The sequence below is a fragment of the Brevibacillus schisleri genome (genome assembly GCF_055685845.1).
The window spans coordinates 6,376,200-6,433,870 of the sequence record NZ_JBVNDM010000001.1 but is presented as its reverse complement, the minus strand read 5'-3'; the positions used below and the strand labels follow the sequence as shown (position 1 = coordinate 6,433,870).

Sequence of the window (57,671 nt, the reverse complement as noted above, 5' to 3'; positions counted from 1 at the left end):
GATCGAACAAGAAGTGCGCAAATACGAAGAAATCGAGGCCAAAATCCAGGAGCTGGAGCAGATCGTAGGTGCCATCAAGGACGAAGAAGAGCTGGTGACCCGATTCATCGAAGCCCTTTACACAGGCACCATCTGCAAGCGCGGTGCGCTGTACGTCTACGACAAGGATGAGGAAGAAGATGCGTGGGAGCCATTCATCAATCTGATGAAGGTCAACAAGCACGTCGAATTCGCGATCTATGAAAAATTCCGCGCATTGGATCACAAGAGCATGGCAACCATCCAGCGTAAGGCTGCAAAACGCAGTGACGCGATGACTTCAGCAGAGGATACGCAGCAATTGCTGTCAAAACTCGAAGAAATCGCAACTTCTTTCCAAGAAACGAAAAACGATCTGGAGTATGACCGCGACGAATACGTAAACGGTGAAGAGCTGTTCCAGTTCTACAAAAAAGTTTGGTCAAAAGTAAACGATATGCGCAAGACGCTGCAATAGCCGAGGTTATTGGTCCTATTTTCCATATCTAGTACGATGCTCGGAGTACAGTCTAATGCTTTGCAGATTTTAGAGAGTGAAACTAAATCATAAGTTTTGTCTTGTGATGGTGATATAAATGATACTTGCAATGAAAGTTAGATTGAAACCCACTCCCAAACAAGAAAATCAGTTATGGAAATCAGCAGGAACATCTCGTTGGGCTTATAATTGGACACTTGCTAGGCAGGAAGAAAACTACCGAAACGGTGGTAAGTTTTTACCTGATCGAAGTCTGCGTAAAGAACTAACACAGGTGAAACAGTCAAAGGAATTTGCTTGGTTATACGATGTTTCCAACGATATAACCAAGCAAGCAGTCAAAGATGCTTGTGATGCTTATCAAAAGTTCTTCAAGAAACAAGCTGACAAACCTAGATTTAAAAGTCGTAAACATACAAAACCTTCATTTTACAACGACCTGGTGAAGTTGAAGGTGAAGAAAGATCTCGTTTTCCTTTTGAAAGTAGGGTGGGTTTCTACTTCAGAACAAATTCCGATGGATACAAAGTATATCAATCCTCGAATATCATTTGACGGCAAGTATTGGTATCTATCTGTTGGCATTGAAAGAGATGGAGTAAAGCCTGCTCTAACAAATGAAGTCATTGGAATCGATGTAGGTGTGAAGAAGCTGGCAGTTTGTTCTAATGGTATGACCTTTAAAAATATCAACAAGACACAAGCAATAAAGAAAGCAGAGAGACGTTTACGGAGGTTGCAACGTAACGTCTCTCGCAAATACGAGATGAACAGGGAGGGAAACCGTTTTGTCAAAACTTGCAACATTGTAAAAGTGGAAAAATCCATTCGTTTGCTCCACCGAAGGCTAACAAATATCCGTACTAATCACCTCCATCAATCTACAAATGCTATTGTAAAAACCAAACCTAGCACTGTAGTGATGGAGACTTTGAATATTACCGGCATGATGAAGAATCGCCATTTGTCCAAAGCTATCGCACAACAGAAATTGCATGAGTTTAAACGACAATTGCAGTATAAGTGCGAAAAACATGGTATTCGTTTCATGGAAGCAGATAAGTGGTATTCCTCATCGAAGACCTGCTCTGATTGTGGTCGAATAAACAAAGACCTAAAACTGTCAGATCGAGTATTCAAATGTAATTGTGGGCTTGAAATAGATAGAGACCTTAATTCATCTATCAATTTAGCTAAATTAGCAGGATAACATCTACAAGTTATTGCTAATTTGTACGGTTCGTTGTACCGGAAGTTACGCCTGAGGAGTGTCATAAAAAATGCGAGTAGCTTAGGCAAAAGCAAACACAATGAAGCAGGAAGCAAACAAAGGATTTGTAGACTGTTACAATCTTTTGGCAACGGAAGCATGAGGGATTTGATAGGAGAGTTCGCGACCCAATACGTTACGGAATTGGAAAGACAACTGGATAGCGGAAACGGACAGCGAAGCATTCAAAACCCCGTGCTCTTCCTTTTTCTCGGGGATAAGAGCGTAGAGGCACTGCAAGCTGTTCGTGCCCACAACGAACGCAGTTGGCAAAATGGTCACGGTGTGCTTTATGTCCATGCGTATCAGGAGAAAACGTGGGAGCATCCGCAAGTAATTGGCTGCCGCTTGCCAGAGGCAGATGACGACAAGAAAAAAATGCGTACCTCGATCCACGAGCGTTTTTTACTCGATGAGGCTGTCACCATGGAACTGAACAAGGTAATGAAGCTGGCAAGCGTGCGGGTAGCGGAAATGGGCAAGTTGTTCACTGCTTTTCAGCAAGTCAATATTGCCGTCGTGGCAAGGGCAGATGACCCTGCCACGATCCTTTTGCCAGAGCTGACCCTGCTACTCAAGAGCTACCTCAACGAGCTGTTTAAAAACGTATCAGTCGACCTGTACGTCCTGTTACAGGAAAAGAACAACGGGGAAGCATTCGGGTTCTCGACAGCGCTCTCGGTCAGTTTTTTGGAAGAGGTCAATCGTTATCAGCGGAGTGACTACAGCTATCGAGCGAATCTTTTGGTAACAGAAGATCTCGTGAAGCTGCCTGTGGAGCATGTGAACGCTCCCTTATTTTCGCTGGCGTACCTATTGAGTGACAAGACAGAGCATGGCTTGTTTATCGAAGGCGGCATGCAAGAAAATTACGAGCTGATCAGCAAGCTGGTGCTTTTGAACAACAAAAAGGTAGAGCCGGAGTTCCATGAAAGCAATGACGGCTATAACAAGCTGCAATTTATGCGCAGCATCTCGGTTGAACACGGGCAGACCAAGTTCGCGTCTGCTGGTCTATCCAAAGTAAAGCGACCGACTCATGCGATTGCACTGACGGTGCTGTCCGCAGTATTTGACCGCTATTGGGAGCGACTCCAGGACGGCGAGGTTTTGCCGAAAACAAAAGCGAGAGAGAAGCTCGGATTAACTGCGCATGATTTGCAGCGAAAATTGGCTGGTATCCTTCCCGAGGATCACATCTTGGATGAAATGACGGGGCTCATGACCTCTGGCATCAGCTACAGCGAGCTTTGCAATATGAATATGCGCGAAGCAGAGCTAGCTTTGTTTGACGGTAGCAGCCAAGCCTTTTTTGAAGCGAATGTCGTTTCTGGGGCGCGTAAACGTCTGGAGCACATGCTGTCTCAGGAGTCCTTGGCTGATTTGATTCAGAAAGCAGTCATCGAGGATGAACGGCTTGGGCTGTATGCGGCTTACTATCTCACGGCCGAGCACGCCAATGGAGCGAACCTGCTGGATGAGCTGCGCACAGGCATTCGCGAGACATCTCGACAGGTTGAACAGTTGAAAGCCGAGCTAGTCGATCTCTACCAAGAGCGGGTGGATCGGCAGGACATTCGCGTAGGAGGGTTTTTCACACGGGATAAGGAGCGTGTGCGGACCTTCATTCGCCATTTGCTGGACGCTGTTTATGGCAAAAAGCTGGAGCTGCTGGATTGGGAGATGATGCTCTCTATCCTTGTGAGCTATGAGAAACAGGCAGAGCAGATTCACCGGCAGTTAGGTGAGCAAGTCGAGCAGTTGGAAGCCTTGCATAAGCAACTGCGGGAAATCGCCAAGACGAGCGTTCGAGAAGCAACTGATTACTTGGGCAAAAACGTGGACGAATATTACGAATCGGTTGTCCATGAAACGATCCGGTCATTGGAAGCTTCACGCGGCAGTGATTTTTACATGGAACAACGGTATATTGGCAGCGGCGCTCTGCTCAGCGGGAATCGACTCGCCGGACTCGTGGAGAGGCTGTGTCAGTTTTGCCGGAACGAGATTCTGACCCGTGCGCCATTTGCTTTATCTTTTGAGGCGGAGCTACTGGCTCGTGCCAACGTCGGGGCTGCTTATGATAACCGAACCGTGCTGACGAAGGAGGATTTGTTCCTCGATCTGGCATTGGTGCTGGAAGAGCGGGCAGCGGTTCACATCGAAGTGTTCCATTTCTTGCAAAAGCATCGCTATGAGGAGAAGTACTTGTTTGCCGATATTCACAACGACTTCGTCCAGTATGCGCTGCACAAGGATGAGAGCACACGAACCTACAAGCTGGGCTGCATCCACGAGGAACAAAAAAGCGGGATAGAAAAAATGAACCTGATGGGTGGATTCGGCATGGAAGAGTTGATGTTTTACCGCAATAACAAGAAATACCATGCTTCCTATGAGGATAGCGGGTTTGTCTTTCGCCGCGTGGGAGGAGATGAGTCGTCATGAGTCAGAGAAGGGTAAGCTTACTCATGCTGGTGTGTAGTCTGGTAGGTGGCGTGATCGGATTTTTGGTCGGGGAAGTCATGCTCGGCAAGCTGTCCGGAGAAATACCGCAATGGTTGTTAATGGGACTTTATTTTGGTCAATATGCCTTTTTCGTAGGATTGATGTGCCTCATTGCGGAAATGATCTCGCCACGACTGAATGGAATCGGCTGGAAGCAGCGCTATCTGGGCTTTTCCTGGAAAATGCTCGTGCCCAGCACATTTTTGATGGTGGGCGTAGCGGCGCTCTTGCTTCAGCTGCTGTACGGGTCATCGTTTCAACAGGCCAGTGGTGCCAACAATATTGTCATGGTTCTGGATACGTCAGGCAGCATGCAGTCGTCTGACCCGGATAACCAATTGTTCAAAGCAGCAGCCGACATGGTGCAGCGCATGGATAGTGATATGAAAATAGCAGTGGTCACGTTTCACGATCAAACGAACGTGCTGCAACCCCTCACCGAGCTGAGTAGCCAGTCCGTGAAGGATGAGGTTGTGAAGAAGCTACTCCAATTTCCGCGCACGGATGGAGGCACCCGGATCGACTTGGCACTGCAAGCGGGGCTGGACCAGCTCCAAGCCAATCAAATGGCGAACAGTACGGTCGTGCTGATGTCAGATGGCTATAGTGATCTAGATGTCCCTGCCGCCCTTGCGCCCTACAAGCAAAACCACGTGATTGTCCATACGGTAGGCATGAGCCAAATCGATGCAGACGGAACGGCGCTGCTTCAAAAGATTGCTGCTGAGACTGGCGGTAGCTACTTCAATGTTGAACACGCGGACCAAATGACAGGAATCTTTGGTCAGATTTACGATATGAGCCGAACAGACCGCAATATTGTTTCCGAGCGGACAGGAGCGACAGAAGATAGCATGTTTTACGCCATTACCCGTGTGGTCAGTGTTCTGATCATCGGTGCTTTGCTCGGCTTGGCGCTGGGTCTGATTTTTGACAATCGCCATCTGGCCAAAAGCTTCACGATTGGCGGGGCGGTATCAGGACTGTTAGCTGGACTCGTTTTGGAAATGGGTCTGTCGTCGATCGACTTGCTCGATATGGTGGTACGTTTGCTGGCGTGCTCTTTGCTCGCCGTCATCCTGACATTGTTCACTCTCTTTGTGCCAGCTTCTACGAGTGGCGGATCGTCTTTTGCAAAGCGCAGACTGAACAACAGACAAAACCCTCGCGCGTTGGACGCCGGGAACCAAAGCAGCAAGCGGTTTGAGTAAAGGGAGCATGATGAATCATGATTAATCGGGAGGAAACAACTGAAACCTTCATCAAGGATGTCACCTGCCAGTATCAAGGAAGCGAATACGTGCTCAATTGGCATTGGGCGCAGGATATTCCGTGCGTGTACGTACACAAGTCGCAGTTTGGCGCCCCTTTTGACATAAGCGAGCTGGATGATCGTCAGTTCAAGCTGTATACCCGAGAGGAATACAAAGTCCACAAAGGGCTGCGGGAAAAAACAGACGGCATCGGCAGGTACACATACCGAATCTTTCCTTGCCGATTGGAAAATGGCAAGCCACTACTGCTCATGCCAGACGGGGATGCCCATGTGATCCACGTCAGCACAGGAAAGGCCAAAATCTATTACTCATTCAAACGGGGCGGAAGCTGGTTCAGCAAGTATCAATCGTTGCAGATTCGCATTTTTTCAGAGATTCCGATCGCGCGGGACGTACTCTGCTACGTAAAAAAAGAAGGCTCTCCTCCCGCCCACAAGGATGACGGTACCCGATACAATTTCATTCGTGATCTCGAGCCCGGTGTCAATCTGATGCCGGAGATCGAGGTCAGGAAAAAAGACGTCGTCCGTCTGTTTTTTACGGACGGGAAAAAATACGGAGAAATGTACGAACTGATTCCTGAATAGGAGGGGATGCGCCATGCTGTCGTTTTTGAAAAACATGTTTGAGAAGAAGCCGCAGGTCAAGGAACGGCTTCCTTTTTACGATATTGTCTGCCCGTACTGCTTCGCCAAATACGGACCGGACCAAGTTGTCTTTCGTGCCACGCATCATCGCCAGGACGACGAAGACTACGCGTTGCAGGAGGATGAGATTCTCAATGCGTATCGGGATAAATTCGGACTGGATGCCATCGATGAGCTAGAAGCGGTGATCGATCCAGAATCCATCCCGTCGGAAAACCATTTGTACGTCGATAACGTCCTCGCAGGTGTGACTGACCGGTATGGCATGGTTTCCAAGCGCAGACTGTGCCCGAAATGCCACAACGAGCTGCCGATTACGGCGGGGAAAGCGCCGAGCAACATTATTTCGATTGTCGGGGCGTCCCAGGTCGGTAAGTCCGTTTACATGACCTCACTGATTCATACCTTGCAGAACACGACTGCGAATCACTTCGATGCCGCGTGTATGCCGCTCAATGCGCAGATTAGCCGCAAGTTCCGGGAGAACTATGAGGCACCCTTGTTTGAGCGCGGACAGCTGCTTGATTCCACGCAAAAAGAAAAGCGTCAGGAGCCGTTCATCTTCCAGTTCATTTTCAAGGATAGCGATAAGGCACCATTGATCCTGGTGTTTTTCGACGTAGCAGGCGAAGGAATGGTCGACCGCGAGTATTTGGAGCTGTATGCTGCGCATGTGAAAAACTCGTCTGGCATCCTGTTCCTGGTCGATCCTCTGCAAATCAAGACCATTCGTGATCGGGTCATGCTGCAAGCTGGGGATGAGCCAGGGGAATTCACGGCAAGGTACGACGAGCCGCGTGAGGTTGTCATTACGCTGTTTGAGAACTTCATCGGTTATCAGGAGCAGAGCAAGACCCATATTCCGACCGCTGTCGTGTTGACGAAGAGCGACATGCTGCATCTGATCAAGGAAGACGATGGTGAATACATCAAGTCCAACAGCAATGTTTTCCGCAATTTTGTCCATGAACAATATTTAAATACGGCTGAATTTGAGAACATCGATGGAGAAATCCGCCGATTCATCGAAAAGGTGGATAGACCGTTTAAAGACGCGTTGGATGTTTACTTTACGAATACGGCCTATTTCGCTGTATCTGCGCTGGGGAGCAATCCAGTCAATCAAAGGGTAAGTGGTGTCGTGACGCCGATTCGCGTCGATGAACCGTTTATTTGGTTGATGCACCAGCTTGATTACATCGAGGGGAGGGAGCGGTAGTGAGCAACCGTCAGCCCATTTTGCAGCAGTACTACACCCGCGGGCGACAAGGGGTTTTCCGTTCGAACGAAGGATACGATACTGTCGCCAAAACGCCAGGGCTGGATAACCAATTCATCAAGAAGACGCTCCATCCGTTTTGCGTATACGATGCGCCGCGACAGCTTCAAGAGCGGGCGGAAAGCAATCTGGCGCTCTTTCCGGAGGCGCTTGTCAGCTTCCAAGCCGAATCAGGAGAGATGGTTCTCGGTAGAAGTGTATTTGTCGGAGCGGACTTTACCGGGCAGCGCAATACGTTTTTCAGCCACAACTATGTCATTCCGGTAGAGCGTCGAGATGAGTTTATCAAGAATCCGAGCAAGATCTTCGGAGTGCGTACTTTTGCAGATCGTCACGACGATGCAGCAGGTAAGGAGCTTCCTACCGTCGATGATATCCCTTCAGAAAAAGGCTTGCCGCAAGATCGAAAACAACTGCTAGGGCAGCTGGGTGTCGATGAGCGTTTATTTAAACAGCTCCTCTTTGCAGTGATGTCCTCGCTCGCTGCGAAAAAGAAGGTGTTCATCAGCCTGGATGTGGATATTAGTGTCTCATCCAAGAGTGCTGCTCATTTGTTGGAGATTTTGTACAGTTGTCTGCCTTATGAGATGCGCAGACATTTTGGTTTTCTCACTTTTAGCAATGAGCCGCAGAGCAAGAAGCATATCCACGTCACGTTCGTAGAAAAAGGAAGCCTACGCCCAGGCGGGGGACACAGCGACAAAGACTTTTTGTTCGACTTCTCCCTTGGTCGCGTTCAAAACGTCGATTTGCAGGACGGGGGACACGAATACCTCGACTTTGCCTGGGAGTATGTCAATGAGGCACGGCTTCTGGATGCCTTCCACGATTTTTGTGAGGAAGTGCTGGTTGGAGCGGACCATGCACTAGCCTTGAACCTTCGCACGTATTATGAGCTGTGCGCACTGTATTTGATTGAAAAGGGACGAACGTCCGTGTATGAGAGCAAGCGGGCGGGCGTTTGGCAGGCGTTGAACAGCTACTTGGGGCACAGTAGCTTGACCCGCAAGAAACGGCTGATCGAGCTTCAGGAAATGCTGATGCGGATCGAAATAGAGGCGCTTTCGTCCAAACGGCTGCCCGACGGCGAGACGATCAAGCAAATGATTGAATCCTACCGGGTCACCAAGCAGGAACGCTTGCAAATGGATTTGATCCGCTTCCTGATGGACGTGTTGATGAAGGCCAAGACCGCAAGACAGAGCAGCTACGTGGCAGAGGTGTACAAGCATTTGTCCAGCAACCGGGAGCTGTTTGGCTTCATGATGCGGACGATTTTCGGTTATCCGCAGTTGGTGAAGCCGCTCTTTGAGGATTATATGACTGAGCGGGTATCCGCCGTGACCAGCTTGGACCAGATGCTAAAGGAAATCCGGTTTTGGTCAGAAACAGAACCGCAAGCGATGCGCAATGCCGTCTTTATTGCTACGACAACAGAAAAAGTTTTGCGTCTCTTTGCACGGGAACGTCAAAAGCTCGCTGCCGCCATTACCATCCACCAGTTCTTTGAAAACATCGATGGGGCACGCGGCTATGCCGATGAGCTGTTGGACGAGCTGGACAAGTCCTTGATGAAGCTCGTCGCCCTAGACACGCTATCCAAGGATGATTTCCAGGTTCTCATCGCCCTCTTAGAGGAGAAGCCACAGAGCTTTTTCGGAACGCTGGATATGGAGAGTCGCCACAAGCAAGAAATGCTCATGAATCTGGCGAAGCTGCATGAAGAGAGAAGCACGACACATCCGGCAGAGTTTTTCCGAAAATGGGATCGGGAAGCGATTTCTATGCAACAAAGAATGATCCAGAATATGTTGAGTAAACCGCTCCATGCAGACGAGTTCCCACAGGTCCCACTGGTCTTTTACCGGGAAGATCATTTTGGTCAGGAAGGATTCCAGTTTGCTGAATTGCTAGGGTATGTTCAGCAAAATGGTGGGGAAGCCGTTACATTGTCTTTTATCCAATGGACGATGAGCCAGCGGATGTTTTTCGAAGGGAAGTATTTGCTGCCTGCATACAGACAAGCATTGAAGGTCTTTTTCCTTGAAGAGAAAGGCAAGAGATTGCGGGATAAAGAATGGCGAAACCGGTGGTATGCGATCAGAAATGCTGATTTCCGCAAGCTTTTGGACGAGGTACGCAGCGAAACAGCTAATCCGCTCGTGAAGCTGTTTCGGCACAAAGCCACGGTGATATCCAGCGCGGTTGTCTTGTTAGGTGCCGGAGCATGGGGAGGCTATATGGTTTGGGGAGGTACGAGTACGCACGTACAGCCACCTGAAACACAGCCAGAACCGACTCGCCCATCGGCTGTGTTCGTACCGGTTTATCGGTTGATGGTGGACGAGCCTGACATCCAACCTGTGGATGGTGCTCTTGGGGAGCGAAGCCAAGATGCATCCACGGGTGGGTAGCCCGTTCAGACAACGACACCCTAAGAGAATAGAATGCCAACGCGGTCTGCTCGGGTAGGAGCGACCGCGTATTTTGGGGGTCTTTTTTGTACAAGAAGACGTCTTGAAAATTCATTGACAAATATTTTTATTTGTGGTATAATTAAATATTTTTCTGTTGAAAAACTCCTCACTCCGTGATAAAAAGTAGTTGTGCGAAGAAATGATGTGAGGAGGAATAGGGTATGAAAGCAAACACAGGTGTGAAAATGATTCCGCTACAAGGAGAGGCATTTGGCAAGCCGATGGTGATCTATCCCACCTTGCTTTGGGATGATGACCGAGCAGTATTAGTAGATACAGGAATGCCGGGTTCATGGGAGACCATTCGTCAGGAAATGAGCCGCGCTGGCATACCACCTGAGCGTTTACAGGCTATCATTTTGACACATCAGGACCTTGATCATATCGGCAGTCTTCCAGAAATTGTTCGTGAGCTTGGCGGACAGGTTGAAATATACGCGCATGAGCTAGATCAGCCGTACATCGAAGGCACACGCCCACTCCTCAAAGCAGACCCCAAAAACATGGCTCCTTTACTTGCGATGTTGCCTGAAAAGGAGCGCGAGTACTTGCAATGGCTTTGTGAAAATCCGCCCAAGGCAATGGTGCACAAGACACTGGCAGACGCAGAGATTCTGCCGTATTGTGGGGGAATCCGCATCATTCATACTCCCGGACATACGCCGGGGCATATCAGCTTATATGTACAAGATAGCAAGACCTTGATAGCAGGCGATGCTATGGTGTACATGAACGAAGCACTGCGAGGACCGATTCCGCAAAACACTCTTGATATGGAAGTGGCAGTAAACTCATTAAAAAAGTTCGAGAACTTGGAAATTACTAGTATCATTTGTTATCATGGAGGCATGTGTCAAAACAACGTGCAAGAGCAGCTCTATGCTCTGTTGCGGTGAAGTAGTTACCTGATCCTGCAATATGTGGATATAAGAAGCGTGGAGGACACCAGAGCTGGAGTAATCCCTATGGTGTCTTTTCTCATTTTATCCCTGTAACGTCTTTTGCGCTGTTTGCTCGACCTCGGAATGGGAGACTGGTGCATCTGGAGAGGTTTTGTAGTACTTTTCCAGCGACTTATCTGAGCCTGTCCAACGAGCCAATGCAGCGAGCACAGCGAACATGCCTTTTTGCAGGAAGCGCGGAATGATTGGGAGGTAAAACTCCCCCATTTGAAAGATCGTTCCCAAGAGGAGAATATTTTTCGGGATATTTTGCTTGATAAACGGCAAATAAAAGCTGCGCCCGTCTGTGTCGAGCCCGTATCCACAGCGGACAAATGCTTCAAAAGTACCTGCCGGACGGATTTCGACATGGAAGCTGACGAATTCGTTAGAGGGATTGTGGAACCCATGAACCTTGTCTGTCGGTATGTTTAGCTTCTCTCCAGGCTTCAAGATTACCTTTTTTCCATCGATGGTTACCTCTAAGTTTCCAATTACACCTTCAAAGGTTTCGACAAGTTTTGTATGATAGTGTAGAAAAATCCCATTATCCGGTGGAAGATCGGTACGAAATAACAAATATTCGCCATTGGTTTCTTCCGTTGTCTTTAAAAAGGTGACCACTTCATTATTGTGCGGGTTGCTTACACTGCGACTTAGATTTGACAAAACTATACCTCCTTGAAAAATAGTAAAAAGAGATTATATTAAGACAGAATATAGATTAAATATAGATTATTTGTTCCGGGGCAACAATTAAAAAGATAGGATGTTCTACCTAAAGATGGAGTGGATAGTATGAGCGGCATGATCGTGGTTCCAGGTTATAGGGTGGCAGAGTGTCTTTCCACTCATTCAAAATTGGGAATTTATCGGGGTTACAGAAATGACGACAATCTCCCTGTCTTGTTCAAAGTACCGATGGAAGGGCCTTCCCATAAAGAATCTCTGTGGAAACTGAAGCATGAATATCGCATTCTTCAATCATTGGAATCCCATGCAGTGGAAACGATCATCGAACTTGTTAATCACAACCGTGAGACGGTAATGATTACGGAAGATTTCGGGGGAGTGCCGCTCTCCTTGCTTATGAAAATGAAAGGACTGTCGCTGAAGGAGATGCTCTTCCTTGCAGTCCGCATGGCTTCCTGCTTGAAGGAAATCCATCAGCACGGAATCATTCATAAGGATGTAAATTCCGATCATATCCTGGTTCATCCTGAAACCTATGAGGTAAAGCTTGGTAGCTTTGGGTTGGCGACGAAATCCCACCAAGAATACCAAAGTGTGATGAATCCAAAAGAATGGAAGGGAAATCTTCGCTACGTGTCGCCGGAGCAGACGGGGAGAATGAATCGCACCGTCGATTACCGTTCCGATATTTATTCGTTTGGTGTCACGCTCTACGAGTTATTGACGGGAAAGCTGCCCTTTTTAACTTCGGACATGCTTGAACTCATACATGCTCATATGGCGAGAAAGCCGCTCGCTCCCTCCAGTGTAAAACCATCCGTTCCAGAGATTCTATCGGACATTGTGATGAAGTGTCTGTCAAAAAATACAGAGGATCGCTACTTTAGCATGACTGGCTTACTGGCAGACCTGCAGCGCTGCTATGACCAGCTTGAACAAAACGGTTTGATTACGCCTTTTCCGCTTGCTTTAGAAGATCGTGCTGATCACTTGCGGATACCAGAGAGGCTGTATGGACGTGAGCAAGAAATCCAGATGCTCATCGATGCATTTGAGCAAGTCACGAACGGCGCTACGAGGATGGTTCTCCTCAGTGGGTCTGCAGGTGTGGGTAAGTCTGCCCTCGTGCTGGAAGCGCAAAAAGCGTTTTTAAGAGGCCGGGGACGTTTTGTTTCAGGAAAGTTCGATCAATATAATCAGGCCGTTCCGTATTCGGCCCTCATTCAAATCTTTCAGGATTTGATCAAGCAGTTATTGGCAGGCCACGAACGCGAGCTGCTCGCTTGGCGAGAGATGATCCTCGACGCCGTGCAAGGTCTTGGTCAAGTGATCGTGGATGTCATTCCACAGCTTGAAGCAGTGATCGGCAAGCAGCCCGCCGTACCTGAGCTGCCTGCAGCAGAAGCAAAAAATCGTTTTCAATGGGTGATGCAACGCTTTATTCGGATTTGGGCGCGTCCAGAGCATCCGCTCGTCTTGTTCCTGGATGATTTGCAGTGGGCGGACTCTTCTTCGCTTTTCCTGATTCGAGAGTTGATTGCAGATAGGCAGATCAGTCATTTTCTATTGATTTGCGCTTATCGTGAGCATGATGGCAGTATGATGAATCCGTTGATTGCCATTTTGACAGAGACAGGTATCAAGAGCCGCATTTTGCGCCAATTCACGTTATTGCCGCTTCGAGAACACGAATTCAATGCGTTAGTAGCGGATACATTGCATAGCGATACGGACATGACGAAGCCGCTGGTTACGATTATCATGCAAAAAACAGCCGGGAATCCGTTTTATGTAAGGGAATTCATTAAGACGCTGTATGATCGGAACTTGTTGTGGTATGGGAGAGAAGAGCGGAACTGGCAATGGGATTTGGTCGAAATCGAGAAGTTGGGTACAACGGAAAATGTGGCCGATCTTCTCGTAGAAAAAATGAGAAGACTGCCTGATTCTACTCAGCAGCAGCTCGCTTATGCTGCTTGTTTGGGCAATTCGTTTTTGCTTCATTTGATAGCCAAGTCACGGAATCAAACAGAGTCAGAAGCCATTCAGTATATCTCGCCTGCGATTGAGGAAGGTCTCATCTATCCGATTGAAGGAGCGGAATATCTGACATACGCTGCGCTCGTGGAAGAAGAAGTGGCGTCTCAGATGAGGATTCGTTTCCGTTTTGTGCATGATCGAATTCAACAGGCCGCCTATTCGTTGTTAGCAGAGGCAGAGCGCGGTCAGATTCACGTCAAGCTGGGCAGAATGATGTGGGAAATGTCCCAAGGAAGCGAATCTGGCTTCCTGTTCGAAATTTGCGATCATATGTATCGGGGCAAAGAGATGCTGGAGGATCAAGCGGAGCGCATGCATGTAGCGCACTGTCATTTGCTCGCTGGACAAAAGGCGAAATCCTCTGCGGCATTTGAATCGGCCTTGCAGTATTTCCAGCGCGGTCTCGAGCTGATGGGGGAAGAGGGCTGGCAGCACAATCATGATCTGACCATGGAGTTGTGTGCGTTGTCTGCGGAGACGACGTACCTCTGTAACCAATTGGATGAGGCAAAACAATTGTTCGAACGCGGGATGCAGCATGCCAAAACAGACCGGGAACGCGTTCGCATTTTGGAAATGGAAATTCGCATGTATACGCGATTGGCTGAATTTCCGCGAGTCATGGAGATCGCAAGCGAAGCCTTGGGGTTATTAGGCGTACCGATTCCGAAAAAGCCTGGCAAGCTCGATATCATTATGGAAATGTTTCATATCAAGCGCCGCCTCAAAGGCAGAAAAATAGATGAGTTGCTGTATTTGCCGGATGTTCCCGATGAAAATTATCAGATGGCGATGAGTATCATCAGCTACGCCGGTCCATCTGCTTACTTTGTCAATCTCAATTGGTTTGCTTTAACGATTTTGCGTGCCCTTCATCTATCACTCGTGCACGGAAACGCAGTCGCTTCGGCAAATGGTTATACCGGTTACGGGATCGTACAAGCTGCTCAATTCGGAAAATATCGAGAGGCTTATGAATTTGGACAATTGGCTTGCCGTGTAGCAGACAGCTTCGCCGATCCGATTGCCATGACGAAGGCGTATGGCGCGTTTGCCCTACTGATCAATCACTGGTGCGAGCATGCGCGGACGAACATCCCTCTCCTGAAAAAAGCGATTCAGCTCGGCTTGGACGGCGGGGGCAACATTTATGCTGCCTATAATGCCCATGGGCTTTTGGAGGCCATGCTCTATTGTGGTGTGCCAGTGGAAGAATTGGAGCAGCAAATCGAGGAATACAGCGATATGATTCAACAAATCAAGGTCGTTGATCACGATGACCGGCTCCTGTTATTGCGCCAGGCGCTGCATACTTTTACAAGGTGGACGGACAATGAACGAACGGCGTTTTGCCATGATGGATTTGACGAAGTTGCCTATGTAAGTAACTTGCAAAAAGAAGGAAACAGCTACAAACGGTACATGTACTACTACTATAAATCGATGGTTCACCTCATGTACGGGAACCACCTGGAGGCAGCCCAGTTGCTGGCTGAAGCGGAGCAATGGATGGATTCAGTCAGCGGACAAGTACTTGTCAGCCAGCAAGTTTTTATGCAAACACTGGCATTGACGGGGCTCTATGAGAACGCCAACGGACAGGAAAAATCGAGGTATGGGAAAAAAATCAAAGCAAATCTCAAAAAGATGAAGACGTGGGCAAACGAATGCCCGGAAAATTTTCAGCACAAGTGGTTGCTGATGTATGCTGAGTGGCTCCGTGTGACTGAGAAAAAACAAGAAGCGGGTCCTTTTTACGAACAGGCGGTTCAACTCGCCAAAAAGGATGTTTTCTTGCAAAACGAGGCAATGGCAAATGAATTGGCTGCCCAGCATTACTTGGCACTTGGAATGGAAACGATTGCGAAGGCATACATGACGGAGGCGCACGAGGTTTACATGCTATGGGGAGCGGTCGCCAAGGCACGAGAGATTGAGGAACGGTACCCGTATCTTTTGCAACGGGTTAGAAGCTTGGGGGCTTCCGCCGAGATTGCCACGACTGACCAGACAGCAGACCTCGTCGATTTAATGAGTGTCATCAAAGCGTCGCAAACGATTGCTAGCGAGCTCCGCTTGGAAATGCTGTTGGCGACGATGCTGCGCACGGTGATGAGCAATGCAGGTGCGGAGAAAGGAATCCTCCTGCTGAAAAAAGATGGTGACTGGCTCATCGAAGCGGCAGGCTCTGTCGATTTGGATGTGGAGATTATGCAGTCTGTCCCGTATGAGCATAGTGGGATGCTCTCTGTAGCTGTCGTGAATTATACGATTCGTACAGAAGAGATGCTGGTGCTCCACAACGCTTCGGTTGAAGGCGTCTTTTTCCGTGATACGTACATTGCGAAGCACCAGCCGAAATCGATTCTATGCTCCCCGCTATGGCAGCAAGGAAAAATGATTGGTGTCATTTATTTGGAGAACAACGAGACGACACATGTGTTCAACGAAAAGCGCTCAGAGCCGCTCAGACTGATCTTCTCGCAAATTGCAATCTTTATTGAAAATGCGAGACTGTATCATCAATTGGAGCAATGGAATCAATCGTTGGAAAAGATTGTGACAGAGCGTACCAATGAGATTCAGGCACTTTTGCAGGAGAATAAAAATCTGTTAAACAATGCCGGACAAGGCTTCCTTTCTTTTTCAAAAAACCTGCTGGTCCATTCTGAATACAGTCGGGAATGTCTGCGGATTTTTGGGAGAGAACTGGCTGGAGTATCGGTTGCAGAGCTACTATACCCAGATCGTCCAGAGGACAGCGTGTTCATTAAATCTCTTTTGGAAAAGTACTTTGAAGCAAAAGACCAAGGGCAAAAAGAGCTGTATCTCAGCCTCTTTCCTACGGAAGTCCAGATCAATCAAATGCCGTTGAAGCTGGCATGTAAGCCGATTTATGAAGATCGGCGAGATTCGCCAGAGGGCTTGATGCTGATTCTGACTGATATGAGTGAGCAGCGGGCGCTCAAATCAAAGATGGAGCGAGAATGGCAAAGGTTGAATATGGTCGTAACGGTAGCGATTAGTCTCCCGCTCTTCCAAAAGGTACTGCGAGCTTTTAACGCTTTCTTTGAGGAGGGGTGGAAGCAGATCCTCGGAGGAGCGATGGCGGAGTCCGAGAAGCTATTCAAATTGGTCGCTCAAATTCATCAGTTTAAAGGTGACTTCAGCCAATTACACCTGATTCATACACCACAAAAGCTGCATGATTTGGAGTCGTGGTTGATTCAATGGGCAAAGTCCGAAGAACGCCTGTCCGACGAGGATGTGCGTGCCCAGCGGTCATTCGCAGAGGTTCAAGCTGCGATGCAACAGGATTTGTCGATCATGCAGCACAAGCTCGGGGTCGGATTCCTGAATCATAACGAGCATGTGCACACCATTGCAAAAGAGCGATGGGAAAGCTTCGAGCACGAGATTACCAGTCTGGTACAGGGGGAAGCTCAGCAGGAGCTGCTCCACCGCATCCGCAAGCTGCGTTATCGTCCCATGAAGGACATGTTGTCCCGTTATGAAGACTATGTAAGCGAGCTCGCTATCCGTCTGAATAAGACTATCGATCCGGTCGAATGGGATGTGGAAGAAGTACTGGTCGATCCGGAGCGATTCGAGAATTTTGCGAGGAGCCTGGTTCACGTATTCAACAATGCCATTGATCATGGAATGGAAGAAGAGCAAGAACGATTAGCATGCGGAAAAGAACGCAGCGGCAAGATTCAATGCCGCATTTGGCAAGAGGATACTTCCCTGTGCGTCACGATTCGTGATGATGGGCGTGGCGGAGATAGGGAAAAGCTGAAGCTGGCATTGGCTGAGGATGTCACGGTTCAAGAACATGCAAGTCTCGTATCGGGCAGAGGAATTGGCCTGTCCATTGTCAAACAAGAGGTTGAGCAGTTGGGAGGAACCCTCCAGGTTCATTCCCAAAAAGGAGAAGGGACCCGCTTTACCTTCCGAATCCCGTTGGAAGGAATTCACTAGATCCATAGAAAAAAACTGAGGCGACAGTGCCTCAGTTTTTTGTTTGATTGACTAAAGAGAATTCGTAATGGAAGCCAAAAGCCGTTCTTCATCGATCGGTTTTAGAATGTAATGGCGCGCTCCAGCGTTGATTGCTTCAAAAACGAGCGGCTTTAATCCGTTGGTGCTGACCATAATGATGTTGGCGTCGGGGAAGGTGCCGATGATTTTTTGGACGGTCTCTATGCCATTCATTCCTGGCATATTGATATCCATCGTCACCACGTCGGGGAGGTGGGCCGTATACTTTTGATAGGCGTCCAATCCATTCGTCGCTTCTGCAATGACTTGATGGCCCGCCCGTTCCAAAATGATTTTCATGTAATCTCGTACTACAAGGGAGTCGTCTGCTATCAGTATACGAGCCATAAAACCTCCTGTTTCGAAACGGTTAGTAATTCTTGGTAAGTGAGCATCCTGCTTTTACCATAACATTGATAGGAAAAATGTCGCAATCATTTGATCATAAAAAGTGTATAAACATACAAAAAAAACAAACGAATTCCAGCTTTTAATGAAACTGGATTCGTTTGTTTAGCTTTTCCAGATGGGTCATGTATTCGGTTAGCAAAAGCAATCTGGCTTGCCAGGAGCATCATGATAGGCGAGCAAGGCATTGACCCCATGACTTAAGATAGCACCGGAACGTGTCACTGCGGCAACGAGTAGAGCCTCCATAATTTCCTCCATGGTGCCGCCCAGTTCTTTATACTTTTTGACGTGAACATCGATGCAATAAGGGCAGCCAGTCACGTGAGCGACCACAATGGCAATCAACTCTTTCGTTTTGACCGGAAGCTGGTGGGATTGCTGGTAGATTTGCCGCTCGAAAGAAAAATAAGAAGCGGCAGCGTCAGGCGCCAATTTCATCAATTCTGGGATATGCGACAAATTTGCTGATTCATAATACGAACGTGCTTTTGACATGAAACATCCTCTCCCTTTTCATGGGTAGTCACTACGACTTTATTGTAGAGAGAGAAAATGGTTGCTTCTGTAACTTACTCACCAATCTCACCAATCACTAGGAAAAAGTTTTTCCTGGAGGGCATCACGGCGAATAGCTGTGATTCGGCCTCGGCCTAACTGAAGCCACCCGGCTTTTTCAAACTCCTTGAGTGACCGACTGATTACCTCTCGGGCAGTTCCGAGTTCTATGGCAATCGCTTCATGGGTGATGGAAAGATGATTGTGAGAATCTGTGGTACGACGGAGCAATAATTCGGCGATGCGGGCGTTGATCGGTTTAAACGCGATGTCCTCGACCAGAGATGTGACGGAGACCATTCGGTTGATCATGTTCCGGTAAATAAACTGACGCAAGTCCTTATAGTGATCCATCCAGTCTTTGAAAACATCTACAGGCAAAAGCAGCAGCTCGGTTTCCTCTTCTAGCTGTGCGGATGCTTCATAGCCCGTCTCACCTAAAATACTGGCCATCATGAGGACGCAGACTCCCCCGCGTTGTACCCGATATAACGTAACCTCACGTCCTGACTCGCTGATGATATAGATGCGGACCTTGCCTGACAATACAAAAGCGGCATGGGCAAACAGATGACCCTGCTGCATCGTAAGCTGGGGAGAAAAGCGTTCCACTGTTATGTCAGGATGGCGCCATGCGGCTTCCGGAACAAGGGAAAAGCACGGAAAAGCATCCGTCACAAGTTGGATTCGATTCAAGTCCATTGTTTTACCCTCCGCGACAACTCAATTAGAGAAATATGCTTACTTGTAGTGTAGGGAAAAGACGGGATCTCTACAATGGAATATCCGTCTGCGGACTGACGAGAGAACAACCCTGTAGCCTGATTTCTCTTCTACGCTGTTTTGCTACGATGTTAAAAGAACTTATCTTGTAAAAATAACCAAGTATCGAGGGGAAATAGATGAAACAAATGAAACGGTGGATAGGGGTTGGCCTAATTGCTGTGGGAATCGGCGTGGCCGGCTGCACGATCAACAATAACGTGATCAAAATTGAAGAAGAAAAAAGACAGCTTGAATTGCCTGCGGAGTCCATCGAGGCGTTGAATATTGTGACCGATTCGGGCGATTTGGTCGTCAAAGGTGATGGAAAAGCAACCGCGATTCATGTAGAGGCTGAAATCAAATCGAAAAATGTCAAACCCGAAGAAATCATCCTTACACTCGAAAAGGATGGGAATAACGCCGCAACACTACGATCCGAAGTGAACACAGATATCGGTTTTAACTATGTGGATATGACGATAACGGTAATCGTTCCTGCCAAGCTGCCGATAGCCCTTACCGATGGGTCAGGAGATATTGACATGACGAATCTAACAGGAAAGCTCACAATTGAGGATGACTCTGGTGATATTCGATTAACGAATACGAACGGAGAGGTAGAGATTCGTGACCAGTCCGGTGATATTAAGATCAAGGACGCGTCAGCCCTCAAACTGATCGAAGACGATTCAGGTGAGATCGTCATGGAAAACACGGGTGGAAACGTAGCGATTCACGATCAATCCGGTGATATGTATATTAGAAAGCATAAGGGTGATGTTACGATATCGGACCAAAGCGGTGATATCGTCATTGATACAGTCGAAGGAAATGTGCTGATTGAGAGTGACGGGAGCGGAGATCGACTCGTTCAAAACGTAACAGGCTCGTACACATCCAAATAATCAGGACCGTCAGGGTTTTTGCCCTGGCGGTTTTCTTGTTGTGGCGGTATTTTGACAGGTTGAGGAAGAAATTAGCCGACTAATGAAAAAAAGCTTCCCCTTCAGATAAAGAAGTGCTAATATAACTAAGGTGATTCTAATTGAGAATGAATCTCTTTATTAATGATTATGAGAATTATTCTCTCCGGTAAATGCTCGAGTTAATACGGAACATTACTCCATGAAAAAGTAAGAAGAGTAGGGACGCGATGAAAAAGAGATATTTGGTTGTAGCACTTATTTTGCTATCGTTCGTTTCACTTTTTATTGGCGTGAAAGATATATCCCCGTGGGAACTGTTTAATCTCACAGATGACAAAGTGCAAGTGCTGTGGATTAGCCGAATTCCGCGTTTGATTAGTATTATCATTGCAGGGGTCAGCATGAGTATCGCCGGATTGATCATGCAGCAGCTGACCCGAAACAAGTTCGTTTCTCCGACGACAGCAGGGACAGAGGACTCCGTTCGCTTCGGAATATTGGTTTCACTCTTGGTATTCGCTGATGCGAGCTCTTGGGTGAAGCTACTCGTTGCTTTTGCATTAGCTCTCTTGGGAACCTTTGTCTTTATGAAGATTCTCGAAAGAATCAAATTTAAAGACTCCATTTTCATCCCGTTAGTGGGACTGATGTTTGGAAACATCGTCGGATCCATCACGACGTTTTTCGCTTATAAGCATGACCTGATGCAAAACATGTCTGCTTGGTTGCATGGAGATTTCTCCACCATTATGAAAGGCAGCTACGAACTTTTGTACATAAGCATTCCGCTGGTGATTATCGCTTACTTGTATGCGAACAAGTTCACTATTGCCGGAATGGGTGAAGAGTTTGCCATCAACCTCGGGTTGAACTACAAGCATGTCGTCAACATTGGACTGGTCATTGTCGCTTGTGTGACTTCGGTAGTTATTCTCACAGTAGGGACAATCCCGTTTTTGGGGCTGATCATTCCCAACCTGGTTACGATCTACCTGGGAGATAACCTGAAAAAAAGCTTATCTCATACCGCTTTGCTTGGCGCGGTGTTTGTACTTGCATGTGATATCCTGGGACGCCTCATCATCTTCCCATACGAGATTTCTATCGGCTTGATGGTTGGGGTCATAGGCAGCGGGATATTCGTGTACTTACTCATGAGAAGAAAGGCATATGAACAATGAAAGCGAAGATAGCTGCCCTGTCGATTGTGGCCATTGCTTTGATAGCCATTTTTATGATGATTGACGCCGGTGGCAACTGGGATTACGTCCTTCCTCGGCGGGCTAAGAAAATTCTTGCCATTATTTTAACCGGTTGCATCATCGCCTTCTCTACGATGATCTTCCAGACCATCACGAACAACCGAATCTTGACGCCTAGCATCATCGGCCTCGATTCGCTCTATATGTTCATCCAAACATTTGTGATCTTTGTTTTTGGCTCCACCCATTTCACCTTGATGAACAACAACGTAAACTTTTTGATCTCGACAGGTGGGATGGTGCTTTTCGCAGGCTTGCTCTACAAATTCCTGTTTAAGAGGGAAGGGCAAAACATTTACTTCCTGCTTCTCATCGGATTGATCTTGGGCACATTGTTCAGCAGTTTGTCCACGTTCATGCAAGTGTTGATTGATCCGAATGAGTTTTTGGTTGTGCAAGACCGAATGTTCGCCAGCTTCAACAATGTAAAAACAGACCTGTTGATTACGAGCTTTGCTCTGGTCATCGGAATCATGATTTACTTCTGGCGATACATCAAGTACCTGGATGTGTTATCACTCGGTCGGGATCAGGCGATCAATTTGGGGATTCCGTACAATTTTGTCATCAAACGGTTCCTCGTCGTCATTGCCATTCTCGTATCGATCGCGACAGCGCTTGTTGGACCGATTACCTTCCTTGGACTGTTGGTAGCGAATCTCGCTCATCAGTTTATGAAAACCTATCAGCATAAATACTTGCTGGTGGGCTCGGCTTTAATCAGTGTGATTGCACTGGTTGGCGGTTTGTTGATTGTGGAGCGTGTACTTGCGTTCTCCACGACGCTTAGTGTCATCGTCAACTTTATTGGTGGGGTTTACTTTATCTATCTTCTGTTAAAGGAGAATAAAGCGTGATAGAAGTCCGGAATGTCACAAAACAGTATGGTAGCAAAAATGTCGTAGAAAACGTCTCTGTGAAGATTGCCAAAGGGAAAATCACGTCCTTTATTGGACCGAATGGAGCCGGAAAGAGCACGTTGCTGTCGATGATTAGTCGCCTATTGACCAAGGATCAAGGTGAAGTTTTCATTGAGGGTCAGGAGATTGGGCAGACAAAGAGCAGTGAGCTGGCAAAGAAAATCTCGATTCTCAAGCAATCGAACCACATAACGGTGCGGTTGACGATTCGTGAGCTGGTCAGCTTTGGTCGCTTCCCGTATTCACAAGGCAATTTGACAAAAGAGGATTGGAAGTATGTAGACGAGGCTATCCAGTATTTGGAGCTTACGGACATTCAACATAAGTACCTCGACCAGTTGAGTGGCGGTCAGCGTCAACGCGCTTACATCGCGATGGTTGTTGCCCAAAATACGGAATACGTCCTCTTGGATGAGCCGCTCAACAATTTGGATATGAAGCATTCCGTCCAGATCATGAAAGTGCTGCGACGTCTGGTAGACGAAAAGGGCAAAACGGTTGTCATTGTCATTCACGATATTAACTTTGCTTCCGTCTACTCGGATTATATCGTCGCTCTTAAGAATGGAAGGGTCGTGAAGGAAGGCACTACAGACGAGATCATCACCCAACCGATCTTGAAAGATGTCTATGACATGGATATCCGTATTGAAGACATTGAAGAAAATAAAATCTGTGTCTATTTCGCGTAAGCCCCATCTTCCTATCGTTAAAATTTTGATGGCCTGCCGGGGGGTTCATCAGCAGCTGTCAATAATTTTATATACTTTTACATTCTATATAGAGGTGAGAGAAGTGAACAAAAAATTACTCATGCTGTTTATGGCAGTACTGTTGGCAGTATTCACGGCTGCATGCGGCTCCAATAACGCTGCTCCTGCAACATCTGCGACGGACGCAACCAAAGCACCTGAAGCGGCACAAACATCCGAAGAAGTTACGATCAAGCATAAATTAGGTGAAGCAAAACTGAAAAAGAATCCAAAAACGGTTGTAGCATTTGACTTCGGTGTTCTGGATTCCTTGGACAAATTGGGTATTGAAGTAGCGGGTGTTGCACAGTCTACCAGCATTCCTGCGTACCTGGAAAAGTTCAAAGATGCGAAATACACAAACGTTGGTGGTTTGAAAGAGCCAGACTTTGAAAAAATCAATGCATTGAAACCAGATGTCATCTTCATTTCTGGTCGTCAACAAGATGCTTACGAAGAGCTGAACAAAATTGCTCCAACCATCTTCATGGGTGTAGACAATGCGAAGTATATGGAATCATTCAAAGAGAACATGAAAACATTGGGTACCATCTTCGGTAAAGAAGCACAAGTAGAAGAAGAGCTGGGCAAAATCGATGCATCTATCAAAGAATTGAATGCAAAAGCAACGGCAAGCGGCAAGACTGCTCTGATCGTAATGGTTAACGAAGGCAAACTGAATGCTTACGGCGCTGGTTCCCGTTTTGGTATCCTGCACGGTGAATTTGGATTTACGCCTGTAGACAAAAACATATCTGTAGAAAATCATGGTCAAAGCGTTTCCTTTGAATATATAGCAGAAAAAGATCCAGACTACCTGTTCGTAATTGATCGTGGTAACGCGATTTCCAAGAATAAAGAAGTGTCTACTTCTACACAGCAAACAGTAGAAAACGATCTGATTAAGAACACGAAAGCATTCAAAACTGGCAACATCATTTACCTGGATTCTAGCAACTGGTACTTGTCTGGTGGCGGATTGGAATCCACCGCTGGCATGGCAGAAGAAGTTCTGAAAGAAGTGAAGTGGTAAGAGGCTAGAAAGGAAAGTGGCGACAGCCCAAGGGAGTAAAACATTCCCGGGGCTGTCGCCTTTTCATTTTATAGAACGTGCTGATTCATTTATACTCGGGGCTCCCGCTTGGCAAACTCCTGTAACATCCCTCTTATTTGTTCAACCAATAAAGCAGGTGCCTTCTTTGGCGAACCCGAGTCAAACGGTGGCTGGGGATCGTATTCCAAAATCAACTGGACTCCTTTGCCCATATCCTCTCCCAATTCCCATGCAACTAGTTGGAGTGCCATGTCGATACCAGAGGAAACGCCGGCTGCTGTAACGATTTTGCCCTGACGAACGACTCTCTCCTCTGTTGGAATGGTGCCAAGAGAGTGGAGCAGCTCGAACGACGCCCAATGAGTGGTGGCTACAGCTCCGTGTAACAAGCCTGCGGCGCTCAGGATCAGAGAGCCATTGCAAACAGACGTAGTCCATTTCGTCGTTTCGTGTATGTGGCGAATCCACTGTAGCGTTTCGTCGTCATTCATCGGGGTTTTATAATTGGGCGGACTGCAACCGGGCACTACAAGAATATCAGCGGAAGTAACTTCAGAAAAACTGTAATCGGCATGTAAATAACCCATATTGGAGTCAAGCTTGATTAACCCTTTTTTCTTAGCGACAAACTTCACTTCACATTTCAGTGTAGCAGCGAATACATCGTATGGACCAATGGCATCTAATGCGGTGATGCCGTCGAAAAGCAAGATGGCAACCTTCATGATGATCTCTCCTTCGAAATGGGATATTTTTCTTGCAAACAAATACTATCATACATATAGGGGGTATGTGTATGTCTGAGTTGTGACTAACTGCAAGGTTTTCTAAGCCCATGTAACGAGGAGAGAAAAATAGTCGGTATAGCAAAAAGCCGGTTACACCGTAAAACGTGATGAAAACCGGCTTTTTGTTTGCGGAATCTAACGGTTATCTGGCTCCAACCAGCTTACGCTCTTCCGTGTAAACAGGTTGGGTCGTGTTTTCGTTTGCTTGTTTTTGATCCACAGCATGACACAGCTCATATGGGAGGCAGAGCGGTACACCCGTGCGAGGATCAGTCAGGATGTCTGCTTCGATGTTGAATACCTTGCGCAGCATCTCAGGCGTCATGACTTCAGCAGGGCTTCCCTCAGCGACGACGGTACCGCGAGAGATGGCAACCATGTGCTGTGCATAACGGGTTGCATGGTTCAAATCGTGGACGACCATAACGATCGTACGATTTTCTTCGTCATTCAGCTTTTGCAGGAGCTTGAGAACCTCCAGCTGGTGAGCCATATCCAGGAAGGTCGTAGGCTCATCAAGGAACAGGATGTCTGTTCCTTGCGCCAGTGCCATCGCAATCCAGGCGCGCTGGCGCTGACCGCCGGATAGCTGGTCAACCGGACGATCATGGAAATCTGCCATCCCGGTCATGGAGATAGCCCAGTTTATGATCTCCTTGTCTTCCTTGGTCAAAGAGCCGAAGCCTTTTTGATGGGGGAAGCGGCCATAGGTAACGAGCTCAGACACGGTCAAGCCATCGGGTGCGGTTGGGTTTTGCGGTAAAATCGCGAGTTGCTTGGCGACTTCCTTGGTCGATTGCTGATGGATCGACTTTCCGTCCAAAAATACTTGTCCGCCGGTTGGTTTCATAATCCGCGCGAGAGTTTTGAGGATCGTCGATTTACCAGAACCATTTGCACCAACCAAGGCAGTGATTTTTCCAGAAGGAATGCTGATGTTCAAGTCTTTGACAATGGAAAGCTCACCGTATCCGATGTCCAGCTTTTGCGTGTATAAGCGCTCCACAATGGGCCAACTCCTTTTTAGGAAAGTATGTACATGTATGAGTAAACATAGACAATGATAATCATTTTCACTAAGGTAAAGTATATAACAGAACGAGGTCAAATTCAATATGAAAAAGCCAACCTGCTCACATGTGTGAACAAATTGGCCTTGGGTTAACAAATGATGTTCCGGTGTTAGTAGGTGATATGAGCGATGATCCCTTCTTCGTCGTCCAATACCAGCTCGATACCGGCGGAATAAGGGTTGCGCTGCATCTGAGTCTCCAGGTAGTAGCGAATCGCTTCAATCATGTTAATCTCGACGAAGATTTGTTGGCGATCCATCCAGTGTACTTCAGCAGAGAAGCCATACTCCTCGTCCCACATCAGCTCGACGGAGATGTCTTGTGGCTTCAACTGCTTTTTGAAAGCTGCATGAATGCAAATCGCGTTAATGATATCTTGTTCAGAAAAAGTTATCTTTTCCATGGGTTCAGTTCCTGTTCTTTCTCACGCTTGTTTTTAAAGTAGACGAACGCTTTGCGGATCAGGATAATCACTGCGAGGATCGCCATCAGGTTAATCATGAAGCCAAGGATGGAGCCCAGCATACCCATGTCACCGAATAGGGATCCGAACAGCAAACCAGCCAGACCACCAATCATGAGACCTTTCATGAAGCCGCCGCTTTTGCTTGCGGTAGCAGCAGGAGTTGTTGTCGTACCTTTATTGGTTGTTGCGTTTACATTTGAATCCGCTTTGTTGGGTGTTTGTGTATTGGTGGGAGCTGTATTAGAGTTAAAAGATTTTTTCCCGGACTTATAGCCTTTCGCGTCGGCGTGATCAATGAATCCTCCGGCCGGAGCGAGTACGAGCATTACGGCAACCAACATCATGATGAGTTTTTTCATGTTATTTGAGTAGCACCTCTCATTTGAATGACTTGTACATATAAGTCTACATGAATATCGAGCGAAATTCCAATGCACTTTCAGTGACGATTGGTTTAAATACCTACAAAAAAGCCCCTGACAAGCGATCTCGTCAGGGGTTCTTCGATTTACGCGCTCTTTTTCAGTTTTCGGGCTGCCCAGTTACCCAACGATTGAATGAGCTGGACCAAGACGACGAGGATAATGACGGTAATGATCATGACTTCGATGTCCCATTGCTGGTAGCCGTAGCGCAAAGCGAGATCGCCCAGTCCGCCGGCACCAACTGCGCCTGCCATAGCAGTAGCACCGATCAAACCGATGGTCGCGATCGTCAGGCAGAGGACGATGCCAGGCCGTGCTTCACGCAGCATGATGCGAAAAATAATCTGCGTCCGGGATGCGCCCATCGCTTGGTACGCTTCGATCACGCCGCGATCTACGTCATGTAGGGCCGTTTCCATCAGGCGTGAGATATAAGGCGCCGTATAGACGATGAGCGGCACAATGGCTCCTTCAATCCCAATCGAAGTGCCCACGATCAACTCTGTAAAAGGAATGATTGCAACCATCAGGATAATAAAAGGCAACGAACGCACAATGTTGATGAGCGTATTCAGGGTGTGATAAATGATTTTGTTCGGAAAAAGGTGGTTCGCCTGTGTGATGACCAACAAAATCCCGAGCGGAATCCCGATCAGTGTCGCAATGAACAAGGAAAACCCAACCATGATGACGGTCTCTTGCAGGGATTGCCCGAATACCGGAATCATTTCAATCAAACGCTCCATTAGCTCCGCACCTCCTCTGGTGACACAATATCTACGCGGTAGACGGATTCGCGCAAGAAGCGAATGCCATCTTGAATGGGCTGGTCTTCACCAGAAATGTGCAAAAGCAAAATGCCGAGCGCCGTTCCCTTAATGGTCGTAATCGATCCGTATAACAGATTGGTGCTAATCGGAAAGCGTGCGGATAAGGTGCCAAGAACAGGATCGAGAGCGGCATCTCCACGAAAAGCAACGCGAACAATTTTGGAAACGGGTCCGGTTTCTTTTATCTTGGACAAAATCTCTTGTGGTACCTGATCATCAAAAACCGTTTTGATAAAATTACGGGTCGTTTGCTCTTGCGGATTGCTGAACACATCCAGAACAGAGCCTTGCTCGATGACGACGCCGTTTTCCATGATGGCTACTTGGTCGCAGATTTTCTTAATGACCTGCATTTCATGGGTAATCAGCACGATGGTCAGGTTAAACTTTCGATTGATGTCGAGCAACAGCTCCAGAATGGATTCGGTTGTTTGCGGGTCGAGAGCGGAAGTCGCTTCGTCACAGAGCAGAATTTCCGGATCGGTCGCAAGTGCACGAGCGATGCCCACCCGTTGCTTTTGTCCACCGGATAGCTGAGAAGGATAAGCGTTTGCTTTATCAGACAAGCCAACCAAGCCGAGAAGGTCTTCTACCTTGCGTTTCATGACATCTTTGGGGACGCGATTCATCCGCAAGATTTCCGCCACATTGTCAAAGACATTATAAGAAGAGAGCAGATTGAAGTGTTGAAAAATAATCCCGATCTTTTTGCGAGCTTGCCGCAGCTCTTTTTCCTTGAGGGTCAGCATGTTCTGGCCATTGACGATCACAGAACCGCTGGTCGGCTTCTCCAACAGGTTGATGGTACGGAGCAGGGTACTTTTCCCCGCTCCGCTAAAGCCGATCACCCCGTAGATTTGCCCTTTTTTCACCTGCAGGGATACGCCCTTCAATGCTTCTACCTGCTTGTTTCCTACTTGATACGACTTATGAATATCGGTTAGCTGTATCATAACGAGTTCTCCTTGTTGTTCTTGATGTTCCTGGCGTCGATCTTACCAGGACGGCAGTACAGCTCCTTCAAAGCGTTCGTTGATGAATTTTTTCACTTCTTCCGAGCGGTAGATGTCCACTAGCTTTTTGACGGCTGGGTTGTCTTTGTTGGTTTCGTTGACTGCCAAGATGTTTACGTATGGAGAGTCAGCGGTCTCAGCGAAGATCGCGTCTTTTTTCGGGGAGTAGCCAGCTTCCATTGCGAAGTTCGTATTAATCGAAGCAACCTCTACGTTGCTCAGCGAGCGTGCCAGGAAAGCAGCCTCCAGCTCTTTGAATTGCAAATTTTTCGGATTTTCCACGATGTCCAGTGGTGTTGCGTTGTCGCCCACGCCATCCTTGAGCTTAATCAAGCCCGCTGCCTGATAGAGCAACAAGGCGCGTGCTCGGTTGGTCGGGTCGTTTTGAATGCCGACAACGCCGCCTGCCGGGATGTCCTCGACTTTTTTATGCTTGGTGGAGTACAGGCCCATCGGGTACGTCACGGTTTTTCCGACCTCAACGATCTTTGTTTTGTGATCTTGATTGAACTTCGCCAAGAACGGGATGGTTTGGAAGCTGTTTACATCGAGATTTCCTTTATCGAGCGCCTGATTCGGCTGTACGTAATCGTTAAAAACGACGACTTCGACATCGAGTCCTTTGCCTTTGGCGACTTCTTTTACTTTGTTGAGAATTTCTTCGTGTGGGCCGCCAGTGACACCCACTTTGAGTGAGGTTTGTTCAGCAGCAGTGCCGCCGTTAGCAGGCGCAGCTTCTTGTTTACCCCCGCAAGCCGTTACGAGCGATGCAGCGAGCAGTAGTGTAGTAAGCAGTAGACCAGTCTTTTTCATGAAAATACCCCTTTTCTCTGGATGTAAGATGGAAAAGAAAAAAGCCTCTTCCGACAGAAGAGGCGAAAACTGCAAGTATGTAACCACACTGCAACAATACCTCTCTTATCTGTCGGAATAAATTCCGCTGGATTTGGCACCGTATCGTTTGCGATAGGTTGCCGAGGTGTCATAGGGCCAGTCCCTCAACCTCTCTTCATAAGAGAATGTGCTATGAAATTATCATTCCAAACATTGTTGTTAATTCTTATTTGGATAGTTGGATTATAACGAGTGATTTTTTCGGTGTCAACAGTTTTTGCAAACGAATGACTTGGTGGAAAAATGTGAAATTGATCTAAATACGAATATTCTATTGAAGAATGAAAAAATCATATGTATAATGAGAGCGAATGAACCCGATACCAGCTATCGCAGGTGATGACATGACTTTCGTGGACTCCAATGAAACTAGAAAAAAGCTATCTGCCATCTATAATGAGATAGCAAAAGAGTTGTTCGGATTTGGAACGACTTTGCTCCGAGTCACGATTGAAAATCAGATGATTACGTTCCAAGCTAAGCATCGCCGCTCTCCGCGCTCACAAGCGTTGGAAGGAGAAGCACCGGCCCTCAAGCTCGAAGTTGATTTTCGCATGTCCCTTCTTTATAAGAAGAGACTGAGAGAACGACTGGAAGAAGAGATGGGGTTGCCGTTGGAAGCCGTGCTCAGGGACTATGATGCGCCTACGCAGTGGGCGATCACGAATGTTATTTTAGCTGAATCAGAACTGAATACCTGACGCAATCGTTCGGATTTTCTCTTTTGATCTATCTTAAGGGGAGACCGTAGACTTTGCGTAAAAACGGGTGTCACTTCTCTTTGTTTACGAAGAAAAGTGCTCTTGTTTAGAATGATACGTTCTAATCAAGGGTACTTTTCTTTTTATTATATCACCATATTTTGTCATCAAATGAACCCAACTGGAGGAGAATTACGATGAAGAAATTACTTGCTGGAATCCTGTCTTTTTCTATGATGTCACTGGCACTCGCTGGCTGTGGCAGCAATGATCAACCAAAAGCGGGGGGAGCTGGCGGCGAAGCCAAGGGCGAGCCACAAAAGCTGGTCATCTCCACATGGGGCTTCTCCGAAGACTTTTTCCGCAAAGAAGTATATGAGCCGTTTGAAAAAGAACATAACGTGAAAATCGTGCTGGAAATCGGGAACAACGCAGAGCGTCTGAACAAAGTTCGCCAAGGAAGCTCCGATGTAGACTTGATCTACCTCTCTGACTACTATGCACAGCAAGGGATTGAGAGTGGCGCATTTGAAAAAATCGACCGCAGCCGCATCCCGAACCTGGAACAAATCTACGACATCGCCAAAGCACCACTGGGCGAAGAATACGGTCCAGCTTACACGATTGGCCAATTCGGGATTGCCTACAATCCAAAGCTCGTAAAAACCGAGATCAAGGATTGGAAAGATCTGTGGAACCCAGAGCTGACAGGCAAGCTGACACTGCCAAGCATTACGTCCACAACTGGTCCGATGGTTCTCGACAGTGCTTCTGCGGTCGCGGGCAGCAAGGAATTTAACGAGGATCAAGCCTTCGCGAAAATGAAAGAAGTCAACAAAAGTGTCGTGAAGTTCTACGATAAGACCTCCGAATACGTGAACATGTTTGGACAAGAAGAAATCGGCGTTGGACCGATCATGGAAATGTACTTCAAAGACATCAAAGCCGCTGTTCCAGAAGCTGTTTTCGTACAACCTGCAAGTGGCGGATATGCGGTTATGAATACGGTTAACATCGTAAAAGGCTCGAAAAACAAAGCACTCGCAGAAGACTTCATCAACTATCAACTGAGCAAAGAGGTTCAGGAGAAAACAGCAAAAGCGAAAATCGATTCCCCTGTAAACAAGACCGTTCAACTGACAGAAGAAGAAGCAAAAGGTGTAACGTACGGGGAAGAAACCGTAAGCAAGCTGAAAAAGCTGGACATGAAATTCGTAAACGAGCACTCCAAAGCATGGATTGACCGTTGGAATCGTGAAATCACGCAATAACGTACGATAGAAAAACAAGGGGCGAGGGTATAGACAATTCGGATATACCCTCGTTTTTCAACGTATAGGAATTTATATGAACGTGAGGAGGACCACTTGTGAAAAAGATCATTCTTGACGTCGATACGGGCATTGATGATGCGCTTGGCATTATTCTCGCTGTGAAAAGCGGGCAATTCGATTTAGTTGGCATTACTACGGTGAATGGCAACGTGTCGCTGCGAAAAGCCACGGAAAACACGTGCAAAATTCTTGATTTCTTGCAAGTCGGTGAGCAAATCCCTGTCATCTGTGGAGCGTCTGAACCGTTGTTGCGGCCTCTGTTTTTCGAACATGCCGTACATGGTGAGGATGGTTTGGGCGGTGCCCTTGCCGGAGTTCCGATTTACAAGGAACCGACTGCTGGCTTTGCCCCTGATTTCATCGTAGAAAACGTACTCGCTCATTCTGGAGAAATTACGCTCGTCATGACGGGGCCGCTGACCAATTTGGCTTTGGCGGTGAAAAAATGTCCAGAGCTTGTTCAACACGTCAAGGAAGTCATTTTCATGGGTGGAGTGGTCCGCGAGCATGGCAATGTGACACCAGTTGCGGAGTACAACATGTACGTCGATCCAGAGGCAGCGAAGGTCGTATTTCATGCCGGATTCCCGCAATTGACGATGGTTGGCCTGGATGTAACGCGAAGAGTGCTGCTGAATGAAGAGCATATTCGCGGGCTAGGAGATACCCCGATGGGCGAGTACGTCAGACAGAGTACGTCTGATTACCTTCATCGCTATTTTCAGCGAAATGGCATTTATGCGTGCGCCATGCATGATCCGTTGGCTGTCGCAGTCGCACTCGATCCGAAGCTGGTGAAGACGCAGAAGTTATATGTAGATATCGAAACGAAAAGTGAGCTGTGTGATGGGCAAACGGTTTGCGACTTTCAAAACCGCCTGAAAAAAGAACCGAACATAAACGTCTGTCTGGACGTAGATGCAGATGCGTTCTTTGCGCGTTTTCTCGGCGCATTGAAAGCCTGACGATACCGTGAACAGGAGTTAATCAGATGAGAAAAACGGGTCTTTATTTATTGCTGTTGCCGGGTGTGCTGTTTTTGACGCTGTTCATGGTCATTCCGATCGTGATGACGATTGCGTCCACCTTTTATCAAGAGGGTAGCTTTACGATTCAAGGCTATCTCCAATTTCTTACCGACGCGTACTTCCTGAAAATTATGCTGACAACGTTGCAGGTCAGTCTGGTCACGACGATTGCGTGTGTTCTGATCGGTTTTCCTGCCGCGTACTACATTTCCAAGCTCGGACCACGCAAAAAAGGCATCCTGCTGGCATTGGCGATTTTTCCTTTGCTGACCAGCTCTGTCGTGCGGTCGTTCTCTTGGATGATTATTCTCGGAAAAAAGGGCTTATTGAACAGCTCGCTGCTTGCAATTGGGCTCATCGATAAGCCGTTGGAAATATTGTATACGCCGAGTGCGATGATGATTGGTTTGATTCATCTGTTCCTGCCGCTGATCATTATTACGCTGGTAGGGGTGATGGAAAACATCGACCCAGACTTGCTGAAGGCGGCGGAAAGCTTGGGTGCTTCCAAGTTGACTGCCTTTTGGAAAGTCATTGTGCCGCTTAGTGTACCGGGACTCATCATCGGTAGCATTCTCGTGTTTGTCGGAAGCTTGACCGCCTACACCACGCCTGCCCTGCTAGGTGGAAAACAGCGGGTCATCTCCACGTTCCTGTATCAAAATGCGATTACGCTGAATGACTGGCATTTGGCATCCGTCATTGCCACGATCATGATTGTCATTACATTTGTCGTCATCTACTTCATGAACAAGCTGGCGACGAAATTAAATCCGAAGGGGTAGAAGCTATGCAGGAGAAAAATCGCGGGTTGGCCCTGTTTACCTCTCTCGTCTTTCTGTTTTTGCTAGGGCCGCTCATTATCATTTCTTTTACGTCGTTTGAGCCGGGGAGTGTCTTGAAGTTTCCGCCGGAGGGTTTTTCCTTGCGGTGGTACGAAAACATTTTCGATGTAGAAATGTTCATGACGACGTTTAAGACGTCGATGTTCGTTTCCTTGCTGGGCAATCTCTTGGCGCTCTTGTTGGGGATTCCGGCAGCCTATGCGCTCAGTCGCTTTGATTTTCGCGGCAAAGGCATCTTGAATGGCGTTTTCATCTCACCTGTCCTGATTCCGGGTATCGTGATGGGCTTTGCCATGCTGAAATACGTCATTGTTGTATATAATTTGCCGATTTATGCGGGACTTCTCGTCGGTCATACGGTGCTGATGCTTCCGTTTATCATTCGCGTCATTGCATCTTCCTTGTCCAACTTTGACTTCGCCATTGAAGAAGCGGCGTTAAGCCTTGGGGCAGGTCGCCTCGAAACCTTTTTCAAAGTCGTCTTGCCGAATATTCGCTCCGGGATTATTGCTGCGATTCTGATCGCTTTTCTGGAGTCGTTCAACAACGTAGATATCTCTGTTTTCATGACGGGACCAGGGGTAAGCACGCTGCCGATCCAGATGCTGACGTACGTAGAAAACAACTTCGATCCGACGATCGCCGCGATTTCCGTGCTGCTCATGATTTTTACGGCTATTCTCATGTTCATCATTGAACGTCTGATGGGGCTTTCCTACTTTACAAAACGATAACGGAGGCATCAACTCATGGCATTGCTCACGCTTGAAAACGTATCGGTTGCCTATGACAATCAATATATTTTGCAAAACTTCAATCTCAATATCGAAAAAGGACAGCTCATTTCTTTGCTCGGTCCGAGCGGTTGCGGAAAGACGACGACGCTGCGTTTGATTGCGGGTTTTCTGGAAGCAAAAGATGGACGATTCATGTTTGAAGGAAAAGATTATACGCGCGTTCCGGTCAACAAGCGCAACTTCGGGTTTGTGTTTCAGAGCTATGCACTGTTTCCGCATCTTTCTGTTTTCGATAACGTGGCGTTCGGTTTGCGCCTGCGCAAGGTCAATGAAACAGAGGTAAAGACCCGGGTACAGCAAATCCTCGAAGTCGTGAGCCTCGGCGGCTACGAAAAGCGTTTCCCGAAGGAGCTGTCCGGTGGTCAAAGACAGCGCGTGGCAATTGCGCGTGCATTGGTGATTCAGCCTGACCTGCTGCTGTTCGATGAGCCGCTCAGTAACCTCGATGCCAACCTGCGGATCAACATGCGCGTAGAAATCCGTCGCATTCAGCAGGAGCTGGGAATTACGACTGTGTATGTATCGCATGACCAGGAGGAGTGCTTCTCCATTTCTGATCAGGTGGCGATTATGAACAAGGGTGTGATCGAGCAGCTTGACGATCCAGCCACGATTTTCAAATATCCGAAGACCGAGTTTATCGCTCGCTTTATTGGTTTTACCAACTTCATCGACTTCGCAGAGCGCACCGAGCAGAACGGGGAAATTGGCTTGCGTGTCGGTGACCATCATTTTACCGCGTCCAAAAATCCGGGTACGGCGAATCCGTCCGGCAAAAAATGCGCAATGCGACCAGATGACCTTCTCGTAACGACAGAAGAGAGCACCGAGTCGGGAATGAACCGTTTGCGTGGGACGATAAAGGTGAGCACGTTTTTGGGACGCAGCTATCAATATGTCGTGGAAACAGAGCTGGGCGACTTCACGGTCAATCAAGAGATGGAGACGCCGTACAAGACTGGCCTAAACGTCAATCTGCTGTTTCCAAAAGACAAAGTGGTACTCGTGGACTAAAGACAGGAGGTTATTTTCGTGAAGGTCGATTTGTTGATTCAAGACGTCCAAGTGTTTAACAGCTATTTTAAAAAGTTCATCAAAGGAAACGTCGCTGTTCTGGATGAACGATTCTTCTATATTGGTGAGCGCAGTACAGAAACATTTGAAGCTGCCGAGATCGTGGACGGACAAGGCCGCTACATGATTCCTGGTCTGGTCGATATTCACTTGCATATTGAGAGCACGATGGTGACGCCGGAGACGTTTTCCTTTGGCCTGATTCAAAACGGAGTGACGACAATCGTACCGGAGCCGCATGAGATGGCCAATGTGTTCGGGATCGAAGGGATCAAAGAAATGATTCGTGCGAGCCGTGATTGTGTCGTTGATATGCTGTACGCGATCCCGAGTTCTGTACCAGCTACCTCGATGGAAACGACAGGTGGGTCTGTCGAGATTGCAGACATGGATGAGCTCTTGCGTTCCGAAGAGATCATTTGCCTCGGCGAAATCATGAACTACGTAGACATCATCAAGGACCCTGACTGCAAGACGAGTCGCATCCTGGAGCATATCCGCAAGACGTATCCAAAGCTCGTCATCGAGGGGCATGTTCCGAAATTGCTCGATTTGGATCTGCATCGTGTTATTTATGCGGGAGTGGACTCTGATCATACGCATCAGACGCGTGAGGGCATGGAAGCGAGAATTGCAGCGGGCATGTTCCTGGAAATTCAGGAAAAATCGATGACCGATGAAGTCATGGACTATTTGATCAAAGAAGATGTTTCCGAGCATTTTTGCTTTGTGACGGATGATGTGATGACAGATTCTCTGGTCAATCGCGGACATCTGAACCATATCGTGAAAAAAGCCATTCAAATGGGCATGCAGCCAGAACGTGCGATCTACGCAAGTACATTTACCCCAGCCAGACGTATGAACATGACGGATCGGGGGGCGATTGCTCCTGGCAAAATAGCGGACTTCCTGCTGCTGTCTGACCTGCATGAACTCAAGATCGAGCGCGTCTACAAAAAGGGGAAGAAAGCTTACGACGCCAAGGAAGAGTACCGACAAGTAGTCAAAGAGAAGCAGTTTCCTGCACATTTTTATGAGAGCATCAAGCTATCGCCACTTACAGAGCAAGACTTCCGTGTCACAGTAGTTGTGCCGGACAATCGCTATCCATGTCGGGTCATGCTCGTTCAAAACGGTTCTACATTTACTGAGGATCACCGTGGGATCGCTGAGGTACGGGAAGGGCAACTCTTGTGGGAGGAGAGCCCGTACGGCTTGATTGCCGTCTTTGAACGCTATGGCATAAACGGCAACCGAGGCTACGGCTTGATCAGCGGCGATACGATCAAGCGAGGTGCGGTAGCCACCAGCTACTCGCATGACAACCACAATCTCTTGGTTGTCGGACACAATCCGCACGATATGATGGTCGCAGCCAATGAAGTCATCCGCAATCAGGGCGGCTTTTACGTGGTAGAGGATGGCAAAGTGATCGCGAGCCTTCATTTGCCGGTCGGAGGTATTTTGACAGAGGAACCATTGGAAAAGACGGCAAAGGAAGTCGAGCAACTTCGCCGTGCCATGGAGTCGCTCGGTTACAATCATTACAACCCGATCATGTCGATCAGCACGCATTCCTTACCGGTCAGTCCAGCCTTGAAGCTGACGGATCTGGGGTTGATTGATGTAAATGACGGGAAAATAGTTCCGTTGCTCTTGATGTAATAAAAGTTGCTTGCTGAAAATTATTTTCGGCAGGCAATTTTTTTTGATCAAAAAGTCCCGAAAGAAGCATATAAATCTTCATGCATAGGTATACACTCCTGAATAATCTCCTATTTCCTTACTGGAGTTAGGGTATTTGGCAGGTTTTGGTTTGGGTATTCAGAATCTGTAATACTGGAAAATTTTTCTGTAACATGGTATTCGATCCTATTCCAGAAAAGAGGAGATAAATAAATGGATAACGTAGGGTTGAGAAACAATCTGTTCAGTAAAGGGCTGTCGCTTTTGTTCATGCTGGCAATGATGCTGGTGGCAGGCGCGGCTACTCTCGTGTTCGCTGAGAAAGCCTCGGCTCACGGGTACATCGAATCGCCAGCGAGTCGCTCTTACTTGTGTAAGACGGGGCAAAACAAAGGCTGCGGTCAAATCCAGTGGGAACCGCAAAGCGTAGAAGGCATTGGCGGGTTCCCGCAATCTGGTCCTGCCGATGGTGAATTTACCGGTGGAGGACGCTATCCTGAGCTTTACGCACAGACAGCAGATCGCTGGACCAAGGTTACCTTGCAAGGTGGACAAAATGCGTTTACTTGGAATCTGACAGCCCCGCATAGTACAGCGGAGTGGAAATATTACATCACGAAAAAAGGCTGGAATCCTAACAAGCCGCTTGCCCGAGCGGATCTGGAACTGTTCTGCTCGTTCCAGGACGGAGGGAAAAGACCGCCATTCACGTTAACGCAAACGTGCAATGTACCGACAGATCGTAGCGGTTACCACATTATTTTGGCTGTTTGGGAAATTGCTGATACAGGCATGGCTTTTTACCAGGCCATTGATGTGAATTTGATTAATCCTGGAACAGGTATCGTAGAAAAGCCAACTGTTCCAGAAAACGTGACATCTGTATCGCAAACAGCTACAAGCATTGACCTTAGCTGGACAAAATCAGTAGCATCAGAGGGAATCAAACAATACGATGTGTATCGCGATGGTAAATTCATCGCATCAACGAAAGAAACAGTTTACACAGACAAAGATTTGACGCCTGCTACGGCTTACAGCTATACTATTGTGGCAGTCGATGGCAAAGGGAAAGAGTCTAACGCGAGCAAAGCACTTACCGTTCGCACAAAAGCTGAAGATATCGTGGATACAGAAGCACCGACAGCACCAGCAGGAATCATGACTCACCATCCAACAGAGACAGAAATTGATCTCATGTGGAGTCCTTCCCGTGACAATGTGGGTGTGGTGAAATACGAGATTTACCGTGATGGCTCCCACGTAGGAACAGTTGAGAAGCCTTCCTTTGTCGATAAAGGATTAACGGCAGGAACATCTTATACGTATACGATCAAGGCAGTTGATGCAGCGGGAAATATTTCCGAAGAGAGCGCACCTTTTGCCGCAAGCACAAAAGAGAAAAAGCCTGAAGTACCAGGTGAAATCGCTGAGTGGGATTCCTCTGCTGTGTATGTTCAGGGCAACCGGGTCTTGTATGATGGACTGGAATACGTAGCAAAATGGTGGGTAACTGGTGAAAAGCCAGACCGTTCCGATGCGTGGAAGCTGGTAAGCGATGTCGTACTGTCGTGGGATTCCAGCAAAGCGTATGATGGTGGAGCGCAAGTGAACTACGAAGACAAGATTTATAAGGCAAAATGGTGGACCAAGGGCGAAGAGCCTGGGAAAGCCGATGTATGGAAGCTGGCTGAATAATGTAGTAAAGCCCGGGTGAACTGCCTGGGCTTTTGTTTGTCTAAGTGCAGCCACTATTTTGCCGATTCCTACTTGTTTTGCTATACTTATAATTTGAACGATAAGCCCATCTTATAAGGTTAGAAGGAAATGAAAAATGAATGAAACCTATTCGCTAAAAGAAAAATGGCGACAGTTTTTGGCTGTTTTGCTTCCAATCTTGATCTCACAACTTGCGCTGTTTTCGATGACGTTCGCCGATACCATCATGTCTGGACACGCCAGTCCGACAGATTTGGCTGGGGTAGCGATTGGGGCTAGTCTATGGACACCTGTTCAAGCAGGCTTGACGGGGATTCTGATGGCTGTCATGCCAATGGTTGCACAGATGGTTGGGGCAAGGAAACAAGATCAGGTGTCTTTCACGGTTATGCAAGCCTTGTATTTGAGTGTAGGGATTGCGGTCGGTGTCATCATTGTCGGTGGTTTGGTGCTTGATCCGATCCTGAACTGGATGCAATTGGAGCCTGAGGTGCGTACGATTGCTCGCGGCTTCCTGCATGCCATCGCTATTGGAATTATTCCGATGTTTCTTTATACGGTGCTCCGCTGCTTTATCGACGCATTAGGACAGACAAGGGTAACGATGTTCATTACCCTGCTTTCGTTGCCGATTAATGTCTTGTTGAACTACGCTCTTATCTTTGGTAACTTCGGATTGCCTCGACTGGGTGGAATCGGTGCCGGGCTTGCATCTGGCATCACATACTGGTGTATTTTGCTGATTACTCTTTTTGTCGTGAATCGCGTACATCCATTCGTTGAGTTCGGTTTGTTCTCCAAATTTCATCGGATCTCGATGAAAGCATGGAAAGAGCTGCTGAAGCTAGGGCTTCCGATCGGATTTTCGATCTTCTGCGAGGTTAGCATTTTTGCGGCCGTCACTTTGTTCATGAGTGAATACAGCACGATAACGATTGCTGCGCATCAGGCAGCGATGAACTTCGCATCCTTCCTGTACATGGTGCCATTGAGCATATCCATGGCGTTGACGATTGTCGTCGGCTTTGAGGTAGGAGCCAAGAGGTTCCGGGACGCGAAGCAGTACAGTTATTTGGGTATAGGCATCGCTGTTGTTATCGCCCTTTTGTTCGGAATCAGCTTGCTGATGTTTAGCGAGCAGGTGGCTGGTTTTTACACGACCGACATCGAGGTGTTGGAGCTTGCTCAGCATTTCTTGATGTACTCGATCCTTTTCCTGATCTCTGATGCCATCGCGGCCCCTATTCAAGGGGTACTGCGCGGGTACAAGGATGTGACCATTACCTTTATCGTTGCGCTGATATCTTATTGGGTGATTGGCTTGCCTTTGGGATACATTCTGGCGAAATTCACTTCTCTTGCCGCATTCGGATACTGGATTGGTCTGATTACGGGATTGGCTGCCGGTGCCATCTTCCTTTTTGGACGTCTGCTGTCGTTACAGAAACGCATGATTCGCAGCCATTCATAAGGAAACAGATAAGCGGAAAATCCTTGGAGTGGGGGTTTTCCGCTTTTTGCATGAAGAATGAAAGCCCCGTTTACACTAAGTGAAAGACCAGATATACTTCTTATCATAGGTGATGGAAGATAACCTGACATCAATGCAGAGGGGGGGAGAGACTCATGTCACTCTCGGTATTCACGACGTATGATTTTTTGCTAAAACTAGGAGTTGCACTATTTCTAGGCTTGATGATTGGTATGGATCGGCAGCTCAAGCACAAGCCACTGGGTGTAAAAACCAGCATGGTTATTTCGGTTGCGAGCTGTCTCATTACGATTGTCTCGATTGAATCCGTTCATCGGTTCTCCTTGCCCGGACACACGAATATGGACCCGTTGCGCTTGGCTGCTCAAATTGTGAGCGGTGTAGGTTTCCTTGGGGCTGGTGTTATTCTACGCCGGAGTAATGATGTCATTTCAGGTTTGACCACAGCATCGATGGTCTGGGCGGCTTCTGGACTTGGGATTGCAGTAGGTGCAGGATTTTATTTTGAGGCAGTAACCGCGACGCTCCTCATTATTTTGGCGATTAATTTGTTCCCGGTCATTCTTCGCTTGGTTGGTCCAGAATCACTCAGACAAAGAGATTTGTCGATCAAGATTGTGGTCGAAGGCGGGGGCGATTTGGATTTGGTGTTCAAGCAGATTAAGCACCTTGAACTGCAAGTGAAGCGGGTGAAGGTCAAAGACTTGGACAATAGTCTGCAAAAGCTGGAAATGATGATTACAGCGTCGGAAAATACGTATACAACGGATATTTACAGCCTGTTGAAGGCCGTCGATCATGTCATTTCGGTAGAAGTAGAAAGCAGATAATATGGAATACTAGAAGACGGAGGCCATCAAGATTTGGCTTTCGTCTTTTTTAGTTGCTGTCGTGAAGGAAGAAGCGCATTTCCAGTCTACGCTTCGGCCTCCGCCCTGCTGAGGGTGAAGACTGTCCGCTTCGGAAAAAATGGCGGGAGCGCTTCAAACGTAGATGGTTCGAAGAAGGACTCCATAAGTTATTATGAACGAGGACAGCCCCTATTCGTAACTTCGTAGGTTACTCTGGCTACACTAAGGGCAAGTACGCCAATAGACAGAGCGCTACAATACGAAAGGAGCTGCTACTTATGAAGGATTTCACAAAATACGTTGGTTTAGACGTTTCAAAAGATAAAATTGCGGTGGCAATAGCTGAAGATGGCCGAGAAGCCCCACGTTATTGGGGAATGATTGCTCATACACCTGAAGCTGTTCGTAAACTCATGAAACAACTAGGAGATTTTCACTCTCTTCAAGTGTGCTATGAAGCAGGTGCTACCGGTTATGAACTATATCGGCTTTTTCTTCGTCTCGGAATCGATTGTATAGTTGTTGCTCCTTCTCTTATCCCGCAAAGACCAGGAGATCGAGTAAAGACGGATCGGCGAGATGCACTCCGTTTGGCTCAGTTGCTTCGTGCAGGTGAGTTGGTTTCGATTTATGTACCGACGGAAGAAGATGAAGCTCTACGTGACTTAGTTCGTGCTCGGGAAGATGCGAAAGAAGACCAGCTTCGAGCCAGACACCGTTTAACGAAATTTCTTCTTCGTCACGATTTGCGGCCTCCTGTAGGAATTAGAAAATGGACCGTTAGGTACAGAGAGTGGCTTGATCGTTTAACCTTTTCACAAAACAGCTCACGTACCGTTTTTCGCGAATATTTGCATCAACTAGACGAGATCGAGCAACGTTTAAAACGTCTTCATGAGGAAATTCACGCTCAAGCGACAGAAAGTGTTCATGCTCCTATGATTCAAGCTCTCCAATCATTACGTGGTGTCGCAGAAATAACCGCTACCAGCTTGGTTGCAGAAATCGGTTCTTTCTCCCGATTTGCCCACCCTCGTCAGCTGATGTCTTATGCTGGATTGGTTCCTTCCGAATCGTCAAGTGGGGATCTCCGTCGACAAGGGGCCATTACTAAAACAGGAAACACTCATCTTCGTCGTGTTCTGGTAGAGGCTGCTTGGAGTTACCGTTATCCACCTGCGTTAAAAGGGGAGATTCGGAAAAGACAGGAAGGCCAGTCGAAGGAAGTTCAAGCCATTTCATGGAAAGCACAAAATCGATTGCATAAAAAATATTGTCGCCTCATGGCGAAAGGAAAGCCAGGCGGAAAAGCAGTGACAGCTGTTGCCCGTGAATTGTTGGGTTTTATTTGGGCGATCACTCGACAAATGGAACAAGCGTCATAAAAAGTTAACCTAGAATCAAGCAGTGAAGATAGGGCTCGAAGGCAAAAGGAAGAACCGGTAGGGAGAAACCACGTGCTTCACTTGCACACTTGTTTAAAAACAACTATGTGCGTCATAAGTTTGTGGAAGCTCCCCCGAACGGAGAGATAAAATGTGAGAACCCACGTGTCTTTACCCATTCTTGTTGCTTGACATGGAGCCTCTGCGGGCATGATCTTTGCGTAAAACGCGGTGGGTTTCTTTACGCTGACCGCAACAGAGCAGTCTACCACGCCCGCCTCTCCATATAAAGCAACAAGAAAAAAGGAAAAAGAAAAAACGGGGCCGTCATGCTATTGACAGTCCTCGTTCATATCAGTGAAGCTGAAATTCCCCGCCATTTTTTCCTACGCTGGGTTGGGCTCCAGAGGCGCTTGGACTGGAAATGCGCTTCTTCTACGTAGCTTTTGTTTCCATTCTTGAAAGTGAACTCATGAAGTCTTTTCTGAATCACTTACCAACCGTTTGAAGACAGCATTCTTTTTCATTTTTTCCGAAAAAACACTTCATCCCTTGCTAACAAGAATGAAAATCATTATCATTTTAATAAGAAGAACTGCCTTATCCTTTTTTACATAAGAAAACGCTTGATAACGAGGAGGATGCGAGATGGAATTCAGAATTGAAAAGGATACGATTGGAGAAATCAAAGTTCCGGCGGATAAGCTGTGGGGCGCCCAAACACAACGCAGCTTCCAAAACTTCGAAATCGGCGAAGAAAAAATGCCACTTCCACTGATTCGCATGTTTGCCATCCTGAAAAAAAGCGCTGCGCTGGCGAATCAAAAGCTGGGCAAGCTCGACAATGAAAAGGCAGAAGCGATTGTGGCGGCAGCAGATGAAGTGATCCAAGGAAGATGGGATGAGCATTTCCCGCTGGTTGTCTGGCAAACGGGCAGCGGCACGCAATCCAACATGAACGTCAATGAAGTCATTGCTCATCGCGCGAACCAATTGCTCGAAGCGAAAGGTAGCTCGGCTCGCATCCACGCCAACGATGATGTGAATAAATCGCAGAGCTCCAATGATACATTCCCGACAGCGATGCACATGGCTGGACTGGTCGCTATCGAGGAGCAAGTACTGCCTGCACTCCAGTTGTTAAAGGCAACATTGAAAGAAAAAAGCGAAGCCTATATGGATATCATCAAAATCGGTCGCACGCATTTGCAGGACGCGACTCCGCTGACGCTGGGCCAAGAATTCAGTGGTTGGGTACGCATGCTGGAAAAATCCGAAAAGATGATTAAGGAGAGCAATGAGTACCTTCGTGAGCTAGCGATTGGCGGCACGGCAGTAGGGACAGGAATCAATGCGCATCCGCGCTTCGGTGAAATGGTCGCGGCAGAAATCAGCACGGAAACCAAGCACCAATTCGTAACCGCGGAAAACAAGTTTCACGCGCTGACCAGCCATGACGAGCTCGTTCATGTACATGGTGCCCTCAAAGCACTGGCTGCGGACCTGATGAAAATCGCCAATGACGTGAGATGGCTGGCGAGCGGCCCCCGTTGCGGAATCGGTGAACTTATCATTCCAGCAAACGAGCCAGGCAGCTCCATCATGCCAGGTAAGGTGAATCCGACCCAAAGCGAAGCGATGACGATGGTCGTATGCCAAGTGATGGGCAACGATGCTGCGATTGGCTTTGCTGCAAGCCAGGGGAACTTTGAGCTAAATGTGTTTAAGCCTGTGATTATCTACAATTTCCTGCAATCCGCAAGATTGTTGGCTGACGTGATGAAGTCCTTCAACGACAATTGTGCAGTAGGCATCGAGCCTGATCTGACGGTGATCAAAGAAAACCTGAACAATTCGCTGATGCTGGTGACGGCACTGAACCCGCATATCGGCTATGAAAATGCGGCAGCAGTTGCGAAGCTGGCACACAAAGAAGGCCTCACACTCAAGGAAGCAGCAATCAAGAGCAATTTGCTGACCGAAGAGCAATTCGATCAAGTCGTGCGCCCTGAACAAATGATTCATCCAAAAGAATAAGATCTTCATAAACAAAACCGATGGTCCCGCGCTTGTGACCATCGGTTATTATTTTGAGAACCATTACAGATGCGAACCACCACTGGCATCAATTAGCTGTCCCGTTACCCACCGGCTGTCCGAGGAAGCGAGAAAGGAGGCAATATCCACTACATCATCAGGCTCTCCCCATCTGTTGAAGGTGGAAAGTCCAGCTGCATACTTCTGCCCATCCGGATTATTTTGCAACATGCCAGCATTCATCTCCGTGTTAATAATGCCCGGCAGGATCGCGTTTACCGTAATCTGACGGCTCCCCAGTTGTTTTGCCAAGGCTAGCGTCATTGTGTTAATAGCCCCCTTCGATATGCTGTAAGTGAACACACTTGGGGAAGCTGCACGAGTCACAAAGGATGAGAGATTGATGATACGGCCTTCCTCTCTTAAGCGGGGCAAAGCTTGTTGGATCATAAAAAACGGTGCTTTGACATTGATGTTCATGACCTCGTCAAACGATTCCTCGGTAGCCTCTTCCAACGTTAAGATTTGTCCGATCCCAGCATTATTGACGAGAATGTCAAAACGATGATCTCCTGTACGCTTCTGCAGTGCTTCGTCCAATGTCGCATAAAAATTACGAATGCCGTCAAGGGTACGCAAGTCTGTGCCGATTGCGAATGCCTGGCCTCCAGCGAGTTCAATCTCACGTACGACTGCTTCTGCTTCTTCTTGTCTTCTTCCATAGTGTACGACGACGAATGCTCCGTCCTGTGCCAGACGTAATGCGATGCCACGACCAATCCCCCTGCTTGCTCCGGTTACCAACGCAATTTTCCCTTTCAAATTACCCATGGTTTCATCTCCCTTGATTGAAATTCAAGTTAGTTATAACACAGGGGGATGTTTGAAATATTGCTCTCTCATTCGGCGGTTGGTCTTACTTGCTTTACCTTTTCTTTAACAATTCTTGTTATAGTAAGGCTATCTATATCTACTACGCACGCGTTCGGAGGTGTTTGTCTGTGAGGATTTTGATTGTAGATGACGACAAAGAGATTGTAGAGCTGATGGCGATATATTTGAGCAACGAAGGGTATGAGATTGAAAAGGCTTTTGACGGTTTGGAAGCGATGGAGAAGCTGGAGCAGAAGCCCATCGATCTCGTCATTCTGGATGTCATGATGCCCAATTTGGATGGGCTGGAAGTTACCAAGCGCATACGAAAAAACTCGACCATCCCCATCCTGATGGCGAGTGCTAAAACGAATGATATGGACAAAATCCTGGGCTTGATGACGGGTGCAGACGATTATGTGGCGAAGCCTTTTAATCCGCTGGAAGTGATTGCGCGGGTCAAGTCTCTCCTGCGACGGTCGAACTACACACAGGCGAGCAAACAGGATCATGTGATTGAGGCGGGACCATTAATTATCGACAAGCAAAGCCACTTCGTTCAGACTAAAGAAGGCACCCCGATCAAGCTGACTGCATTGGAATTTTCTGTCCTGCATCTTCTGGCAAGTCATCCGAATCGGGTATTTAGCTCGGAAGAAATTTTTGACCGCTGCTGGAAAATGGAGAACTTCGTTTCCTACAAAACGGTAATGGTTCACATCAGCAACTTGCGGGAAAAACTGGAGAAGGCGACCAATGGCGAGAAGGTGATACAGACGGTCTGGGGGGTCGGCTATAAAATTGAAGCTTAGAGCCAAGGATTTTATTCGCATCCTTTTTGATTTGCTACTTGGCCTCATGATCATCTACGCTGTTTTCCAAATGGCTGATTTTTTTGCCAACAACTATTTGTACGCCATCCCGGAAATCAGAGAGTTCATTTGGAAGTTGCGGGTCAATTTCGATATCAATTCCTTTAAAATCCCAATTGTTTTGTTGGCAACCGGTATGTTTGCGGCGTGGTCGGTCGTTCGTATCCGCAAGTATCTGGAACAAAAGCAGATGGAGCAAATCATAAACGAGCTGCATTTCATTGCAAAAGGCAACTATCATCACCAGATTTCCATTCGTCCGAACGGCAGCTTGGGTCAAGTCGTCGATAGCATCCATGCTCTGGTCAAAAGTGCCTTGGATGCGATGGAGGAGGAGCGGCGGCTGGAACAATCGAAGGACGAGCTGATCACCAACGTTTCCCATGATCTGCGAACGCCGTTGACCTCCATCATTGGCTACCTTGGGCTGATTGAGCAAAACAAACACAAGGACGAGGAGAATCTCAAGCACTACGCCCATATCGCCTATGAGAAGGCCAAACAGATGAACGTGCTCGTCAATGATCTATTTGAGTACACGAAGGTCCGCAATCGCGGGGCGTTTTTGAAGCGAACGCAGTTTGACTTGGTAGAACTGGTTGAGCAAGTATCGGTCGGCTTTCGACTCGTGGCGAATGAGGCAGGACTGCGCTTAATCGTAGATACGCCCGATCAAAAAATCGAAATGGCAGGAGATACTGACAAGCTCGTTCGCGTTCTGGAAAACCTCATTTCCAACGCCGTGAAATACGGGCACGATGGTACGGAAATTATCATACGCGTCTTCTGTCAAGGAGAAGGTGTCGCGATTTCTGTTGCCAATAACGGAGCACCGATCCCGGCTGAATATGTGCCGAGCTTGTTTGAACGCTTTTTTCGGGTGGAGGGCTCACGTTCGAAAGAGACAGGAGGCTCAGGTCTTGGTCTCGCTATCGCCAAAAGCATCATCGATCTGCACCAAGGCAGCATTTCTGCCGAAAGCACAAGCGAATGGACGACCTTTACCGTTTGGCTACCACGTACAATCTCAAGCCTTTGAGAAAGCTTTACTTTTTCTTTACCTTTCGTTTCCGTTAATTTTAATCGAAAAGTCTATCCTCACTACATGAAGGTTACGAGAAGCGGCCAACAAACTGATGGAGGGAGGATTTGACAATGGATAACGTGCAAAAAGTGGAGAGACCGACAGAACTGCTTGTTATTGCAGGTTATGCAGTGTTTGCCCTTTACTTGTTTCTCGTCGTGAAGGTACTGCTGCTTAAATTCGGCAGTTTGGATAGCAGCTTGCTATTGGATCAGTGTAAAATCATTTGGAAAGATCCCTCTGTGATTGTGGAGCGCTTACGATACCGGAGCAATTTGGTGCCCTTTCACGAAATCGAGAACTATATCAAATTGATACGAAATAACCAAAGCTGGCACAGTGCAGTGAACTTCGTAGGCAACGTAATCGCCTTCATGCCATTTGGCTTCCTGCTGCCACTCTTGTTCCCGAAAAAAGCCGGCTCCCTGTTCAGGGTCATCCAGCTATCCCTAATGCTAAGCCTCGGCGTGGAACTGACACAACTCGTAATGAACGTAGGAACGTTCGATGTCGATGATTTGCTCCTGAATACAGCAGGCGGGATAATTGGGTATATCGTGTACTTGTTCATTTGGCTTCTACAAAAAAAGCGGTTCATCTTGTCCATTTCATCCTAGGCTACCTATTAGGCACCCCTGTGGTGCTTTTTTCTTTATTATTAAAAAAGGTGTGGGTGAGCAAAGAAAGCTGGCGAGAAGAAAAAGCACAGGGCTCGCAGACCTTGACAACGCCTCCCCAGTCGGAACTTCAAAAAGGGGACCACGCTTGTCGAACACTTCTCCCTTGAAACGTCCGCCCGTAGGGTGGCTTTGGTCGACGGTCCCCTTTTTGAAATGTAGACGGCCAGTGAATCCCCCTTGTGGGCGTGTCAGAGTCGAAGAGAACTGTGCTTTTTCTTCCCCTCCACCATGTTGACCCAAACAAACCAATCCCTCTTGTTTTGTCCCAATACCTATGTTTACACTAGTAAGAAACCCATTGAAAATCCGCCGAAAGAGAAGGTGATTCTCTTTGTTAAATAAAGCACAAGAGATTTTACGAAAGTACTTTGGCTACGAATCATTCCGAGAAGGCCAGAAGAAAATCATCACGAGCCTGTTAGCCGGACATGACACAGTAGGCATCATGCCAACCGGCGGCGGGAAATCCATCTGTTATCAAGTCCCAGCGATGCTTCAGGACGGCGTAACCATCGTGATCTCCCCACTCATCTCACTGATGAAGGATCAGGTCGACGTACTGGTCAGCATGGGCATTCCCGCCACCCAAATTAACAGCTCACTAGATTATAGCGAGGTTCGCGATCGACTCCGTATGGCGGCCCGAGGAGAGTACAAGCTGCTGTATATCGCTCCAGAGCGTTTGGAATCCGAAGCGTTCCAAAACCTGATTCAAGATGTTCCGATCTCGTTTGTGGCAGTGGATGAAGCGCATTGCGTATCGCAATGGGGGCACGATTTCCGTCCGAGCTATTTGGCAATTGCCCGTTTTCTTCAATCCTTGCCACAGCGTCCGCTCGTCGCAGCCTTGACCGCCACAGCGACACCGGAAGTAACCGAGGACATCAAGCGACAGCTAGAATTACAGGACGAACGCCTTTTTATCACAGGGTTTGGCAGAGACAATCTCATCTTGTCTGTACGCAAGGGGGAGAACCGTCGAGAATTCATCCAGGCGTACTTGCGGGCGAATAAACAGCAGGCGGGGATTATTTATGCGGCAACGAGAAAAGACGTAGACGCCTTGCATGCAGATTTGGACAAGCGGGGCTTTGCTGTGACCAAATACCATGCAGGACTAACGGAGGAGGAGCGTGCGGCCAACCAGGAGGCATTTTTGTACGATGATGTCCGGACGATGATCGCGACCAATGCATTTGGTATGGGCATCGACAAGTCCAATGTGCGTTACGTCATTCATTACAACATGCCGAAAAACCTGGAGGCGTATTACCAGGAAGCAGGCCGTGCAGGACGCGATGGGGAGCCAAGTGAGTGTATCCTACTGTTTCAGCCCCAGGATATCCAGACGCAAACGTTTTTCATCGAGCAAAATCAACTGCTGGACGAACGCAAGGAGCTGGAGTACAAAAAGCTTTACGCGATGATCGACTATTGCCGGACGCCCCGTTGCTTGCAGCAAAACATCGTGCAATATTTCGGCGAAGTGGATGCTGTCGCGTGCGGACGCTGTGCGAATTGCACCGATGAGACCGAGCTGTCCGATATTACGCTCGAAGCGCAAAAGATTTTCTCCTGCGTCAAACGTATGAGAGAACGCTTCGGTGCCGCACTTGTCGCGCAGGTACTGAAAGGCTCCAAAAACAAGAAGGTCACCCAGTTTTCCTTCGATCAGTTGCCGACGTATGGTTTGATGAAGGAGTACAAGGAAAAAGAGATCGCAGACTTGATCCAGCTCCTCATTGCCGAAGGGTATTTGCAAGTGACGGAGAGCCAATATCCAATCGTAAAGCTAGGGGAGCGGGCATTACCTGTTCTGCGGGGTGAAGAGCGCGTTGTGCAAAAAATCTCGATACGTCCTGTGCAGCTGACAGAGGATGACGAGCTGTTCGAGCACCTGCGCGCGTTGCGCAAAGAAATCTCGACGCGACAAAAAGTACCGCCGTACGTGATTTTCCCAGACAGTACCTTGAAGGAAATGAGCAGTGTTTGCCCGACTGACAAACAGGCCATGCTCCAGATCAAGGGAGTAGGCGAGGCGAAATTTGAGAAGTACGGAGAACTCTTTCTGGAGTGTTTGCAGAACTATGCAGCGATCAAGTCGTGACATGTACGTCACGGCTTTTTTGCTATTTTTCCTTTCGCATGCCTGCTATAGTTAGATAGCACCCAGAATTTTCATACAAAATAGAACAGGAGGACAATTAGAGCAACACCATCGAGGGGCATTGACAGATTAAGAGTGACAGAGGGGAAAACATGAAAAAACTAGCGAAGGGCTTATTAAGTGTAGCACTTACATCCATGGTGCTAGGCAGTGCGATGATGGGGATCGCCGCACCGGTAAAGGCCGCAGAAACACCTACCAAAATTACGCTGCTGGGTACATCTGACATTCACGGACGATTCATGCCGTGGGATTATGCTTTGGATGGTCCGAATCCAAATGGCAGCATGACGCAGTTGTTCACGATGATTAAAGAGATTCGCAAAGAAAATCCGAACACCGTGTTGCTGGACGCAGGCGATTCGATCCAAGACAACTCAGCAGAGCTTTTCAACGACCAACCGCAGTCTCCTGTCATGGTCGCGATGAACGAAATGAACTATGACGCGTGGGCATTTGGCAATCATGAATTTAATTTTGGACTCGATGTATTGGACAAGGTCAGTAGCCAATACAAAGGCTCTGTTTTGGCAGGGAACATTTACAAGGAAAATGGCGAGCGTTTCTTGCCTGCGTACACGATCATTGAGCGTGGCGGTATAAAAATCGGCGTCATTGGGATGAACACACCGATGATTACCGATTTCGAAAAAGGAACCGACCATTTGGATGGCCTCGTCATCAAAAACCCGGTAGAAGAAACCAAGAAAGCCGTAAAAGAGCTGGAAGGCAAAGTAGACGTCATGATCGGCCTCATGCACATGGGCATCGAGAATGAAAATGGTATTCCGGGTACGGGCGTAGCAGATATCGCGAACGCCGTTCCAGAACTGACTGCGATTTTTGCCGGGCACATGCACAAGCTCGTGAAAAAAGAAGAGATCAACGGCGTTCTGATTACAGAGCCGGACAAATACGGTACACATCTCTCGCGCATTGACCTGACTTTTGAGAAAAAAGACGGCAAGCTCGTGCTGACTAACAAGGAAGCGACTGCGGTCTCTGTAAAAGGCGCAGATGGCACACCAGCAGTATCTGATGCAGCACTGGAGACCAAGCTCAAGCCTTTTCATGAGTTCGCGCGTGCAGATGCCAACATCGTCGTAGCAGAGCTCAAAGGTATGAACCTGGTAGAGAAAAACGAGATCGAGGGCATCCCGACGGTCCAAATTCAGGAGACGCCACTGTCTGACTTTTTCCATGAAGTGATGCTCTACTACAGTAAAGCAGACGTGGTTGCTCACCAGATCGACAACGACAAAGCCAAGCTGGATGTCGGTCCGATCAAGAAAAAGGATATCGCCTACAACTACCAATACGCGGGTGGCGAGATTACCGTTTACAAAGTAACCGGAAAAGACTTGAAGGACTATATGGAATGGGCTGTGGGCTACTTCAATTCCACACGCCCTGGCGACGTGACAGTCAGCTTTGATCCAAAACGCCGCGCCTCCAAATACAGCACCAATGATTTCTTCGGTGGCGTGAAATACGAGATCGACCTGACCAAGCCATACGGCAGCCGCATCACGAACCTGCGCAAGCTCGACGAGACACCGATCAAGGCTACAGATACCTTGAAGCTCGGAATGAACGCATACCGGATGGAAGCTTTGCAGGCAAAAGGTGGCGCATTGGAAGGACGCAAGTTCGAACAGCTGTGGTCTTCCAAAGACAACAGTGCGTTTGGTGAAACAGGTGGAACGATCCGCAACCGTGCGATCGCGTACCTGAAAGAAGTGAAAAAGGGCGTGTACGAGCCAAAAGTACAAAACAATTGGAAGATTACAGGTGTGGACACCACAGCACCTGTACGCAAGGACATAGTAGAGCTGATCAATGCAGGTATTTTGAGCGTTCCGAAAACGGCAGATGGCAAATACACCAATATCGCTTCCATCAACATTAAGGACGCGGTAACCAAAGAAGAAATCACCGAGCTGTCTGCAAAAGTAAAAATCAATGCAGCGAAGTTTTCGACCCTCAAAACAAAAGGTGAATTTTATCATCAGCTGAACGAAGCGAGAAAGGCTGCGGAGAAATCGGGTACACCGACAACTAATACTCAGCAAAAGAAATAACATGGATAGACGCCAGAAAGCCGTGACGCTAGTAGTCACGGCTTTTTCTTTTTCTATGACGCCAATCTGTCAACGCACGATACGTCTGCGATACTTCACCAAGTACAACAGGAACCCGAGCAGCAGCAGTCCTTGACCAACAATCGCACCGGAAATGGAGATGCCGATATAGGTGATCAGGTAGTAAATGCCGGAGCCTACTGCCATCAGCAGATTCTCGATGAAGTTTTGAATCGCAATCGTTTTTCCTGAACCGACCATCCGTTTGCCTTCGTCCTGCAAGACCGTATTCATCGGGATAATGAACACGCCGCCCATGAACCCGACGAGAAGCAATAAACTGATGGCAACAAAGGTGAGATTCGTCCAAGGAAATAGCACGATGATGAGAAACATTCCGAATCCGTATGTCAGCGATCGAGTGAAATGAGTCAAAGGAATGAGCTTCGGAGCGAGAAAAGCTCCCACGATAATTCCAATGGATGTCGTTGCGAGAATCAGCGATACGGAGAAGCTCTCCGGGTTAATTCCTAGCGCGAGAGGAATCCAGGCCAGAACGGCCACGCGCAAGACAGCTGAGGACATCCAGAATGCTCCGGTTCCAATCAGGGCAAAGCTCGTTTCCGGACGATTCATCAGGTGCTGGAAGTCGATGAAAAAGCGTCGTGCTTCTGCTCCATAGCGAATGGATGCATTCCCTCTCATGCGCGGAATGAAGAAAGTCATACCGAGCGACAGCAGATAGATCAGCAGACAAATTCCAGACGAGATAAGCGGTGCCGTCATGTTCGCGATGGCTCCACCACCACCGATTCCTGTCAAAATTGCAAAGATCGTATAGGCTTCGATGCGTGCATTCGCGTGAAACAGTTCCTCTTCATTTCGAGTCAGCTCCGGCAAAATTCCATACTTGGCTGGAGAATACACGACCGCTCCGACTCCCACTGTGAAGTAACACAACATCAGCATGATGATGCTCGACTGGTCAATGAAAAACAGCAAGACGACACCAAGCGCTTTAATCAGGTTGCCGATCACCAGCACGATTGACTTGGCATGCTTGTCGGCAAAAGGCCCAACTAATGGAGCGAGAAAAATGTAAGGGAGAAAGAATGAAATCGATACGAGTGCAAGCATCGCGGGAGAAAAACCGTTCTCCCGCAGCAGATTCGCGATGACAAACAAAATCATGTTGTCGGCAAAGGCCGATAGAAATTGAGTGAAGTACAGAGCTTGTAGTGGTTTTAATCGTATATTCACATCATTTTCCTCCCGTTTCGACCAGTTGTTTCAGGCTGACGTAATCCGTTTTTCCGCTACCGAGAAGTGGTAGAGCCTTGATGACTTGCATCGTACCTGGGATGAGAAGTGGCGAGTATTGTTTTTCCGTCAAATACGCCCGTAATTGGCTCAGCTGAACCGATTCATCTGTGGTAAATAGCAGGACACGCTCACCTTTTCGCGGATCATTCACTGTGATTGCAGCAAAACCGGAGTGTCCGAAGCATTGCATAGCCAGTTCTTCAACCAGATTGAGCGAAACCATCTCGCCGCCGATTTTGGCGAAGCGCTTCAAGCGGGATTGAATGCTGAGAAAGTCGTCCTTGTCAGCGGTAACCAAATCACCTGTGTGGTACCATTCCTCAGCGGGAACAAAGCCTTTTCCGTGAATCATATAACCCTTCATGACGTTCGGACCCTTCACCAAAAGCTCACCGCCAGCATCGATTCCTTCTACTGGTTCCAGCTTGGCGGACATCCCTGGCATCAAACGACCGACAGTTCCTGGTTTGTTAGCCAGCGGGGTGTTGAGCGACAGGATCGGAGCTGTTTCCGTTGCCCCATAGCCTTCAAAAATCCGCACACCGAACTTTTCCATCCACAGCTTGCGCACATCGTCCTTTAGCTTTTCTGCACCTGCAAATACGTAACGTAAGGTGTAGAAGTTGTAAGGATGGGCCATACGTCCGTAACCAGCCATGAAGGTCGAGGTTCCGAAGAGGATCGTTGCGTTTTGATCGTAGACCAATTCCGAAATCGCCTTGTAATGCAACGGGCTTGGATACAGATAGACCGGGATGCCCTTCACGACCGGTAAAAGTGTTCCCGCAGTAAGTCCAAAGCTGTGGAACATAGGCAGGGCATTGAAAAACTTGTCGCGACTCGTGATGTCAATCACACTAGTCACTTGTTGAATATTCGCGTACAGATTCGTATGCGTCAGAATGACACCCTTTGGCTTACTCTCACTGCCGGAGGTGAAGAGGATCAGCTCATTACTTGTCGCTGAAGCTTTTTTCTTCCGCAAATAAGAGAAGAGTGCGGACACTTTGTCAAAAGCAGTTGCGGATGCTTTCAAATCCTCGAGATAAATGATTTTCATGCTCGGTGAAAGACCTGCGATGATGTGCTCCAGCTTTCCTTTTTCAATGAATACACGCGATGTCAGGATCGTATCGATATGGGCAGTCTCACAGCAATCCAGCAAGGAGCGAATACCAAGCGAAAAGTTCAGGATGGCTGGAGTGGCTCCGATGCGGAACAACGATAGCAACGTTACGAGATGACCCACTGAATTGGGAAGGAATACACCGACAACGGGTTTTCCCAAGAGCATCGGCTGTAATTTGTTGCCGAGTAAGTAGCTGCCGATTAACAAGGTCTTGTAGTCGATCGCGGACGTCAGGTCCTTGGCGATTTCCATTTTTGCACCATTCAGGCGAGCTGCTTCGAGAACTTCATCAAACAGATTCACGTTTTGTTTCATTCGGCTCTCGAACAAGCTTTCTTGAAGAGTACGCAGGATGCGATCATTGGCCGTGGCTTTTTGTTCGCGCATCGACAGGTTTGGATCGCGCTCGATCGTGAACGGAGTGCCTACTGTCATTGTCACATCAGGGAACCAGGAGAGCTTCAGCTTTCCTTTCAAATACGAGAAGATCGAACGTTCCAGGCCATTAATAATGATTGGGTAAACCGTTACACCAGTTCGCAGAGCGAGATAGCCAACACCACTGTAGATTTTCATGATGCCGCCCGTCGTCGTGATCCGGCCTTCTGGAAAAATCACCAGCGTCTGTCCGTTGCGAATAACGCGGAGCATGTGGCGGATGGAGTACGGGTTGAGTGGATCGATCGCGATATGCTTGCGGAAGCGGAGGAAAAACGCAAACCGCTTGGCGATCTCCGTGTTGACGACAAAGGTCGCTTCTTTTGGCAAGCAAAAGGATAGGAGTACCGCATCTAACAAGGAAACGTGATTGGGAGTGATAAGAGATGGCTTCGACAAGTCGATTTTGGAGAGTCCAAGCACACGAGGGCGAAACCACAGCATCAGTATCGTTTTTAAGAAAGAATAAATAAGGGCCATGTGGACCACACCTTTACAAGGGATAAGTGAGTTGCTCTATAGCTTTTAGAGGTTGATCAAAAAGCCGACTTTTGATCATGAAGTAGTTTAGAAAGCTTATTCGGCATCGAAACTGGCGTTCACCTTCGAAGTCCGGTGCTCATGTAGGTCCCCTACATTCCGCTCCTCCTTCTTCAGCTTCTCGCCATTTTCTCGATGCTGAAAAGTCGACTTTTTGATCTCGCACTTTTAATTGTAAAGAGTGGAGCATGTAAAAAAAGTACCAACATTCATTGGTACCTGGTAATAAGACCTAGAATAGCTTTTTTTGGCTGGCTTTTGCGGCCGCTTCCTTGCTTGTTTTGACACCCATTTTTTTGAGGATTCGGTTGATGTGGTTTTTGATCGTACGCTTCGTGATGTGGAGAGATTGTTCAATCTGCGTCTGCGTATGACCTTGGTGGATAAGATGTAGGATGTCCCGTTCTGCGGGAGATAAGAGCTTCTGATTTTCATCGTTTTTCAAACGCAAAAATTCGTTGCGCAGTGCCGCAGCGGCCGTAGGGTGAATGGCAGATTGGCTGTTGTGAGCAGCACGGATAGCGTCGGGAATTTCCTTGAAGCTCGATTTGCTGATGTAGTTGACGGCACCTGCGGAAAATGATTCCACGATCACTGCCTCGTCTGTCAGAGAGGTGAGCATGATGATTTTGCTGTCAGCTTGGAGGGCCATGAATTCGATTGCCGTCTCGATCCCATCCAGATTGTTCTCGGTCAAGTTAATATCCATCAGGACGACATCCGCTTTGGCAGGCAAAAAGCGCTCGATTGCTTCTGCCTTGAACCCGGCTTCCCCTACTACAGTGAGATCCGGCTCTTTGTTCAGAAAGTCAATGAGACCTTTTCGCCAGACGGGATCATCCTCTACTAAAAATACCCTGATTGGATTCATGATTGTGAGCGTCCTTTCGCTATTCAGAGTCGTTTATGATGACGCGCTTTTTCGGGAAGAACAGGAAAACGGTAGTTCCTTTGCCTTGCTCACTGTAGATTTCCAGTTGGCCTTGATGCTTTTGCATGACATTGTAGCAGTAGGATAGCCCGAGACCAAAGTTTTGCCCTGTCCTTTTTGTCGAGAAAAACGGATCGAGCACATGAGGCAGGTTCTCTTTTGTGATGCCTGTGCCTGTGTCTGCGACAGTGATGATGAGATGCTTGTGAGACATAAATAGCTGAAGATGGAGCTTGCCACCCGACTTCATGGCTTCCAGCGCATTCATGCACAAGTTGGTGATGACTTCGCGCAGTTGTACGCCATCACCATACAAGCGAAGGGCTTCGTCCAATTCACAAACGACTTCTACCTGTTGTTTCAAGATATAGGGCGTCAGATTTTGTGTGACCTGCCCGATGATTTGGCCGGGGTCACATGGTTCTTCGCGCAGCTCGACATCCCGCAGCTGGTTTTGAATCCGATTCATCATGTCCAGCATATGCTGCGAGGATTGCATCAGGACAAGCGCGTCTTCTTTTAGCGACGGCTGGTTGGTTTCATCCGCATATGTCTCGATACGGTCGGCATACAGCGAGATTTTGCCTGCTTCATTTTTGATTGTATGGTTAATGATTTGTGCACCGGAAGTCAAGGCGCGCAAGGTACTGTCCAGACGTCGTTTCTCTACGCGGAGACGGACGCCAAGAAAGCCATATTTCAAACTGATGGCAACGATCAGGATAAACTGGATCGTGACCACGCCAATGTTGTAGCGCCAAGCTTCGTAATCGTTCT

The 57,671-nt window shown here is 47.8% G+C and carries 47 protein-coding genes and 1 riboswitch (2 of these 48 cut by a window edge); of the genes, 31 read left to right on the top strand and 16 right to left on the bottom strand.

Annotation, left to right across the window (positions count from 1 at the left end; genetic code table 11):
- From ACUUHJ_RS30415 to ACUUHJ_RS30380, 8 genes are all read left to right on the top strand, one after another.
- Positions 1–496, top strand: the final stretch of a protein-coding gene (locus ACUUHJ_RS30415; protein ID WP_472300886.1) for a tubulin-like doman-containing protein. 2,894 nt of this gene lie to the left of the window's left edge; the window shows 496 of its 3,390 coding nt (coding positions 2,895–3,390); the start codon falls outside the window, past its left edge; it ends in the stop codon at positions 494–496.
- 118 nt (positions 497–614) lie between these two features.
- Entirely contained in the window at positions 615–1,727 is a 1,113-nt protein-coding gene (locus ACUUHJ_RS30410) for an RNA-guided endonuclease InsQ/TnpB family protein (RefSeq protein WP_289675150.1), read from the top strand.
- A gap of 159 nt (positions 1,728–1,886) precedes the next feature.
- The gene (locus tag ACUUHJ_RS30405; RefSeq protein WP_472300884.1) at positions 1,887–4,235 is read left to right on the top strand and encodes a hypothetical protein; all 2,349 of its coding nucleotides are present in this window, start codon (positions 1,887–1,889) and stop codon (positions 4,233–4,235) included.
- Positions 4,232–5,506, top strand: a complete 1,275-nt coding sequence (locus ACUUHJ_RS30400) for a vWA domain-containing protein (RefSeq protein WP_289675148.1) — start codon at positions 4,232–4,234, stop codon at positions 5,504–5,506. Before ACUUHJ_RS30405 ends, ACUUHJ_RS30400 begins: the two co-directional genes overlap by 4 nt.
- Before the next feature lie 17 nt (positions 5,507–5,523).
- Complete coding sequence (locus ACUUHJ_RS30395; protein ID WP_472300883.1) at positions 5,524–6,159, top strand: beta-mannanase; 636 nt, start codon at positions 5,524–5,526, stop codon at positions 6,157–6,159.
- A gap of 13 nt (positions 6,160–6,172) precedes the next feature.
- Positions 6,173–7,438: a TRAFAC clade GTPase domain-containing protein gene (locus ACUUHJ_RS30390; RefSeq protein WP_016739559.1), complete on the top strand. Its 1,266-nt coding sequence runs from the start codon at positions 6,173–6,175 to the stop codon at positions 7,436–7,438.
- Positions 7,438–9,912: a GAP1-N2 domain-containing protein gene (locus ACUUHJ_RS30385; protein WP_472300881.1), complete on the top strand. Its 2,475-nt coding sequence runs from the start codon at positions 7,438–7,440 to the stop codon at positions 9,910–9,912. The genes ACUUHJ_RS30390 and ACUUHJ_RS30385 overlap by 1 nt, the downstream gene beginning before the upstream one ends.
- Before the next feature lie 224 nt (positions 9,913–10,136).
- A complete protein-coding gene (locus ACUUHJ_RS30380) occupies positions 10,137–10,871 on the top strand; it encodes an MBL fold metallo-hydrolase (protein ID WP_289675143.1) in 735 nt (244 codons plus the stop codon).
- Positions 10,872–10,958: 87 nt separating this feature from the next.
- On the opposite strand, the gene ACUUHJ_RS30375 is transcribed toward ACUUHJ_RS30380, so the two are convergent.
- The gene (locus tag ACUUHJ_RS30375) at positions 10,959–11,585 is read right to left on the bottom strand and encodes a cupin domain-containing protein (protein ID WP_289675142.1); all 627 of its coding nucleotides are present in this window, start codon (positions 11,583–11,585) and stop codon (positions 10,959–10,961) included.
- Between the two features lie 129 nt (positions 11,586–11,714).
- Here ACUUHJ_RS30375 and ACUUHJ_RS30370 point away from each other — a divergent pair, with 129 nt between their 5' ends.
- On the top strand, positions 11,715–17,630 hold the full coding sequence (locus ACUUHJ_RS30370; RefSeq protein ID WP_472300880.1) for an AAA family ATPase: 5,916 nt from the start codon (positions 11,715–11,717) through the stop codon (positions 17,628–17,630).
- A 51-nt stretch (positions 17,631–17,681) separates the two neighbouring features.
- Here ACUUHJ_RS30370 and ACUUHJ_RS30365 read toward each other — a convergent pair whose 3' ends face one another.
- The 3 genes from ACUUHJ_RS30365 to ACUUHJ_RS30355 all read right to left on the bottom strand — a co-directional run bounded on the left by ACUUHJ_RS30365 (position 17,682) and on the right by ACUUHJ_RS30355 (position 19,358).
- Positions 17,682–18,038: a response regulator gene (locus tag ACUUHJ_RS30365; protein ID WP_472300879.1), complete on the bottom strand. Its 357-nt coding sequence runs from the start codon at positions 18,036–18,038 to the stop codon at positions 17,682–17,684.
- Positions 18,039–18,233: 195 nt separating this feature from the next.
- Positions 18,234–18,596 carry a carboxymuconolactone decarboxylase family protein gene (locus ACUUHJ_RS30360; RefSeq protein ID WP_015893867.1) on the bottom strand — a complete coding sequence of 121 codons (363 nt, stop codon included), beginning with the start codon at positions 18,594–18,596 and terminating at the stop codon, positions 18,234–18,236.
- Between the two features lie 87 nt (positions 18,597–18,683).
- Positions 18,684–19,358, bottom strand: a complete 675-nt coding sequence (locus ACUUHJ_RS30355; protein ID WP_087350557.1) for a Crp/Fnr family transcriptional regulator — start codon at positions 19,356–19,358, stop codon at positions 18,684–18,686.
- A gap of 200 nt (positions 19,359–19,558) precedes the next feature.
- Between ACUUHJ_RS30355 and ACUUHJ_RS30350 the strand changes: the two genes are divergently transcribed.
- The 5 genes from ACUUHJ_RS30350 (at position 19,559) to ACUUHJ_RS30330 (ending at position 24,314) form a co-directional block, all read left to right on the top strand.
- Positions 19,559–20,326 (top strand): DUF4097 family beta strand repeat-containing protein, encoded by a 768-nt coding sequence (locus tag ACUUHJ_RS30350; RefSeq protein WP_472300878.1) that lies wholly within the window; start codon positions 19,559–19,561, stop codon positions 20,324–20,326.
- A gap of 248 nt (positions 20,327–20,574) precedes the next feature.
- A complete protein-coding gene (locus ACUUHJ_RS30345; RefSeq protein ID WP_472300876.1) occupies positions 20,575–21,528 on the top strand; it encodes an ABC transporter permease in 954 nt (317 codons plus the stop codon).
- A complete protein-coding gene (locus ACUUHJ_RS30340) occupies positions 21,525–22,466 on the top strand; it encodes an iron chelate uptake ABC transporter family permease subunit (RefSeq protein WP_472300875.1) in 942 nt (313 codons plus the stop codon). Before ACUUHJ_RS30345 ends, ACUUHJ_RS30340 begins: the two co-directional genes overlap by 4 nt.
- A complete protein-coding gene (locus tag ACUUHJ_RS30335; protein WP_289675131.1) occupies positions 22,463–23,221 on the top strand; it encodes an iron ABC transporter ATP-binding protein in 759 nt (252 codons plus the stop codon). Before ACUUHJ_RS30340 ends, ACUUHJ_RS30335 begins: the two co-directional genes overlap by 4 nt.
- A 103-nt stretch (positions 23,222–23,324) precedes the next feature.
- Entirely contained in the window at positions 23,325–24,314 is a 990-nt protein-coding gene (locus tag ACUUHJ_RS30330; RefSeq protein WP_289675130.1) for a siderophore ABC transporter substrate-binding protein, read from the top strand.
- 89 nt (positions 24,315–24,403) lie between these two features.
- Here ACUUHJ_RS30330 and ACUUHJ_RS30325 read toward each other — a convergent pair whose 3' ends face one another.
- The 7 genes from ACUUHJ_RS30325 to ACUUHJ_RS30295 all read right to left on the bottom strand — a co-directional run bounded on the left by ACUUHJ_RS30325 (position 24,404) and on the right by ACUUHJ_RS30295 (position 29,743).
- Positions 24,404–25,060 (bottom strand): DJ-1/PfpI family protein, encoded by a 657-nt coding sequence (locus ACUUHJ_RS30325; protein ID WP_472300874.1) that lies wholly within the window; start codon positions 25,058–25,060, stop codon positions 24,404–24,406.
- A 205-nt stretch (positions 25,061–25,265) separates the two neighbouring features.
- Positions 25,266–26,129 carry an ABC transporter ATP-binding protein gene (locus tag ACUUHJ_RS30320; protein WP_015893859.1) on the bottom strand — a complete coding sequence of 288 codons (864 nt, stop codon included), beginning with the start codon at positions 26,127–26,129 and terminating at the stop codon, positions 25,266–25,268.
- A gap of 176 nt (positions 26,130–26,305) precedes the next feature.
- Positions 26,306–26,599: a YxcD family protein gene (locus tag ACUUHJ_RS30315; RefSeq protein WP_015893858.1), complete on the bottom strand. Its 294-nt coding sequence runs from the start codon at positions 26,597–26,599 to the stop codon at positions 26,306–26,308.
- Positions 26,587–27,021: a hypothetical protein gene (locus ACUUHJ_RS30310; RefSeq protein WP_289675128.1), complete on the bottom strand. Its 435-nt coding sequence runs from the start codon at positions 27,019–27,021 to the stop codon at positions 26,587–26,589. The genes ACUUHJ_RS30315 and ACUUHJ_RS30310 overlap by 13 nt, the downstream gene beginning before the upstream one ends.
- 149 nt (positions 27,022–27,170) lie before the next feature.
- Positions 27,171–27,833, bottom strand: coding sequence for a methionine ABC transporter permease (locus ACUUHJ_RS30305; protein ID WP_173626372.1), 663 nt, complete (start codon positions 27,831–27,833; stop codon positions 27,171–27,173).
- Entirely contained in the window at positions 27,833–28,870 is a 1,038-nt protein-coding gene (locus ACUUHJ_RS30300; RefSeq protein WP_472300873.1) for a methionine ABC transporter ATP-binding protein, read from the bottom strand. Before ACUUHJ_RS30300 ends, ACUUHJ_RS30305 begins: the two co-directional genes overlap by 1 nt.
- A 42-nt stretch (positions 28,871–28,912) precedes the next feature.
- Positions 28,913–29,743 (bottom strand): MetQ/NlpA family ABC transporter substrate-binding protein, encoded by an 831-nt coding sequence (locus tag ACUUHJ_RS30295; protein ID WP_289675125.1) that lies wholly within the window; start codon positions 29,741–29,743, stop codon positions 28,913–28,915.
- A 102-nt stretch (positions 29,744–29,845) separates the two neighbouring features.
- Positions 29,846–29,948: riboswitch (SAM riboswitch) on the bottom strand.
- 220 nt (positions 29,949–30,168) lie between these two features.
- Here ACUUHJ_RS30295 and ACUUHJ_RS30290 point away from each other — a divergent pair.
- The 12 genes from ACUUHJ_RS30290 (at position 30,169) to fumC (ending at position 44,776) form a co-directional block, all read left to right on the top strand.
- Positions 30,169–30,525 (top strand): DUF2294 domain-containing protein, encoded by a 357-nt coding sequence (locus ACUUHJ_RS30290; RefSeq protein ID WP_289678170.1) that lies wholly within the window; start codon positions 30,169–30,171, stop codon positions 30,523–30,525.
- A 197-nt stretch (positions 30,526–30,722) separates the two neighbouring features.
- The gene (locus ACUUHJ_RS30285) at positions 30,723–31,796 is read left to right on the top strand and encodes an ABC transporter substrate-binding protein (RefSeq protein ID WP_472300872.1); all 1,074 of its coding nucleotides are present in this window, start codon (positions 30,723–30,725) and stop codon (positions 31,794–31,796) included.
- A gap of 98 nt (positions 31,797–31,894) precedes the next feature.
- Positions 31,895–32,824, top strand: coding sequence for a nucleoside hydrolase (locus ACUUHJ_RS30280; RefSeq protein ID WP_472300871.1), 930 nt, complete (start codon positions 31,895–31,897; stop codon positions 32,822–32,824).
- A gap of 26 nt (positions 32,825–32,850) precedes the next feature.
- Positions 32,851–33,672: an ABC transporter permease gene (locus ACUUHJ_RS30275; protein WP_289675124.1), complete on the top strand. Its 822-nt coding sequence runs from the start codon at positions 32,851–32,853 to the stop codon at positions 33,670–33,672.
- Between the two features lie 5 nt (positions 33,673–33,677).
- Positions 33,678–34,466 (top strand): ABC transporter permease, encoded by a 789-nt coding sequence (locus ACUUHJ_RS30270; RefSeq protein WP_015893849.1) that lies wholly within the window; start codon positions 33,678–33,680, stop codon positions 34,464–34,466.
- Positions 34,467–34,481: 15 nt separating this feature from the next.
- Positions 34,482–35,543 (top strand): ABC transporter ATP-binding protein, encoded by a 1,062-nt coding sequence (locus ACUUHJ_RS30265; RefSeq protein WP_289675121.1) that lies wholly within the window; start codon positions 34,482–34,484, stop codon positions 35,541–35,543.
- An 18-nt stretch (positions 35,544–35,561) separates the two neighbouring features.
- Positions 35,562–37,271, top strand: coding sequence for an adenine deaminase (locus ACUUHJ_RS30260; protein WP_289675120.1), 1,710 nt, complete (start codon positions 35,562–35,564; stop codon positions 37,269–37,271).
- Between the two features lie 234 nt (positions 37,272–37,505).
- Positions 37,506–38,990 carry a lytic polysaccharide monooxygenase gene (locus ACUUHJ_RS30255; protein WP_289675119.1) on the top strand — a complete coding sequence of 495 codons (1,485 nt, stop codon included), beginning with the start codon at positions 37,506–37,508 and terminating at the stop codon, positions 38,988–38,990.
- A gap of 136 nt (positions 38,991–39,126) precedes the next feature.
- Entirely contained in the window at positions 39,127–40,482 is a 1,356-nt protein-coding gene (locus tag ACUUHJ_RS30250) for an MATE family efflux transporter (protein ID WP_472300869.1), read from the top strand.
- 155 nt (positions 40,483–40,637) lie between these two features.
- The gene (locus tag ACUUHJ_RS30245) at positions 40,638–41,333 is read left to right on the top strand and encodes an MgtC/SapB family protein (RefSeq protein WP_289675116.1); all 696 of its coding nucleotides are present in this window, start codon (positions 40,638–40,640) and stop codon (positions 41,331–41,333) included.
- Between the two features lie 299 nt (positions 41,334–41,632).
- Positions 41,633–42,739: an IS110 family RNA-guided transposase gene (locus tag ACUUHJ_RS30240; protein WP_472298574.1), complete on the top strand. Its 1,107-nt coding sequence runs from the start codon at positions 41,633–41,635 to the stop codon at positions 42,737–42,739.
- A gap of 648 nt (positions 42,740–43,387) precedes the next feature.
- The gene (gene fumC, locus ACUUHJ_RS30235) at positions 43,388–44,776 is read left to right on the top strand and encodes a class II fumarate hydratase (RefSeq protein ID WP_289675115.1); all 1,389 of its coding nucleotides are present in this window, start codon (positions 43,388–43,390) and stop codon (positions 44,774–44,776) included.
- A 63-nt stretch (positions 44,777–44,839) separates the two neighbouring features.
- On the opposite strand, the gene ACUUHJ_RS30230 is transcribed toward fumC, so the two are convergent.
- On the bottom strand, positions 44,840–45,607 hold the full coding sequence (locus ACUUHJ_RS30230) for an SDR family oxidoreductase (protein WP_472300867.1): 768 nt from the start codon (positions 45,605–45,607) through the stop codon (positions 44,840–44,842).
- Positions 45,608–45,771: 164 nt separating this feature from the next.
- Here ACUUHJ_RS30230 and ACUUHJ_RS30225 point away from each other — a divergent pair, with 164 nt between their 5' ends.
- The 5 genes from ACUUHJ_RS30225 to ACUUHJ_RS30205 all read left to right on the top strand — a co-directional run bounded on the left by ACUUHJ_RS30225 (position 45,772) and on the right by ACUUHJ_RS30205 (position 52,533).
- Positions 45,772–46,461, top strand: a complete 690-nt coding sequence (locus ACUUHJ_RS30225; RefSeq protein WP_016739586.1) for a response regulator transcription factor — start codon at positions 45,772–45,774, stop codon at positions 46,459–46,461.
- On the top strand, positions 46,451–47,560 hold the full coding sequence (locus tag ACUUHJ_RS30220) for a sensor histidine kinase (RefSeq protein WP_289675112.1): 1,110 nt from the start codon (positions 46,451–46,453) through the stop codon (positions 47,558–47,560). Before ACUUHJ_RS30225 ends, ACUUHJ_RS30220 begins: the two co-directional genes overlap by 11 nt.
- A gap of 116 nt (positions 47,561–47,676) precedes the next feature.
- Positions 47,677–48,222, top strand: a complete 546-nt coding sequence (locus ACUUHJ_RS30215; protein ID WP_289675111.1) for a VanZ family protein — start codon at positions 47,677–47,679, stop codon at positions 48,220–48,222.
- A gap of 394 nt (positions 48,223–48,616) precedes the next feature.
- Entirely contained in the window at positions 48,617–50,392 is a 1,776-nt protein-coding gene (gene recQ, locus ACUUHJ_RS30210) for a DNA helicase RecQ (protein ID WP_289675109.1), read from the top strand.
- A gap of 197 nt (positions 50,393–50,589) precedes the next feature.
- Positions 50,590–52,533, top strand: a complete 1,944-nt coding sequence (locus ACUUHJ_RS30205; protein ID WP_472301258.1) for a bifunctional metallophosphatase/5'-nucleotidase — start codon at positions 50,590–50,592, stop codon at positions 52,531–52,533.
- Positions 52,534–52,602: 69 nt separating this feature from the next.
- On the opposite strand, the gene lplT is transcribed toward ACUUHJ_RS30205, so the two are convergent.
- From lplT to ACUUHJ_RS30185, 4 genes are all read right to left on the bottom strand, one after another.
- Complete coding sequence (lplT, locus tag ACUUHJ_RS30200; RefSeq protein ID WP_289675107.1) at positions 52,603–53,793, bottom strand: lysophospholipid transporter LplT; 1,191 nt, start codon at positions 53,791–53,793, stop codon at positions 52,603–52,605.
- Position 53,794: 1 nt separating this feature from the next.
- Positions 53,795–55,903 carry an AMP-binding protein gene (locus ACUUHJ_RS30195; RefSeq protein ID WP_472300864.1) on the bottom strand — a complete coding sequence of 703 codons (2,109 nt, stop codon included), beginning with the start codon at positions 55,901–55,903 and terminating at the stop codon, positions 53,795–53,797.
- Positions 55,904–56,195: 292 nt separating this feature from the next.
- Entirely contained in the window at positions 56,196–56,834 is a 639-nt protein-coding gene (locus ACUUHJ_RS30190) for a response regulator (RefSeq protein ID WP_289675105.1), read from the bottom strand.
- 19 nt (positions 56,835–56,853) lie between these two features.
- Positions 56,854–57,671 carry the 3' portion of a sensor histidine kinase gene (locus tag ACUUHJ_RS30185; protein ID WP_472300863.1) on the bottom strand. The gene runs 562 nt beyond the window's last position, so only the last 818 of its 1,380 coding nucleotides appear in the window; the start codon falls outside the window, past its right edge; its stop codon occupies positions 56,854–56,856.

Coding starts and splice junctions, on each gene's coding strand:
- ACUUHJ_RS30300 (WP_472300873.1), bottom strand. CDS start 28,870: ATGATACAGCTAACCGATATTCATAAGTCGTATCAAGTAGGAAACAAG.
- ACUUHJ_RS30325 (WP_472300874.1), bottom strand. CDS start 25,060: ATGAAGGTTGCCATCTTGCTTTTCGACGGCATCACCGCATTAGATGCC.
- ACUUHJ_RS30190 (WP_289675105.1), bottom strand. CDS start 56,834: ATGAATCCAATCAGGGTATTTTTAGTAGAGGATGATCCCGTCTGGCGA.
- ACUUHJ_RS30195 (WP_472300864.1), bottom strand. CDS start 55,903: ATGGCCCTTATTTATTCTTTCTTAAAAACGATACTGATGCTGTGGTTT.
- ACUUHJ_RS30340 (WP_472300875.1), top strand. CDS start 21,525: ATGAAAGCGAAGATAGCTGCCCTGTCGATTGTGGCCATTGCTTTGATA.
- ACUUHJ_RS30295 (WP_289675125.1), bottom strand. CDS start 29,743: ATGAAAAAGACTGGTCTACTGCTTACTACACTACTGCTCGCTGCATCG.
- ACUUHJ_RS30265 (WP_289675121.1), top strand. CDS start 34,482: ATGGCATTGCTCACGCTTGAAAACGTATCGGTTGCCTATGACAATCAA.
- ACUUHJ_RS30365 (WP_472300879.1), bottom strand. CDS start 18,038: ATGGCTCGTATACTGATAGCAGACGACTCCCTTGTAGTACGAGATTAC.
- ACUUHJ_RS30360 (WP_015893867.1), bottom strand. CDS start 18,596: ATGTCAAAAGCACGTTCGTATTATGAATCAGCAAATTTGTCGCATATC.
- ACUUHJ_RS30250 (WP_472300869.1), top strand. CDS start 39,127: ATGAATGAAACCTATTCGCTAAAAGAAAAATGGCGACAGTTTTTGGCT.
- ACUUHJ_RS30205 (WP_472301258.1), top strand. CDS start 50,590: ATGGTGCTAGGCAGTGCGATGATGGGGATCGCCGCACCGGTAAAGGCC.
- ACUUHJ_RS30350 (WP_472300878.1), top strand. CDS start 19,559: ATGAAACAAATGAAACGGTGGATAGGGGTTGGCCTAATTGCTGTGGGA.
- ACUUHJ_RS30315 (WP_015893858.1), bottom strand. CDS start 26,599: ATGGAAAAGATAACTTTTTCTGAACAAGATATCATTAACGCGATTTGC.
- ACUUHJ_RS30245 (WP_289675116.1), top strand. CDS start 40,638: ATGTCACTCTCGGTATTCACGACGTATGATTTTTTGCTAAAACTAGGA.
- ACUUHJ_RS30240 (WP_472298574.1), top strand. CDS start 41,633: ATGAAGGATTTCACAAAATACGTTGGTTTAGACGTTTCAAAAGATAAA.
- ACUUHJ_RS30395 (WP_472300883.1), top strand. CDS start 5,524: ATGATTAATCGGGAGGAAACAACTGAAACCTTCATCAAGGATGTCACC.
- ACUUHJ_RS30345 (WP_472300876.1), top strand. CDS start 20,575: ATGAAAAAGAGATATTTGGTTGTAGCACTTATTTTGCTATCGTTCGTT.
- ACUUHJ_RS30305 (WP_173626372.1), bottom strand. CDS start 27,833: ATGGAGCGTTTGATTGAAATGATTCCGGTATTCGGGCAATCCCTGCAA.
- ACUUHJ_RS30270 (WP_015893849.1), top strand. CDS start 33,678: ATGCAGGAGAAAAATCGCGGGTTGGCCCTGTTTACCTCTCTCGTCTTT.
- ACUUHJ_RS30370 (WP_472300880.1), top strand. CDS start 11,715: ATGAGCGGCATGATCGTGGTTCCAGGTTATAGGGTGGCAGAGTGTCTT.
- ACUUHJ_RS30215 (WP_289675111.1), top strand. CDS start 47,677: ATGGATAACGTGCAAAAAGTGGAGAGACCGACAGAACTGCTTGTTATT.
- ACUUHJ_RS30400 (WP_289675148.1), top strand. CDS start 4,232: ATGAGTCAGAGAAGGGTAAGCTTACTCATGCTGGTGTGTAGTCTGGTA.
- ACUUHJ_RS30355 (WP_087350557.1), bottom strand. CDS start 19,358: ATGGACTTGAATCGAATCCAACTTGTGACGGATGCTTTTCCGTGCTTT.
- ACUUHJ_RS30410 (WP_289675150.1), top strand. CDS start 615: ATGATACTTGCAATGAAAGTTAGATTGAAACCCACTCCCAAACAAGAA.
- ACUUHJ_RS30230 (WP_472300867.1), bottom strand. CDS start 45,607: ATGGGTAATTTGAAAGGGAAAATTGCGTTGGTAACCGGAGCAAGCAGG.
- ACUUHJ_RS30405 (WP_472300884.1), top strand. CDS start 1,887: ATGAGGGATTTGATAGGAGAGTTCGCGACCCAATACGTTACGGAATTG.
- ACUUHJ_RS30285 (WP_472300872.1), top strand. CDS start 30,723: ATGAAGAAATTACTTGCTGGAATCCTGTCTTTTTCTATGATGTCACTG.
- ACUUHJ_RS30290 (WP_289678170.1), top strand. CDS start 30,169: ATGACTTTCGTGGACTCCAATGAAACTAGAAAAAAGCTATCTGCCATC.
- ACUUHJ_RS30275 (WP_289675124.1), top strand. CDS start 32,851: ATGAGAAAAACGGGTCTTTATTTATTGCTGTTGCCGGGTGTGCTGTTT.
- fumC (WP_289675115.1), top strand. CDS start 43,388: ATGGAATTCAGAATTGAAAAGGATACGATTGGAGAAATCAAAGTTCCG.
- ACUUHJ_RS30380 (WP_289675143.1), top strand. CDS start 10,137: ATGAAAGCAAACACAGGTGTGAAAATGATTCCGCTACAAGGAGAGGCA.
- ACUUHJ_RS30255 (WP_289675119.1), top strand. CDS start 37,506: ATGGATAACGTAGGGTTGAGAAACAATCTGTTCAGTAAAGGGCTGTCG.
- ACUUHJ_RS30390 (WP_016739559.1), top strand. CDS start 6,173: ATGCTGTCGTTTTTGAAAAACATGTTTGAGAAGAAGCCGCAGGTCAAG.
- ACUUHJ_RS30310 (WP_289675128.1), bottom strand. CDS start 27,021: ATGAAAAAACTCATCATGATGTTGGTTGCCGTAATGCTCGTACTCGCT.